The organism is Lacticaseibacillus saniviri JCM 17471 = DSM 24301 (assembly GCF_001311785.1).
GTDB lineage: Bacteria > Bacillota > Bacilli > Lactobacillales > Lactobacillaceae > Lacticaseibacillus > Lacticaseibacillus saniviri.
The window spans coordinates 1-55,961 of the sequence record NZ_BBBX01000005.1; the positions used below are offsets into that span (position 1 = coordinate 1).

The window sequence follows — 55,961 nt, forward strand, 5'->3', positions numbered from 1 at the left end:
AGGCCGGTAATTTCCGTTAATCCAGCGGCTCATGTCCGCATGTGAGTCTCCGGCATAATAAGCCTTGCCTGTGCGCTCACCCTTAACTACCCACATGCTCATCCTCCTCCTTGCTGTTTTGTGTCTCAGTGCAGCTAACTTCGCCTGATTGGCCGCGAGTTGAGCTTCCATCTCTGGTGTAACCTCTTCTTTGGGCGGCTGATAGTTGGGCGCTAACCAGTCTGGGCGTGCCTCTACTCGCTTTGGCTTGCCGTATGACTTCGGCTTTGCTTTAGACGCTGCATTTGCCTTAGCCCGCATGGCATCATATTTTTGACGCAGTTTACCAGCCGACAAGATATTAGCCTGCCAGAACTCATCTTTTTGGCTCCATACGATCATGCCGTTGATCTGCTCGTAGGTTCGCTTGTCCCGCTCATGCATCAGCCTAATATCGTTAGCCCAGCGTTGTAAGTTAGGGTGCTTAGCCTCCGGATTATTGCCTTTAATAAACCCCCAGAGATACTCTGCGGCTTGAAGATTAGGGTCTCCGGGTTCAAACGTCCGCTTGTCGGACTTTGGACGAGAAGTCTTTTTAGTCAAGTCATAGTCATGTCTTAGTAAGTACTTATGCGGGGTAGACTGGGGGGTAGGTTGAGGTGCGGGTTGGGGGGTAGCTGGCAAACTAGTTGAGGTGCTACTAGCACGCTGACTAGGGTGATCAACATATAGTTTTACCAACTGATACGCCGGATTCGATTTGTTTTTCTTACCAGGCACATAGGTAATCAAGTTTTCTTGGACCAACCGGTTCCGCGCTGATTTAACGCCTTCTTCGGTTAAGCCCGTGCGACTAGCCAATATCGAATTGCGGAGCTTGAATTGGACGTCCATTTTGCTCTCGTCGTTCGCGTAGTCTAATAACTCGCGATACAGACTCACTTGGCCCAATGAGAGATCCAATTCTTCTGTCAGTAATTTACGAAATGCTCGTCGTTGCTTGAAATAATCCACTACCTATACCTCCTTTCTGAATATTGGGCTTCTCACCCATTCGAACGGTTACGCCGCCTCGTCAAAGTGCGTGTTAGAATGGCAAATCATCATCTGACACATTGATTTGGTTCCCATTGTTATTGGCAAACGGATCAGGAGAACTCACTGGTGGATTACTGGCATTCGTTTGGGGCATCTGTTGATTTGTTGCTTGTTGATGATGCTTTACTTGCGGTTGAATAGTCATTGGAAAATCTGACTTATCAAATCGTTTAATTTTGGCATTTGATTTACCGTTGTAAGTCTCCATTTCAACTGTTACCTTAACTGGCTTACCGAGCATTTCTTCAGCCCAATTTTCCGGTGTTCCAAAGTCAAATCCGTTTGGGTAAGCATTCGTTGCCTTAATAAGTGAATTCCGGCGCCATGCTGAGCTATTCGTTAAAACAAAATTATCAAAACGGATTTCGTTACCTTGACCAGGCTGTTCAACATCATCACGTACAATGTAGTTCATTTGAATCATGTCATTGCTGGATGTTTTCGATTGTTCTCGTGCCCATGCACTTGGATAGACTTCATATTCTCCAGCCTCTAAGGGCTTAATACCAACGTTGTTTTCATCATATGAGAAACTCATTTTAATTACCTGCCTTTTCATTTTGTTTTTGACTAGCCGCTAATTGTTTGTATGCGGCTGTTAGTTGCGCTAAATTCCAAGTCTCAATATTTGAATTATTAAGTTGTGTTCCAAACTGCTTTAACATGGCTTCTAACGTTGCGTTCCCGCCAATCAAATGATTAATAGCTTCAATTGCTTTCTTCTTACGTTCATTGGCTTGTGCAACCAAGTCAACGCCTTCTTCTGCCCAGTCGTAAATCTGATGGCCAACATGACGTCCCAGAATCTGTTGTGTATCGAATATCGAAGAATTATCCTTCATTGCTTGTGCCAAGTGGTTTTGGTAAAGCTGAAAGGTGATGGCAAATTCATATTCCAAACCATCCTTCTGATCAGGCTTTAAACCAACTTTTTCAACTTGTACCTTGCCTGTATCGTTGCGGGTGACCTCGACACCTTGCTTACTACGAACCGTTGCAATGACGTGAACATGCATGTCAGTTAATAAATTCAATACCTTTTGTTGCTCGGGGCCAACTTTTTTCCAATCACCAATCTGACCACCAAGCTTATTAACTTGATCTAATATGCCGCCATCACCGCTCCATACGCTGCTAAGTGAATCAATGATGATCACTTCAGCGCCAGCCTGCTTCAAAGCGTTAAACGCCTCAAGATAGCGATCGGCCGTAAATGGTGGTATTACTTCAATCTGCATAAACGGTTGTATGGTTGTATCGTCATGTTGAGTGTTAACATATAGACTCGATCGCTGATGTTCAGTTTCGATCATGCCGATTTTTGCCCACTGTTCTGTTTCATTCATATCAGGGAACATTGATTCGACAATCCCTTTTGCGATTAGCAGTGAGCTTAACGTTTTTCCGGACCCGCTAGCTCCCATCAAAAGAATGGGTACCTTAATTTTTGTACGTTCTGCCATCTGAATTTGCATGTTTAGCCCTCCTCATTCAGTTGAATGCTTTCAAATACGATTTCGTTGGCTTTCATGAATTCCGCTAACGCCCACATTTTAGTTTAGTGGTTGTGACTTTCATGGCCCTAGTTACCATTGGCTCATCATCTGCCGGTGTCAGCGTTTGCTGCTCCGTTTGTAAAATTTCACCTGTGTTAGTATCAACAACCGAGTTGCCAAATTTCTCTTGATACATCTTAGCAATGGCATCTTCGGCTTCTTTTTGTTTCCGCGCTTTTTCTTCGGCCCGCTTGCGAGCCATCAAAGCATCGTCAATCTTAATGCGCAGCTCTACGAAACTGGCTCCTTGGTCAATCTGATCAACCCATCCAGCCGCTTCAATCCCATTTGCTTCTGCATAGGCTTTAACAGCTTCCTTCTCATTGGCAACACGATCTTGCTCTTTGACAATGTAATCTGCAGCATCCCCGATTTCTCGAGTTCGTTGAATGCCACTGATTGATTTCGTGAGCCAGCTTGACTTCATCTCAATTAGCGCTGGGTCAATTCCACGGTTTTCAGCAATTTCGGCAATTTCGGCAAGCACAGCCTTTTCGCGCTCAGCTTGCTGACGTTGCTCTAAGTCCTTAATCCCAGCGTCAATTGGATCGATTGAGACACTCACAAGGTCCGTCAACGTTTTGACATCTTTTTCAAAATCTTTTAGGGGCTGATTATACTCACGCTTAATTTCTTTCCGCCGGTCGTCAATCGCTTTGTTAAACCTGTTAAGTTCAGCCCGTGCTGACTTTGCCGATTGAAGTGTATCTTCGGTCACAATTAAACCTTTGAACTTCTCAGCTTGTTGGGTCACAGCCTGCTTAAGCCTGTCGTAATTATCAATAGTGATGGTTGACGGCTCAAAATTAACCTCAAAGTTATCAACAAGCGATACTTGATTCGCCATATTATTTCGCCTCCTGATGTGCTAGAATTGAGCCATAACTTGATTTATTATCTATTCCATCTTGCCCGTGTGGTTGCACCCACATGGGCTTTTTTGCGTTTAATTCAGCAATTTTTCGTTGTGATAGCTGTAAAATCCAAGTCCAGCTCTCACTCGATGGGTCATCCATTAAGTGCTCGATGGCCTCATCGCGTTTCTCCATCAGAACTGCTTTACTATCAATTCGTAAGTTATCCATGCTACTCCTCCCATTCGAAGAACTTTGATATACGCTGGTTCTTTGCCATGAATCGGTCTACCAAAGTGACTGGTTGGCTCGATAACCACCACAAACCAACGACGATGCCCCATGTGAGGCCTAAAATCACCAATGCGTTCATAACTATTTCACTTCCCATTCTGCTCGCGCCGCTTCCGCCACTTAACGGCCTTCTCAACTTCTATGAGCCGCTTGCCAACCACTTTCTTGCTTGGTAATGGATCTGATTTCAACTTTGTCCATCGTGATAGGGTGGAAATTGGGACATCCCAAATTTGTGACAGCGAAGTCAAGCTGATTTCTTGAACCAACGCGGTTTGTTGTTTTACTCGTTTTATTCGTGGCTGCTTGATAGTTGTCAATACTCTTAAGTCGCTCATCATGATTGCTCCTTTCTCATATAACATTTTTGCTCATATTCACCCATTCGCTCTTCAAATAAATCCATGATAGTAAGGCCAAACTGCTCGGCTCCCGCTGCTAACAAAGTGACATCCATCACTGTGCTATCTAGTTTTTCGAGCAGATAGCGTTTGAGCTGGGCTCTCTGTTCTTGTGTTGGATGAGGTGTGTTCATAATCAGCTCTATTTGACCAGCCTCATATACTCGCTTCTCCTCTGCTTCTTCTAGCTGATCAAAGGCATGTATGCCGCGCACATCATGATAGAATGCACCGCCGTCAAACGCCTTAATCAAGCCAAGCATCATGTTGCCCAATTCCATTGAGAACTGACTGTCTTCGAGCGATCTAGCAATATCAACAGCCTCATTCGGCTTAACGCTAGTTCCGTGAACATAATTATTAATGGTTGATTTACTCAATCTCGTTTCTGCAGCTAGTGCCTTCTGCGGCATCCCTACTTTTAGCAGTACCGCTTCCAACATTGGCCCTAGTGTCATCTTCAAAATCATCACATCCTCTAAAATCTGTTAATCTCACTCAACTTTTCCAGTCGGTGACAAGCTATTATTGAAGCAAGTCAGAAAACTCCTTGCCAGTTAAAACAAGTAAACCCGGTTTCATAAGTGACCCTGAATCCCAACCGCTCGATCTGTGTCACCAGGCTCGGAAAGGTTCGGAAGTCTCCGGCCAATCGCATGCTGTGGCGGCCAGATGCATCCACCTCCTTAAAGCGTGTGAAGAAGTACTCCCACATCTGTTGTTTCCGATTAGCTTCATGCACTGTCAAAATCGCGTCTGCAAAATCGTCCATTTCTCTCACTTCCGTTCTTTGAAAATTGAATATCAATGAAACAATTGCTTGTACTGTTCAAAAAGCTCACGAGCTTCTGGTGTTTGTTCGTCTTTCAATGACTGTATACTCTTAAGCCCTATCTGAGTCTTGATTACGGCATACACCGCTGAACGGTTTGCGTTGCGGTCACTGCTTGGTAGCTGACTCAGCCATTGTTCAAGTTCCCGCTTAAAGCCACGAACGGCCGGCGTGCTACGTTCAGCCTTATGATTCTCAATTCGTGCATCAATAAATTGTTCAAGTTCCTCAACTGTTGTTGGCATATCCATTAGTTCTTCACCTCCCTAGGTAAAAATTCATTCATATCAATGCCTAATGCGTTTGCTAACTTCCAAGCGTTCATATAACCCGGAATTTTTCCATCGTTTTCAATGCCAGAAATTGTTGTCTGTGGCACGCCGCTCTTATCTGCTAATTGAGCCTGCGTCATTCCTGACGACTTTCTCAACTGAAGAAATCGTTCAGCAAATGTCATCTATATCACCCCCTCAACTTATCATGGTTATATTTTAACTTTTTAGCGTTCAATTGTCAACTGTTTAAAGTTAACACGTTTGGGTAAATGTTGGTAAAATTAAATTCAAGATAACTCAATTGCGTTAAAGAGGTGTTCTCACAATGAATCATCATGAACTAATAATCAGCAAAATTAATGACCTACTAGAAGAAAAAAAATATGACTGTTAACAGACTGGCAACCCTATCCGGTCTTACTCAATCGACACTGAGCGGATTGTTTAATCGACCAAACGCAGTGCCAAAACTTGATACGCTATACGCCATCGCTGAAGGCTTCAATATATCCCTCACAGAGCTTCTGGACTTCCCCCCCATACAACGAACGGCCAAACGGCACGAGCGCTGCTAAGCAACGCGACAAGTGGGAAGAACTTGGAAACGCGCTTACTGATGAAGAAAAGGAACGTGTGAGACGGATCCTGATTGGTGACAACGAGGTGGAGAAGTAGCCTTCTTTCATGACGTTTACCATGAAAGGAGGTGATAAAATGTCTATGGTAACAATTGCGAAACTTCACTGTGTTTCTTGTGGTAATGATTTTCCAATCTCAGCAACTCGTAAACCTCAGCACATCGAATGTCCTTTTTGTCAATCACGAATGGCTGACGATATGATTGAAAACTTATACGGCGCGATTCTCTCAGTGGCTGATATCAATCATCATTTTAGAAAATACAACATTGAACGTGATGAATCAGCGTTTGTTCTATCAGTTACAGATCAGGAAGTACATCTAGCGATTGACGATATTGAATAACATCAATCAGTTGTGCTGGTAATATTTGTTGCTCGTCAATTAGCTTGCCTACGGCAGTTATCACTTCTTTGAGTTTGGCCTCACCCAACTCTTCAGTGATAAACTGTCGTCTTTTATTCAAAGCATCGTGTTTTTGGAAAACTTGCTTTCGTGTCATGGCTATCACCTCCGTTCTTTTAAGCTACATAACGTAGCTGAATGCTGTAAAAAAATCTCTTCTTTTGGAACGCCGAATAGATCCTGAATTTTTTGCATCATTGCAGGTCGCGGTGTTCGTTCCCCAGACTCCCATTTTTGGACACTTTGGTGCGATACACCAAGTATTCCCGCCAACTGTTTTTGCGTTTTAATTCCTTTTGACTCACGCAACTTCCGTAAATTATTCATCAAATCACCTCTATTTACAGCTACGTTTTGTAGCTTTGCTATATAAACAGCATAACACTACTAAATGTAGTTGTAAACAAAAAGCTACATTTTGTGTATTTATTTCAGCTGCTACTTTTTGTAGTATTTACTTCAAGGAGGTTACATTATGTTCGGCATACGACTTAAAGAGCTTCGAACTAAGTATGGATATACGCAAGAGACGCTTGGCGAAAAACTCGGCGTGTCTGATAAAACAATCGGGGCTTGGGAGCGAGGAACTCGCGAACCACCGATGAAATCAATTAAGTTTTTGGCTAACCTCTTTGATGTTTCTACTGATTACTTAATGGGCAATGCGGATAAACCTCACTATTATTCGTTAACTGATAAAGATCAACAAGACATCGACACCGAGCTTGAGAATATGCTAAACGGCGTGTCAGAAAACGGTGGCATCAACTATTTTCAAAATGGTGCAAAACTTAGCGATCAAGATCGTGAGCTGCTTAAAGCCTCTATGAGACAGACTATTGCTCTTTCAAAAGAACTAGCAAAAAGAAATTCACACCAAAGAAATATCGAGGTAGTGAACAATAATCTGGAGGCATTGCTTATGACTAAAGCTCACGATGCAATAGCATCCGCTGACCACCTGATTCGGCAATTCAACTCGAGAGATCCGTTTGATATTGCTAAGCAATCAGGCATTTATATTGATTTCCAAGAATTAGGTACTGATATTTTGGGGTACAGTATGCATTCGTATCGCATACCAACAATAGTGTTGAATCTTAAAAACGATGAGCTAACTAATTTGAGCATCTGTGGGCATGAACTCGGCCACTGTAAAATGCATAGCAGATTTGATACCAACTTTTTTAACCGGATGGGGTTGCGTCCTTCGGTTGGCAGCGTTGAGTATGAGGCAAATTGCTTTATGTTCGAACTTCTTTTTGGGAATCAAGAAATTTCACCGATGAACTACGGTGCAGTTCTTAGTGAGTATGGACTTCCTGGCTGGATGCATGAGTATTTCGACTTGATCAAATAAAAAGCCCCTAACCTTTGGGCAGGTTGAGGGCGGGTGAAAATTATATCAAAAAATAATATCATACTTTGGAGGTATGTAAAGTGAAAGTTACAAAGTTAGTTGTCGGTATTCTTATGATTGTTTTATCGGTTTTCATTTTTTCCAGTCAAGCATCGTTGGCTTGGGTAATAGCCTTAGTGAAAATGGCCAGGTCGGTGGTACCGCAGGCGTTTTGCTTTCGATCATGTTTTTGGTGTCTGGCATTGTTTATATTTCAACTCGTAAACAGGAAAAACTCGGTGGGGACATCGCATGCGCGATTATGCTAGCAATTGCTGCGCTTTTAGGCTTTGCAACGCCGGCATCTTCTCTGACTTAATCATTTGGTCATTCCTTGGGCTAATCGCAGGATTTGGTTTCTTGATTTGGCACGTAGTTGCTAACAAAAAAGAAAATAAAAATAAAGTAGAAAGCAAATAAGTCCTATCCCTCTCCAGCGGCGAACGTGTGCAAGCCACGTTGAGGGCGTTGCTCCCTCCCGGGGCTTTTATTTCATCATCTTGCATCAAATTATTCAAAGCAACCCCTGATACAATAGAGTCTATATAACTTCATTTTAAAAAAATAACGTTTCAAAAGTAAAAATCCCCTAACCGTTGGGCCGGCTAAGGGATCATAGATAAGTACAAAAAAATTATATCATATTTTGGAGGATATTTTATATGAAAAAGTTGACTAGTGGGATTCTTGTTAGTGCTGCATTATTAGCGGTATCAGCACCTATGGTTACAAACGCAACAACTGTCCTAGCCGATACAAGTACTTCAGAAGCAACCATGGTTACCGTCACCATTACGAATATAGATACAAAAGGTAACATTCTTTCCTCACAACAACATCAGGTTAAGCAGGGCAGTAACGTTGACGCTTATCCATTTGGGGAGATATCTATACCGGATCGATTAAGCCAGGTACTTATGGCCCTGTTGTTTCAGCTAATCAGACATACAAAAAGGTTCAAAGCGGACAAGTACTAAAATTTGTCTTCGGAAAGAAACTGAATGCTCAGTTCATTTATGTAGATACTCAGGGTAATGAAATTAAGAAAGATGTCACAGGCAAAGAAGTCAAACCAGTTAATGCCACTGAGTTTGAGACAAATATCATCTCTAATCTAACTCCACCAGAGGGCTATACTTTTGCTAGTCGCACTGCTCAACACGATCTATCACAACCCGCAAACTTACCGCGTGGATTCTTCACAGGAATTACAACTGAAGGTCCTTTCAAAGTTGCTCTTGTGAAACTTCTGACAGTCCCTATTACTTACAAAAATCTTAATGGCAAGGTTCTTGGCACCCAAAATCTTCAAATTCCAATTAATGAAAGCATTAATACTGCACAGAGCGGATATCTTCAAATGCCAAATAACACTATTGCTGTTGCAGCTAGTCAACAACCCAATGGTAAGTATCCTTATGATTATGTATTTAAAGATGAATCACCTGTGACATTTACGGTTGTTAATATTGGGTATGACGATTTTGACGGTGTTGCAACTGTGGCAAGTGAAACAGCTAGTCTGTTCAGCGATAAATACTTAACCAAGTCTCTCAATCGTAAGTTGAACAAAGGAACCTCATGGCATGTTTATGGTGTTCAGCGCACAGGTACTACTGACATGGCTTACGACTTGGGCGGTAGTCAATGGATTAGTGCTCGCGATGTCTTAATTGCCGGCACAAACCAACCCGCTCAACCCAGCAACACAGCAAAGGAAACCCCAATGAGTGGCGTGTTCACTGTCAAAGTACCAAAACATCCTACTTGGTCCACTGTTCTTTGGGATAAAGACGGAAAGTCAACTGGTCGTTTCTTAAAAACAAACAGCAGCTGGAAGATTCTAGCCAAGAAAACAATTAAACGGAAAAACTTTCTACCGTTAGGTAATCAAAATCAATGGGTTGATGCCTCTTACGGTACTGTCAAATAATTAATACACAAAGCCCCTACTTTGGGGCTTTTATTTCACACATAAAAAGAACATATGTTTGCATTTCAGCTATTTAAAATTCAGAAAGAGGAATAATCATGGCCTCAATCAAAAAATATAAGTTAAAATCTGGAATTGAAAAATGGTATTTCCAAGTTTTCGCTGGAAAGAATCCTAAGACCGGGAAAAAGAACATCATCATGCGCCGCGGATTCAATAGCGAAGAAGAAGCTAGGAAAGAAGCCATTATCCTTGAAAGCGAGGTTATCCGCGGTACTGCCTCTGTAGTTGGCCGACAAATTAAAATAGCACAGTACTTAAACGATTGGATCACCAAGTACAAGAAGAACGTCAAGGAAGGCACAATGATCATCTATCGCTACAATCTCAAAAAGTATATTATTCCTCAAATTGGCGAATTCATCTTGTCGAAATATACGCTGCGTGAGCATCAAGATTTTATTGATAGCCTACTTGATCAAGGGTTATCTATAAATACAGTAAAGCTCATCAACGGGACCGTGAGCAATGCGATGAAAAAGCAATCGCTATTGGTTACATTGAGCGAAATCCAACAACTGGCGTCGAATTCAACCAATCATCGAAGTATAACGATCAGAAGAAGCTACATTTCTGGAATAAGGACCAAATTGATACCTTCATTGCAACCGCCCAAAAGGAGCGTGAGCCTATGTGGCTCCCCTTCTTTTTGATCATGATCGATGAAGGACTCCGAATTGGCGAAGTTATGGCCTTGCAGTGGTCAGATATTAGCTTCGAGTCCAATACCATCAGTATTAACAAAACACGCATCTATCGCGCCGAAAAAGGCGAAAACGTGGACAAAGTACTAGTGGATCGTCCTAAGACCCCTTCATCAATTCGCGAAGTTATCATGACAGCTCGTGTATCCACCTTACTCAAGCAACTTTACCAGATTGAATTCAGCGAGAATGATGTGACAGTGTTACTCACATCCACACAAAATAATGATGGTATGGTCTTTGTCTATACTACAAGCGAGGCAAAGCGAGGACAGCCCGTGAAAGCTCGTGGCGCTTCTTCGGCGTTCGTCCGTATTGTGAAACGATCCGGGCTCCCTCATATCAGAATTCACGATTTAAGGCACACTCATGCAGTGCTGATGCGTGAATCAGGATTGAGCCTTGATGACATCAAAGACGATCTAGGACACAAAAATGTCGCCACCACCGAAATCTATGCGGAAATATCACCGACCAAGAAAAGCTCGAACCACCAAAAGTTTGAACGCTACTTAAATAATGAGCATTAAAAAAAGACCTCAAACCTGATTATTTTAAGCTCCAATGAATGTCTAGTCATTCATAAGTCATTCACGGGAGTTTATATATCAGATGAGAGGTCTTTTCTTATTTAACCTAAGAAACGCTCAAAGCCTTGATATTACAAGCGTGCGTTTAATTCCTTAGTCATTTCTTCATAGCCAGGGCGGCCAAGAAGTGCGAACATGTTCTTCTTGTAGGCTTCAACACCTGGTTGGTCAAATGGGTTAATCCCGTTCAAGTAACCAGAGATGGCAACAGCTGCTTCAAAGAAGTAGATCATGTAGCCTAATGTGTAAGCGTCTTGTTGAGGAATCGAAACAGTCATCACAGGAACACCGCCGTCGGTATGTGCGAGCACAACACCTTCGTAGGCCTTGCGGTTAACTTCAGCCATAGAACGGCCTTCAAGGTAGCCTAAGCCATCCAAGTTGCCTTCTTCAGCAGGAATCTTCAAGTCGTGAGTAGGATTTTCAACCCAGACAACAGTTTCCATTAAGTTACGCAAACCTTCTTGGATGTATTGACCTAAACTGTGTAAGTCAGTACTGAAGTTAGCACTTGATGGGTAGATACCCTTTTGGTCCTTACCTTCAGATTCACCCATGAGTTGCTTCCACCATTCGCCAAGGTATTGCAAAGTTGGTTCGTAGTTTTCAAGCAATTCAGTCGTGTAGCCCTTCCGGTAAAGGATGTTCCGGTAAGCAGCATATTGATAAGCTTCGTTCTTAGACAGGTCATCACTGCTGTATTCCTTAGCAGCGTCGCCCAGGCCCTTCATCATGTCGTCGATGTTACCACCGGCAACAGCAATTGGTAACAAACCAACAGCAGACATCACGGAGTAACGGCCACCCAAGTCATCAGGCACAACAAATTCTGCATAGCCTTCTGCATCGGCTTCGGTCTTCAAAGCACCCTTAGCGCGATCAGTTGTTGCGTAGATACGCTTCTTAGCTTCGTCTTTACCATATTTTTCGATTAACTTCGCCTTCAAAATCCGGAATGCGATAGAAGGTTCTGTTGTTGTCCCAGACTTAGAAATCACGTTGATGGAGAAGTCGCGATCGCCGATGATTTCAAGTAAGTCTGATAAATAAGAACTGGAGATGGAGTTCCCTGCAAAGTAAACTTCAGGCAGCTTCAAATTAGGATCTGCGTTACGGAAGGTGTGTGACAAAAAGTCGATTGCCATCCGGGCACCTAAGTATGAACCACCAATCCCAATTGCAACAAAGACTTCGGAATCGCTTTGGATTTGCTTTGCAGCTTCCTTGATGCGAGCGAATTCGTCCTTGTCATAATTAACGGGTAAGTCTAAGAACCCGCGGAAGTCACTCCCTGCGCCTGTACCATTACGTAATTCTTGGTCAGCAGCAGTTACGAGCGCTTGCATTTGACCTAATTCGTTGTCATGAACGAATTGGCCAAGCTTTGATGAATCAAATTTAATATGAGCCATGTTTTGCGTTCCTCCTAGTTTTCAAATCAATTTTCACTTTAAGCGCTATCCTGCAAAAAGCAAGTCTTTCTTATAGAGTTAGCTCAATTTTAAGCAAAGAAAAAGCAGGTCGAGAAGCGTGCATTGCGCCACGCCCGACCTGCTGATTTGAGGAACAATTATTTCATAATCCCGAGCACAATCCCACCTAAGATAACAAAGATACTCCCCCAGGTGACATAGCGCATTTCTTTCTTGGTCTTCTTTTCGCCCAATAAGAAAATGGAACCGAATGTGGAGATGACAATCCCCATTTGGGACATGGAAAAGGCAATGGCCAAACCAACTGAACTAGTGGCTAACAACATGAACACATTCCCTGTGCCCCACAGCAAACCAGTCAAGGTATTCTTCACGGTTTCCTTGCTTAACGCATTCTTACCGATAGAGAACAGGCTGGCCCCGATAACCATCCCAATACTTTGTGCAGAACGGTTGCTAAGGCATCCAAGTTCCCCGCCTTAAAGACAATCGTGTAGCCGGCATAACCAGCTGTTGAGATCAGTAAGGTTCGAATCCCCTTACCAACAGAATTCTCGCCACTCACTTGATCGGACTTTTCCTTGCGAGAAGTCAAAGTGGAACCAAGAATCAAGAAGAACAATGCTAGTAAACCTAAGCCAACCGTGCTCCCTGTTTTCCATTCTGAGAATAACAGCGCGCCCGCTAAGGTGTTCGCAACTAACTGCATCCCCGTTGACATAGGAACAGTCATGGAAACACCCATGTATTTCATCGCTTGGAACTGTTGGCTCTGGCCTAAGCTCCAGAACAGGCCGGACAAAATACCGAGTAACCAAACCTTGGTATCCATAACAGGTTGCGCAACTAACCATGTCCCGATACCGAAGACCAGGCGCCGAATGTCATCCCTAATGTCTGTTGATAAGCATTACCGCCTAACTTACCACTCACTAAACCAATTGATCCCCAAGCCAAGGCTGGAATCAGTGCTAAAATAATCCCCATGATGTTCCTCTTTCTCTATAAGATTGATTTAAATTGCAGATGTAATTAATACAGAAAACAAGTCTATCGTGATTTCGTTTTCAACGCAAGCCCTATTTAGCGGTATTGTCATAATGAAAACGCATCCAGGAAACCGGTTCCCTTTCTGACAAGTTTTCAAAAATTTTCAATTAGTCTAGACCACTTAGAATATTCTCATTTTAGAACATTGTGGGCTATTTTATGAGTAAATAATGAGAACTAAAATAACATTCTTGTCCATTTATATGCCCGTCTCATTGCGTTGAAATCGATTGCGTGGCCGATTATTTTCTCTTGGTCAAATGCCGATTGACCAAAGTTGCATTGGTCGCAACCATCTTGTACAATGCGGGTATCAAATGATCTGGAGGGATCCTTTATGACAAAAAAGCAAATGTCTCGTGGTAAGTTCGACCGGCTTCAAAAGCTCTCTAATGATAACGGTATTATCGCAGCCCTCGCTATTGACCAACGCGGTTCAATGAAACGGATTATGCGCGCTGCCGCAGAAAAAGCAGGCAAGACCTATAGTCTCGACATGGTCTATGAATTCAAGGAATTAGTCGCACAAGAGCTCACCAAGTACGCATCTGGTCTGTTGATCGATGAAGAACTCGGATTCAAAGGCATGAAGTCGATGGATAAAAGCGCTGGCTTGATTCTTTCCTATGAAAAGACCGGCTATGACGCTGATGAAGAAGGTCGCTTCCCTGAATTGCTGCCTAACGAAAGTATGCAACGCTTAGTGGACAAGGGCGCCGACGCTGCCAAGGTGCTGATCTATTACAACCCTGATGACAAGCCAGAAATCAATGACGTCAAGCACGCCTTTGTTGAACGGTTGGGTTACGAAGCACTCGCAGCGGATCTCCCATTATTTGTTGAATTAGTCAGTTATACCGATGCTATCCCAGATCAAAAGAGTCGCGAATACGCGATTGCAAAGCCTGAACTCGTCTTAAACGGGATGAAGGAATTCTCTAAGGCCAAGTACAACATCGATGTGATTAAGGCAGAAATCCCCGTCAACTGGGACTTTGTCGAAGGTTACGCTAAAGACGGTGTTGATCCTGCCTATTCTCAAGATGAAGTTGCCAAGATTTTTGATGGCATGAATTCTGAAATCGATCGCCCATTCATCTATCTCTCAGCTGGTGTGCCCGCTGAAACCTTCCGTGATGAATTGATTTTTGCTGGTAAGTCTGGCAATCAATACAACGGGATTCTCGGCGGCCGTGCCACCTGGTTGAACGGTGTTGAAGTTTACGCGCAAGGTGGCCGAGAAGCCCTCATCGAATGGCTGGACACTGTGGGTAAGCAAAAACGTTGAAGAACTCAATGCCATTTTGAACCGGTATGCAAAGCCTTGGTACAGCTGGTATGGTGGTCTCGACAACATCGACGTTACGACCAAAAACTTAAAATTTAAATCAATCACATAAATAGCGCTTGTGAGGCAGATCTTGTCTGCTCACAGGCGCTATTTTTTAACGATTAAATGGGTCACGCGATACAGCAACCACCCCACCAAGGCTCCCAGTGTGTTGAAGATGACGTCATCGATATCCGCAATCCCGCTGATTAACAGGAACTGCATGGTCTCAATGCCAAGTGACAAGACGATCCCCCAGAACACCACGGCAAGCCCAGATCGCCGGTGTTGACTGATCCACGGTAAGCCAAAGCCAAACGGCACAAACCAACCGATGTTGCCTAACGATTGATACCAGAAATCGAATTGGCTCCGCCCAGCCGATAGCTTGATTGTTTCGATGAACGGCTGCGTATTGATGGCAGATAGCGGTCGATCAAAGTAAAAATGAAGCTGCCAAGGATAATAGGCATGCCGAAAGACAGTCAGCGCGAGTAGCAAGATGATATAACCCGAAAAAATTGCGACCTTCACTTCTTGTTGCCACCGCGTTTTTTGTGTTAAGGCGTTATAGACTAGCCGAATACCCAAAAACAACAGTAAATATAGAATGGTTTTATCCAATGAATACATCACGAGTCGAATCAGTGGGAAGTGATTGATGCGTTCTGAAAAATGTGCGACAACCCACTGGTACAGCGGACCTAAAAATATCATTTGCTTGCCTCCGATGTTCCTATTGTAGCAAATTTTCTTTCGGTCACCCCGATTTTGGGTTTCCTTTGAAAATTCTTACCCTTTGAAAAGTTGCCCGATTGGACAGCTTACGAGTACAATAACAAAGATACAAGGAAAGGAGGCGACACTTTGCGTGCGCTTACCAACCGGCTTTTGACCACACGCTTTGGCTTTGTCTTAATCTTACTCAGCCTATTGTGGGCCAAAACCCTCTTTGCTTACTATGTCGACTTTTCATTAGGAGCGACCGGTATTTTGCAACAAATCATTCTGATCTGTAATCCAATCGGAATCAGCCTTTTGTTGCTCTCACTCAGCCTCTACATTCGGCATCCAAAACGCGCCTACATAACCGCTGCCCTTATTTATATCATTTCGACGATTTTACTCATTGCAAACGTCCTCTACTATCGTGAATTCAGTGATTTCATGACGGTGAACACCATGCTCGGGGTCTCAAAAGTCGCCCAAGGCTTAGGGGCTAGCTCACTCAACATGGTACGGATTCGCGATATCATCTATGTACTCGATTTTCTGGTTGTCGGGTTAGGCTATCTCGGATTCGGGATTGTGAACATCATCCGCTATCTCAATCAGCAATCATTGCGGTGGCCGCATTTCGGGCTGACATTTGATTCTCGTCCGCCCGCCTATCATTTCCCTCAAGCGGTCACCATTGCGGCACTGGCGCTATTCAGCATCAACATGGCAATCAGTGAGCTCAATCGCCCACAGTTACTGACACGGACATTTGATCGTAATTATATCGTCAAATATCTGGGACTCGCGCCTTTTACGGTCTATGACGGTGTTAAGACGGCGCAGACCAATCAGGTACGGGCACAAGCGGACAGCGCCGATATGGACACTGTCTTGCAATACACCAAGAGTCACTATGCCGCGCCTAATCCGGCCTACTTTGGTCAAGCCAAGGGCAAAAATGTGATTGTGATTCACCTAGAAAGCTTCCAGCAATTCTTAATCGGCATGAAAGTCGATGGTCAAGAAGTGACGCCATTTTTGAACTCACTCTACCACAACAAATCGACCATCAGTTTCAGCAATTTCTTCAATCAGGTCGGTTTGGGTAAAACATCTGATGCCGAAAATATGTTGGAAACCAGCACATTCGGACTGCCAACAGGGTCGCTTTTCTCGTCACTGGGAACCGATAATACCTTCCAGGGGGCACCAGCGATTTTGAACCAAATACAGGGCTACTCGAGTGCGGTCTTCCATGGCGGCTCCGGTGGCTTCTGGAATCGTAACAATGTTTACAAGGGCCTAGGCTACCAGTACTTCTTTGATGGCAACTTCTATGATCACGAAGCAACGCCACCACCGAGTATGGAATCAAGGATAAATTGCTGTTTGGGGAAAGCATCAAGTACCTCGAACACATGCAGCAACCCTTCTACACCAAAATCATCACGACGACCAATCATTTTCCATTCTTCATCACGGACACGGACACCAACTTCCCAAACGCGGGAACCAGCGATGATACGGTCAACGGTTACTTCCAAACCGCTCATTATCTCGACCAGGCGATTAAAGAGTTCTTCGATTACCTGAAGTCATCAGGTCTTTCTAAGAACACGCTGGTCATGCTGTACGGGGATCATTACGGTATCAGTAACGACCGCAACCAAGCACTCGCACCCCTACTGAACAAGGATCCCGCGCAATGGACCAGTTTTGATAACACAGCACTACAACGCGTCCCACTGATGTTTTATGGCGAAGGCCTCAAGGGTGGGATTCAATCCCAGTACGGTGGCGAAATCGATGTCTTACCGACACTGTTGCATCTGCTCGGCATCAACAGTCAAGATTATGTTCAGTTCGGAACTGATCTGTTGTCCAAGCAACACAGTCAAGTCGTGGCCTTTCGTAACCACAACTTCATCACACCACAGTACACAGTCATTGGTAGCAAGGTCTATGCCAACCAGACAGGCGAGCTGATTCAGCCAACGGCGCAACTCAAAAAAAACGCTCGATGCTGATCAGGCCAAGGTCGATGAGAAATTGGACTTGTCCGACAACGTGGCCAATAAGAATCTATTACGGTTCTATACACCACCTAACTTCAAACCGATCAACCCCAAAGCCGTTGATTATATGCGCAGTTTAACCAGTGTGCTGACAATTGAGAAACAACTGGGACCAAAGTCAACTTCCCTCTTTAGTCGCAATAATGACAAGAGCACCGTCTCATTGTTCAAAACGGATGCACCAGAGATTGCGGAAAATGCGTCCCCTCTGACCACATATCCAACCAAAATTCTCAAGGCACTGGAAGACAGTTCCGATTCCTCATCCAGCAGTACGAGCACCACGAGTGCACAGCAAGAACAGCCTTAACTATTAAAAAGGTCGTAAACACCTACTAAACGGGTGTTCACGACCTTTTTTGGCTTTAAAAACAAATATTTCTTCGAAAATCCTTAATGTCACCCCGAATGTTCATATTTTATTCAAATCTTATTTCTATACTAGTAATAGTTTAAAACGAGGTGAAAAGACAATGCGGTTCATCGAGCGGATATTTTTAGGCCTTGGTTACCATCGTAAATATCATATCATCGTGGCATTGCTCTCCGCGGTTTTTATCGGCGTCAGTCTGTTCTTCCTCACCATTCAGAACATCGATGCCGCCGCAATTTCACAATTCAATGGTCGCCTACATCAATTCAGTGCGGATAGCCTGAGTCAGGCCGATCAACTTATTCAAGCCATCAATAATGCCCATCAAAGTGTCATTCATCAAACCCAGGTTGGATTATGGCTAACCATTGCCATATACAGCCTCTTGTCACTCATTTCAGCTTGGGTGATGACCTATCGCCGCTTCAAAGAGACCGCATCGTACCTGTTGCTCGGAAAGTCGCAAGCAGACATCACGGCGCAGTACATGTTTGAAGCCAGCGTCACCTTTACTATCACCTTTTTCTTACTGAGTTTGGTGGTCCTTCTGTTCTCTAAACACCTTGTTGTTTGGTGGCAAGGTGTTTACACCCAACAGATCACGCAGCAGCTCAACGATAACCAAATCACCACCCAATACGCGGATATCTTCAAACAGCTCTTCAGCAATCAGTTGACCGGCTTCACCCCATCCGCGTTCTTATATCCTGACAAATCCATTCCACTGATCAAATCCCCAACAGGGTTTATCTGGACCTATTGCATCGGACTTGCCATCAACTTACTCACTAATATCTCAACAATCGGTTTGATTCAACACTTCACCACTCATCATCTCGCAGACAGCCAGGGGGAATAACATGCTATTTTTCAAACGTCGCTCCAAAAAACCATTCAAGAATCACTCGCAACCGTCTTTACGGCACCGGGGATCTATTACGTCTACATGCGTGACCATGAACAGACAAACAACGTCTTTCAGCGCTACGTGAAACAATTTGTAGATGCGGGGATTATGAAGGATATCGGTTTGATCTCACAGACCGACACAGCGATTATTCCCTATCTGACCGTTCGCAGTAATCTGATGGTCAATCAACACAAAGTGCCTTTTGACATCTTGCCTGAATTCATTCGCACGGATAAACTGTTCCTCGAAAACCCAGCGACTGACCTCTCTATCCGGCAGCAGTTGGATATCCAATTCTTCCGCAGTGTCCTCGCTAACAAGCGCTTCATGTTCATGGCAGATGGCTTAGATAACCTCAGTACGGATGAGGCTCGCGACTTCTTGACCACCGTGGTACAACCACTGGCTGCCATCGAATCGAGTCTGATTATCTTAACAACAGACAAGAGCCTTGTCGAAGCCAATCCCAAACTGGTATGATGACAGCACCAACATTGTAATCACTGACAAAAAGGAGAGCCTGTGACATCCCGAAGGATTGTGTCACAGGCTCTTTTTGACTGCTTGACTAATCGTGTGACAAAAGGTTGAGAATTCCGGTTAACCCTTATTCTCAAAGCACCTTTTGTTTTATTCCACAGCTAACAGGCGCACATCGCTCACGCCACGCGACTCGCGCAGCTGGGCGATGACGTCATCCAAGCTGACATTGAGTTCGCTAATTTCCACCGAAATCACGACGCTGGCCCAGTCATGAATGGGAATGTTTTGATTGATGGTTAGCACGCTCGCATTGGCCGCAGACAGGACTGCCAGGACCTCAGACAAAATACCCCGATCATGATGCAACATTAACGTCAACACCGCCTTACGGCTCGGGAGATGCGTCTCAGGTCGAAACACCACATCTTTATACTTATAATAGGTGCCACGACTGATACCCACTTGTTTGACGGCCTCACTGACCTGTTTGACCTTGCCATTTTCTAGCAACGTTCTGGCTTCAATCACCTTTTCCACCACATCCGGTAAAATACTGCGGTCTACAATATAATATTTGTCCATTGCCATGATGCCCCTTAATTTCTGTTTGTGTACCGACACTCAGCCATCGTTATCTGTGAGATTGTGCAAACTCACATTGAGCAAATGCTGGTAAGTTGCGACTTCATCCGCGCTCATACCTGCCACTAATCGCTTGGCCATCACGTCGAGTTGTTCATCAAAATCCGCTTCGTGCTGTTGCATTTCCCGCCGAAACTGTTGATTAAAAACGAGTTGTTTATAGCGCTTATCGTTTGGCATGGGAATCACGTCGATGAAACCGTGCTGTTGCAGTCGTTGAACGATACCACTCACGGTCGATTTACTGAGATTAAACGCCTCTTGCAGATCGCGCTGATTGATGATGTCTTGTTCATGCTGTGCCATGTACTGCAGTATCGACATTTGGGTACTCGTGATGTTGGGTAACACAGCGCTATCGAGAACCAACTTGGTAAACTGTTTGTCGTACATCACACTGATTGCCTTAAGCATTTCGGCAATGGTTTCTTTGGCCATCTCGCGATTCACCCCTTCATCTCATCTGCCATCAGCCAATTATAGCTTACTTCAGGAATTATTTGATACCCTTTAGTTGCTCATTTCTGGTCTTGGACGTATACTATGTTAGTAGTTCGCTAGCGAACTACTTTAGCACAGACTGCATCGCAAGTGAACTCGATTCATAGTTGAGGAGGAATTATCATGGCAAATACACTAAATACAATTTTTAAGGCCACACCACTGACGGTCGCCGACATTCAAAATCCTGCAGCAGACTACTATATCATCAAATTAAACTATGCCACTGATCGGCATTTCGACTGGAAACCAGGTACTGCCGGCCTCTTCACCTTACCCCATCAAAAATACAGGTAGCGGCTTCCGCTTCTTCTCGATTGCGGGCGTACCTGACGAACATGCCATTACCATCGGCACAAGAACCGGGAAAACAGCGAGTGCATATAAGGCTGTCCTGACTCACTTGCACAAAGGGGATCGTGTCAATCTTCGTGGCCCCATCGGTTCATTTGGCGTCAAGAATGACTCAGCCCCAGTTGTCATGATTGCCAGTGGTGTCGGCGTCACCCCTTTTCGCGCGATGGCATTGGATCTCACTGCGGATCAAACCCGCCCTATCAAATTGATTCAATCAGCGCATGGCTTTCATCTCTTTCAATCCGACTTTGAAGGGGTAGCCCAAAAATGCGCGCTTCGAGTACTTGCCCGTCGAATCGGGCAAAGATGCCCAGACACAAATGCTGGCGACGATCAAGGAGCTTGGTGATTCCGCGTACTATTACCTCTCGGGCTCGTCAAAAATCGTCAAGGCCAACAAACAATTCCTGAAACAACATGGCGTCCCCGCTCGTCAAATCATCACCGACGTACAGTTCGGTTATTAAACCAAAACACAGATGCGCATAAAAATAGCGGTAGCGACCCATCTTATCAGGTGTCGCTACCGCTATTTATGTTAACTCTGAGCCAATTCGACTGTTTTTGGTGCTGTTTCTTCATCGGGGAAACTGAAGGTAAATGTTGTCCCCTCACCCGCTTTTGACGTGACCTGAATGTCACCGCCATGAAGCATCACCAGTTGATGCACAATGGCCAAGCCCAAACCGGATTCACCATACTTGGTGTTCTTCCGAGATGGATCAGCCTTATAGTATCGTTCCCAAATGTTCTTCACTTGATCGGGGGTCATTCCGATCCCGGTATCGCTGACCGCAAATTCGGTCTGGTGATAGCCATTTTTGCCGTGATGGTGATCATCCCATCTTGGGTAAACTGAATCGCGTTTTGAACGATGTTAAACATGACCTGCACAAACCGATCGTGATCAGCAAAGACTTTCACCTTGTCTGCTGCCTCAATCACCAGGTGATCATTGGCATCCGTGGCCTTTTGCGTCAATTGAGAGACGATATTATCGATATCTTCTCTGGCATTGAAGGTCACTTTGCTCAACATAATCTGATTCGTCCGGATTTTTTCGTAATCCAAGTTTTCGTTGACCAACCGAATCAAACGATTGGTTTCGTTGCGCATCAGCTCGATACTTTTGGCCTTACTCTCTTCTGGAATCGCATCATAGGCGAGACCTTCGAGCAGGCCATTGATCGTTGTGAGCGGTGTGCGCATCTCATGCGCCGCGTCCGCCATAAACTGGCGCCGACGATCTTCTTGCCGCTTGATTTCAATCTCACTGGCCTTGAGCGAATCCACCATGTTCTGGAAATCTGTGGCCAAACCCGAAATTTCATCATCGGCTTTGCCATCCAGCTTGAGTTGCACTTCATAATCACCTGTCGCCACTTGGTGTGTGGCCCGGCGCAGTTTGTTGATGCGACTGACCTGGAAGCGAGCCACGAAATAACTGATAAAGACCGCAGCCAGCATTGAAAGAATGAAGGCGATCAGAATGTTGCGCTCTGTCTTACCGATCGAGGTTTGAATCTGTTCCACAGGGGCAAAAGCGCCGACAACAAACAACAACTTACCACTCAGAAAAACCGGCTTGTAGTAAATGGTCATGCTCTGCTGACTACCATCAGCGGGGTTGCGCGCCAATTCCCGAATCGAGACCGCATTTCCCTTTTTGAGTTCAGCCCAATCACTGGCATCAATTGGCCGAGAGGCTCGTGAGCGCTCATTAGGATACATCGCCTGGTTATCGGCATTGTAAATAATGAAATGCACATGTTGCTGATCGAGAATCTCTTCCGCGTCATTCAAAAATTGCGTGTTAATCATGTAGGTCGTCGCATTGACCTTGGTAAAAGAACGATCCTTCAAGACAGAGGTGTACTGTTCGAGTTGGTCAAAACTGTTCTCCCAAACGGTGTTGGTCGTAGATTGAATAAAAGAATACTGACCACGGAGAGCGTGACCATGATAACGCCTAAGAACGCCAGCATTTGCTGGTAGAGAAGCTTCATCCGTCTAACTCACTGTCATCGAACTTATAGCCCACGCCCCATACCGTTTGAATGACTTGGGGGCCGACTTTTTCGATCTTTTGCCGTAACTTCTTGATGTGCGCATCGACTGTGCGTTCATCACCGTAATATTCGTAGTCCCAGACCAGTTGCAACAGTTGTTCCCGTGAGAAGACCTGTTTGGGACTCTTTGCGAGTGTACGCAACAAGTCGAATTCCTTTGGTGTGAGACCTTCGATTGGCTTACCCGCCAAAATGGCCTCACGCGTTTTGGAGCTCAGTTGAAAGTGTGGGGTCACAACATCGAAGTCATCGTCTTCGGTCGTTGTTTCAGGCACTGCACCAGCTGGTACTGTTTCAGTGACCTCAGCGCGACGATGCAACGCTTTGATCCGAGCAACTAGCGTCATCGGTGAAAATGGCTTGGTGACATAATCATCCGCACCTAGTTCCAAGCCGAGTACTTGATCGCTTTCGCTGTCCCGTGCTGTCAACATAATCAGTGGTACTGTTTCACTGATAGCCCGAATTTCTTTGGCAACTTGCATCCCATCCATGGTCGGTAAATTGAGATCTAATGTGATGATGTCAAATCCATCTGGATCAGCCTTAAACGCATTTAACCCTTCTTCACCGTCGTAAGCATTGACGACATCCCAGGATTCTTTTTGGAAAAACATGCCCATCATTTCTGCAACACTTTGGTTATCTTCAATCATCAGAATTTTCATGATAAGTCCCCGTTTCGGCTTTATATTCACTCTTAATTATCCACAACTTATCGAATAAAGTGTGAAATTTCGTTTTAAGTTTAACACTTTTGGTCGTGGCCCGCTGTGCGCACATTAACTTATGCCCCATTTTAACACAAAGAAACGTTGAATTATCAACGTTTCTCGCATCTATCCGAGATGATCCAAATGACTAAATGGAGATGAGGGGAATCGAACCCCTGTCCATCAACCTCGCGTCATATGGCTCTACACTCATAGCTCGCTCTTTTAAATTTCGCACAGAGGGCGCGCCAGCAAGCGAGGCTAACCCCTAAGTGCTAATCTGTTAATCTCTTCCTAACCGTTCAGATGGCGCGATTAGTCGTAGCTCAATTCATTTGAGACCCGTATTTGTCCCTTGAGCGAAGACAAGCGGATCACGCTAAACTACTTTTTAGGCAGCTAAAGCGTAAGAATTTTCATTGTTTGCAGTTAATGAACTGTCCGTTGATGACGGAGCCGAGACCTCCGGAGTGCAACACATGGGCAACAATCAATGTCGAGACCATTACATCCCCCGATATAAATGCAACCATTATGATACCAGTTAACTCCCGCTGTGTCAAGATTGACGCTGCTTGAGCCCTTGCTGCACGCGGCGTAACCCATAAATGCCGATCACCCAAATCACGGCAAAAATCAACGCGATTAAGGTCGAAGCGCTAAAGAACATCACAACTACCGTCAGGGCTAAGAACGCGAGCACAAGATAGTCAGTCCACGGGAACAGTGGCATCTTGAACAAGTGCGCATCCGGATTGAGCCGCTTGTACTTCAGATGAGCCAAAATCATCATCACCCAGACAAATAAAAGCTGATGGTGGCCACACTTGAAACCAAGGCAAACACGGCACCCGGCAGAAACAGATTCAGTAAGACAGCCACCGCAATCGTTGCTGTCGAAGCAATGATGGCTCGTGCAGGTACCTGCCGCTTAGACAGCTTAGAGAGTTTCGTCAATTGTTGATTGTCGCTCTCAAGTGCCAAGGAGAACAATAACCGGCCCGTACTGAAGATGGCGGAATTACAAGCGGATGCTGCCGCTGTGAGAACCACGAAGTTGATGATATCGGCCGCGGCCGCAATACCAACGTTTTGAACACCTGCACGAATGGACTGCTGCTCGTGCTGACAGAAGACCACGGATACACACACATGATCACGGCTAGCGCGCCCACATAGAAAATAATAATCCGCATTGGAATTTCGTTGATTGCTTCTGGAATCACCTTCAGTGGATCCTTCGTTTCACTGGCGGTGAGTCCGACCATTTCGATGCCGACAAAACTAAAGACCACCATTTGAAGCGATAGGAAGAAGCCCTTAGCCCCCTTAGGGAAGAAGCCACCATAATTGAAGAGATTCCCAATCGAAGCCGTGCCTTCCGGTGTCTTGTAGCGCATCACAATCAGCACAATTCCCAGCACAATCAGGCCAACAATGGCTACGATTTTGATCAGTGCAAACCAGAACTCGGTTTCACCAAACAGACCCACACTGATGAGATTCATGAGCAGCAAAATGGCTAATGCGACCAGGCCTGGAATCCATTGCGGCACACCCGGCAACCAGAATTTGATGTATAACCCGATGGCGGTCACTTCCGCCATGGCGACGGCAATCCAACACATCCAGTAAGTCCACCCAGTCACAAAGGCCGCGTTAGCGCCGAGATATTTCTTGATAAAATCGATAAACGTGTGCTGATTGACGTCAGACATCAGTAATTCACCCAGTGCCCGCATCAACAGGAAACAGATGCCACCCGTTAACAGATAGGCCAAAATAATCGATGGCCCTGCCAAATGAATCGATTGACCAGCACCTAAGAATAGTCCTGTACCAATTGTGCCTCCGATGGCGATTAGCTGCACATGCCGACTTTTGAGATTCCGAGCCAATTCAGGCTGGTCTTGCTTTTCTTCCATGATAATTCCTCCAGACATTATGAAAAGTATACACATTTTCAATAAAAAGAGGAAGCGTACCACCTGTTTCTGGGCATGAAAAAGACTCAAGGCAGAATGAAAAATTCTATCTTGAGTCTTTTTAACACGCTTTATTTTTACTTTTGTTGTTCAACGGCTAGTTTTGGCGCCACTTCTTTGAGGAACTGCTGAATCGTGGCTGGTGATTCCTTAAATGACATCCGTGCGACCCGAATGGCGCCCACAAAACCATCCAGCTGTGTGCGTCCTGAAGGCAATGTGACAAGCATGACCTTCGACAAAGCGGCATAGACCCGAATTTTGCTCAGTTGCGTAATGACGGCGCGCTTTGACAGGCCATGCGGCCAAAACGCCACAATCAATAACATGCCTGTAATGAACAATCCGTTGATCAGGCCCGATAACTCATGCCGCAGTGGATAAGCTAGGCCCACGCTGAGCAAAGCCAAGATGAGATAGAACCAGCGCCACCCCCACCTTGCCTGCGCGCGTAACTGAATCTGCATGGTCATCCACACCACAGCTAAGACCATTGCCACAAAAATGGCCACTAACAACCAACTCAACGCAGTCATTGTGTCATCCCCAATCGTGCAAGTAATTCTTGGACGCGAGCATCTTCGGCCAATACCGGAGCACGCCGGAGAACCTCTTCAATGCTCATGTTGCGCACAATCTTATAGGCATGCTCATCCTTGAGTTGCGGTGCGGCTGCAAGAATTTGTGCCCGCAATTCGGGATCCTGCATCACCTCGCGCACCGTTAACTGTGGCTTGTCGGCAGGTTTTGCTGGTGCAAAGCGCTGCCGAAGCCAAGCCGTGGCCAAATCGAGCCACTTGGCAAAAGCGGGTTCGACAAAACTGGGTTGCTGGTTAGCAGTTTGTGCCGTCCCTAATGCCAAGCCGTGACGACCACTTTGAAACAGATGCAATTCAAACGGTACCTCAGCCTGTTCTAAGGCCTTTGCAAACAGCAAACTATTTTCGACCGGCACCAGATCATCACTATAGGTGCCAAAGATAAATGTCGGTGGCAAGTCGGGTTTGACGGCTGCCAACAGGTCAGGCGCCTCAATGTTCATGAACGCGCCAAACGACTGCAAGATAACGGGATAGCCCAAGAGTAGTGCAGCCGGTTTGAAGTCCCCGAGTAACGTGAGCGATGCAGCCAAATGACCGCCAGCAGAAAAGCCAATGAAGGCAATCCGACTGACATCAATCTGCCAAGTCACCGCATGATTCACAATGGTCTGGATGGCAAACTGACCATCGGCAAAGGCGGCATCGAAATCCTTATACGCACCCACTGAGTAACGCAAAACGGCCGCATCATAACCCTGTGCTAAAAACTGCATGGCAATCGGTTCCGCTTCGCGATCACTGGTGAAATCATAGCCACCACCGGGGAAACACCAAAACCATGGGCCGTGGGGTTTGATCTGCCATCTCAGGAGACGCTTCTTGCAAGAAAACATCTAGACGCGTCGCTTTGTCGGCATCGATCACAACCGTTTGGGTTCGCATAATCGTCCTCCTACTTACTCAAGCGCACAACATCACGCGCAATCATCAATTCTTCATTGGTTGGGACTAATAAGACATCCACCTTAGAATCATCACTTGAAATAACACGTTCTTGTGCCATCACGTCATTGCGTTGGTCATCAATCTTTGCGCCAAAGACACTCAAGCCATCAATAATTCGCTTACGCATCAACTTGTCGCCTTCACCCATCCCAGCAGTGAAGACCAGCACATCGATACCACCCATTTCGGCGATATAACCTGCTACATATTTCACGATGCGGTTAACAAAGATATCAATTGCCAACTGTGATTGTGGTCGTGTCTCACGGGATTGTTCCAAGTCACGCATATCTGGTGACAGTTCGGAGATTCCCAATAACCCAGACTCACTATTCAAAATTTTGATCATGTCATCTGGATTGGTGATATTTAACTTTTGCATCAAGAAAGAAACTAATGAGGCATCGATATCCCCACTCCGAGTACTCATCGTCACGCCGGCCAGAGGTGTGAAGCCCATGGAAGTATCAAAGGACTTGCCATCCTTAATCGCCGTCACTGAAACACCACTACCTAAGTGCATAGTCACCATCTTGAGGTCTTTTAAGTCTTTGCCAAGCATTTCAGCGGCACGATTTGAGACATAGCGATTGCTCGTCCCGTGTGCCCCATACTTACGTGCGCCATACTTATCGTAATATTCACGCTTGATGGAATACAGGTAGTTCACTGGTGGCATTGTGGCATGAAAGGCGGTATCGAAAACACCGACTTCAGGAACGCCAGGCAACAACTTAGAGAATGCCCGGATGCCATCCGCTTCAGCTGGATTATGCAGTGGTGCATATTCAGCTAAGTGATCGATTTGACGCAATTTGGCCGCGTCAATCAGGACGGAATCACTGAAGATTTCGCCACCAGCGACGATCCGATGTCCGACACCCTGAATTTCGTTGTAATCCTTGATAATGTCTAATTCCAATAACTTCTTCAATAACATATCGACCGCAATATCAGCGGTTGCGATGTCGCCTGTGGTGGATTCTTTCTTGCCATCCCCATACTTGACCGTGAAGACAGAATCAGACAAGCCCAAGCGATCAACCAGCCCTTCAGCGATGACCGTTTCTTCAGGCATTTGGAACAACTTCCACTTCAGTGTTGAACTACCAGCGTTAATTGCTAAAATTTTTGACATACAACTCATCAACCTTCACATTTATTTTTGATATTCTGTTCCGCCCACTGATTCACATCAGTCAGGAATTGGCCGAACGCGTCTCGATCGCTGACTTCAGGAAAGGCACCGAGCAGGACTTTGCCCGCCTGTTGCGCTGTTTCACCGGGTTGTTGTAAGACCAACAGTGACTTCTGAGCCGCCTTCGTGGCAAAAATGATTCTGGTAACGTCAATAATCCTTGGAAATAAACCGTCTTGGTTAACCAATCCGTTAATCCCTTCGCTTCATCGCTTTGGAAGACTTCACTTGGGACAAAGAAGAGCCCCAAGCCACCGGGTTTCAAAGTTTTCATGCTCTGCTCAATCAAGAGATGATGGGCATAGGAGTGACCGCTTCTGGCCGCCGTCGCAAAGTTCTTGGCGCGATCATCGAGTGGATAATAACCAACCGGCAAATCGGATACCACTAAATCTAGGTCCTTAACGACCAGTTGATCCAAGGCATCCTGATGAAACAGATCAATGGTCTGTTGCTGCCACTGACCGCTGACGCCTGCTAATGCGAGCAGTTGCTCGTCATTATCGACACCAAAGCCTTGCACATCAATCTCACTGGCCTGATGCAATTGGTTCATGACAGCGTACAGCAGATTCCCCGTGCCGACTGCTAGGTCCCCAACCTTGAATGGATTGGGCAACTTAGGATAAAAAACGGTCACCATATAGCTGGCAAGGCTTGCCATACTGTCCGGGGTCATCTGTTTATTGGGTTCAATTTGATCGTGTTGAATCACCTTAATTAAGGTTAACTGCAATGCTTGCCGAATGATTTCTGGGGTCAGTTGTTCCGGCTTCACCCGCGCATACAGCTCAGTGAGCTTATCCGTGGTTGCTTGATCGGGCAGACCGTCCTCATGTATCACTTGGTGCGCAAGGAGGTTCTCACTGGTTTCAATCAACGCATCTAAATAGGTGGTATTGAGATTGCGACTCAACAAAGTGGTGGTATCTTCCAAGACCTTGTACAAGTTTTCTAGGTGCTCGTTCGCCAATTTATCGCCTCCTGAATAATTTCACTACAGTAATCATTCTACTCAGAAAACTGTTGTTATTCAAGCGGTTACTTTCGCACCAAATCAATCTTTTGTATTCGTTTTCCATGACTCGTACACGTGCACCAAATCACGTTCAATCAACACCTGATGGTCAGCGTACTGTGCACTGACTTCGGCCCACATTTGAATGAGCGTCACGGTTAACGTGATGACCAAAACCAACATCACAAGGCTTGCCAATAATTTAGTGCCCATCGCGAGCACCTATGACGACACCATCAAAGTGTTGCTGATTGGTCATGACGAGTTGATAGCGCTGCTGATTGGCCCCTTGCGTTGCTATTAATGTGAAACTTGTCACATCATTGAGCAGCGGTAGATGGCCTCCTTTTGGCGTGGTGACGCGAATCATCGGGTGGTTACCCGTCTTCACATAAGTGGCGACCAAATATGTTTCTTTGGCCTGTTTTACCTGCAACTGCTGCTCATTTCTTGTGAGTGTGGCCGTGTTCGCCAATTGATTCAAGCGGCGATCGGCGGTGAGATAAGCCAAAATTGCCTGATCGGGGAACCGTGCCTGCACTTGGCGCAACAACGGCGGCCACAACACAAGCACAGCCAACCAGATCCCCAGGCTCACAATGACCTCAATTAAGGTGAAAGCGGCCCGTTTTTGGTTCAAAAATATAGTGTTCATGCTGATGCTGCACCTCCAACTTAGCCCCTAGATGCACCTCAAAGCGCTGATTGGCAAGCATCACCGTCATCTGCTCGCGATGGGTTTGGGACTGCCGCATCGCCACCAAAAGTGCCTGGGCAGCGAGAACCCGGTGCTGTGCCAACACGACATGTTGCTGATAATAGTGTCCCATCGAAACAACCCACGTCACCATCATCAGGGTCAACAGTAGACTCGCTAATTGCTCCACTAATACCATTGCGCTTATTCGTAGATGTTTAATTCTCCCCACCCCATTTGAAAGGTTACAATCAACCGACTGTGATCCCGTCGCACCAACTGAATCGTTGTTGGTTCCGCAAACAAACCGGTTGTCTTATTGACACGAATCGTGCTCGTAACCGGTTCAAAATGCGCCGGCAAGGTTAGTTTGCGTTTGACCTGCCCGATGGGTGACTCAAACGAAACGGTGCGGTCATTAATGCGCACACGGGCCGGTTCAGGGCGCAAATTAAACTGCCGCCACGTGAGCTGAAATTGACGCAAAAATTGTTGCTCACTCAAGTGCGTGGTGAGTCGCCCATAGCTGTAGCCACCAAGCAGACCCGTGACAATCATAATGCTCAGCGCAGCCAAGACCTCAACGAGTGTAAAGGCACGGTGTCGCATCAGCGCGTCACCTCAAAATGTGGCGGTTGCCCACCCACAAAGCGCACCTTGCCATCCGTCATCACTTTGAGCTGTTCTGCCGTAATCACTCGCCCACTGACCAAACTCGCCTGACTATTGAAGTCATTGGCACTCATATCGGGGCGATTATATTCCACCTCGATTTGGGTATTCACCGTTTGGACGGTCGCCTCAACATTTCGCTGCTTCGCCTTTTGAAGTTGACTATTGATAGTGATGACTAAGGTTAATGTCAGGACAATAATGATTCCAAGCGCCGCCAGCACCTCAATCAAGGTAAATCCTGCTCGTCGTTTCATGCGATCTCCTCCATGAGTTGATACACCGGTTGTAGGACCTGCCAATAAACCAAAATAATTTGCACACCAATCACCAGAAACAATAACGGCTGCACCAAGGCAATCAAGCGTTCCAGATACTGCGTCAGTTGTTTGAACAAGCGCTGACTCAATATCGCCAAGGCCAGTTGAAACTGTGCAGGCGGTTGGCCCAACTGAATCAGTAATCCGACATCAGCGGGTATGAGTGGCTGATCCAATGCTTGCACCAAAGAGGCACCACTTGCTAGCCGCTGACTCACTGTTTGCCCAACTTTGGCCAACATGTTTTGTCGCAATTGACCTAGGGCCTGGCAGTAACGCGCAAGATCTTGCCCCGCCAAACTGAACGCGTAAGCCCCCAGTGCGAACTGATAATGATAGTAATATCGAAGCAGTGGCCCAACAATCGGCCACTTGAGTAGCCCACCCTGCCAAGCCAGGCGATGTTGTCTGTAATGCCGAACCAGGAACCCTATCAGGCCAATCACCACAACGAGGCTTACCGGCAACATCACATTGAAGCTAAAGGCTTGGCCCGTCAGCAGTGGCTTCACCACGCCGATGACCCCGATTTGAATCACCGTGAGTAACCCCAGCAAAATAGCGGGATAGATCAGCAGCTGCATCATTTTTGCCGGCTAGCGACTTGTTGTGTGAGGTAGGTTGCGATGGTTTGAAGGCTGTAATGCAATTGCCCGTGAATCAGCGCCAATTGAAGCTGGCTCAACACTAATGGGGCAAATTCTGCCACAGCAAACGCTTGGGCCACATCCGCACCTTGAGCCAATTGCTGCTTCATCATCTGCCACCTTGCTTGTTGCTGAGGAAGGTGGACTTGGAGTTGCGTCAGTGCTGCATCCAGCGTGAAGCCAGATTCGAGTAACATCGCTAGCAATTCACAGGCCAGTGCCTGCTGCTTTAAACTTAATTTCGTCATCGCCTTATCCTCTAAAATTGAAGAATTGTGATCTGCGGCGTAATCTCAGGTTCGTATTTCAGTTCAATGGCGACCGTCGCGATTAGCGCCGCATGAACCAAATCGGCGTCGACGCCCAGACTAATGAGTCGCATCGGCACATCTTGCACACTTCGCGCATGCACTGTAGCTAACACGATGTGGCCACTGATGGCAGCCTCACAAGCCATCTGCGCGGTTTCACGGTCTCGAATTTCACCGATCACAACCACATCGGGGCGATGGCGAAGTGCCGCCTTCAATAACGCGGCATAAGTCATCTGGGCTTCTGGATTCACCTGCAGCTGTAAGAACCGCGACTCCGCAATTTCGACAGGGTCTTCAATCGTCATCACCATCCGTGATTGCTGTAATTGTTGGGCCAACTGATACAAAAAGTGGTTTTACCCGAGCCCGTCGGTCCACTGATTGTCAGCAGTCCGCGCTGTTCTAATATCTGTGTCACCTGGGTCAGCGCCACTCGCGTTTCCTGATTAGGTTGCGGAATACCATTAATCAGCCGAATCACCAGCGATTCGTGTTGCTGATAATCCGCGACACTGCTCAGGCGCATGAAGACGGCCGATACCGAATCAAAATAAGCACCCAATTGCACCCGGCGATGTTCAGCGACATTCATGCCGGCGCGATACTTGAGGTAATTGATCCATCGCTGACCAACCTCAAGCGGCAGTACCAAGTGTCGCTTGACCTGGTCTGGGTAGCGAAACTGAATTTCGAGTTGTTCTGCTTTGGGTAAGAGATAAATATCACTGACATGTTGATCCCGTGCCAACTGTAACATTGCATCGATTTCATCCATTCCCATCCCCCCTTACTCAATAGAATTCGCAAAGCAACAAAAAACGCGCCCACAAATGTGAGCGCGTTTTTTCGAGACAGACTAGTCGTCTGGCCAGTCTGCAGCTGTGTAAACATCTTGCACGTCGTCGTCATCTTCCAAAGCATCGATCATGTTTTGGAAAGTTTCAACCTTATCTTCAGGAACTGGTACTAAGTTTTGTGGCACCATCGTTAATTCAGATGTTGCAAACTTAAAGCCAGCTGCTTCGAGTGCATCACGTACAGCAGCAAAATCTTTTGGATCGGTATAAATTTCGAATGCCTCATCGCTGGTTTGAAGATCTTCTGCGCCGGCTTCAAGTGCTGCCTCAAGCATTTGATCTTCATCAACGTCCAGACCCTCACGATCAATCACAAAATACCCGCGACGATCAAACATGTAAGCAACCGCACCGGCACCGGCCATGGTACCGCCGTGACGAGTGATTGCGACACGAACGGAGGAACTGGTCCGGTTTCTGTTATCTGTCAGAGCGTGAACTAAGACAGCAACACCACCTGGGCCATAGCCTTCGTAAGTTACTTCATCGTAATTTGCGGCATCGCCGCTCTCAGCCTTATCCAATGCCCGTTTGATGTTATCTTTAGGCATGTTAGCTGCGCGTGCTTTATCCATTACTAACCGCAATGCTGGGTTACCGCTTGGGTCAGGACCACCCTGTTTCGCAGCCATGAATAGCTCACGTGATAACTTCTGGAAAATCTTTCCGCGCTTAGCATCCTGAGCGTTCTTACGCCCCTGAATGTTATGCCACTTGGAATGTCCTGACATGTTAAACCCTCTTTTCTTAATATAAAAACTTCATAAACGTTGATAGTATACCAAAAATGCGCTGTTGAGACAACGCATATTTCGCTAAAGGCGTGCGCCAGTCGCCTTCTTTAATGCGCTCTCATCCTCGAGACACACTTTTGCGGTGACGCGCCATCACGAGGAAGACGATGAGCACTCCGATCGTGCCCGCAATCGTATCCAACATGACATCTTGGAACAGTGGTGTGCGGTCCCCGGTCAACATCTGGTGGAATTCATCTAACGCCGCCACACCAGCGACACTGAGCGGCACTTGCACTAATCGCACCCAACGATTGGGCGTATATTTGGCCAGGCCAATCATCGCTGTCACGCCGATAGCAAAGTAACTGATGAAGTGTGCGGCCTTGCGAATAAAGAACTCGACGAATTTGAAGTATCCCAAGGCATCGATACTGACAACTTCGCCCGCATACTTGAAATGCACCCCTAGAAGCTGATGATTCAGCGGCTTGTTGGCCAGCATGCGTTCCAAGAATGGCACGCTGGTCTGCTGATGATACGTCATCGATGAGCTGATGAATAAAATAAGTAAGACCGCAATGGTACCCACTAACCATTTGTTTATTTTCATAATTATCACCTACTTTTCTCATTGTTCTGTTATACTGATACCATCATTAGCCAAAAAGGAGTGTTTGCATGTCTTATCCAATTAACTGGAACACCGATCGCATCTTCAAAGATGGGATTACGGGTACCGCGATTCATCAGCGGCTTGCCGAAATCACCAGCGCCATTCCAACCTTTAACGCTGCCGTCAACGCGTGGCAATTGGCCGCCGACGCACCGGCGTTTCCAACTTCAACGCACTGCTCGATCAATACGAGAATATTCAAAATGGTATCAGTACAATCATGACTTTTGCCGAAATGATTTCATCGGCCGAATCCAAGAATCAGGAAGCCGGACCTGTCTTGAGCCAAGCTCAAAATCTGGCAACACAATTTCAAAGCGGCACCAACCAACTGCAAAAGAAGCTCGTTGCTGCCACAGATAGTGACTTCAAGCAGCTGCAACAAGCCTTTCCCGTCATTGCTTTTAACCTACAGGAATTACGCGAACAAGGCAAGCGACTGCTCGACGATGCGACTGAAGACCTCATCAACCGGCTCGCCATTGATGGTTTCAATGGCTGGAGCCAACACTACACCACACTGAGCGCGGATTTGAAGTTCCCAGTGACACTGAACGACGGCCAATCTCTCACCTTGTCAGCTGGGCAAGCGCAGAACCGATTTGAATCCGACCTCGATCCTAAGAATCGGGAAATTGTCTTCAATCAGTGGGAACAGACATGGTCCAATCATGCCGCTAACTTCGCGGATACCTTGAATCATCTTGCGGGCTTCCGCCTCACCGATTATCAAGCGCACCATGAGGATAATTATCTCGCCGTGCCACTCAGGCTCAACCGCATGCACCGCGAAACCCTGGATGCCATGTGGGCCAGCGTCAGCGCCAACAAGAAGCCTTTCACCACCTACATGGCCCAAAAGGCGCGCCTGCAGGGCAAAACGGAAATGGCCTGGCACGATCAATGGGCGCCCGTTGTCGTTGGCGATTTCACTCCCACCACCTACACCTTCGACCAAGCGGCGGAATTCATCATCAGTAACTTCCGGCGCTTCTCGCCTAAGATGGCTGATTTTGCGCAACACGCCTTTGATAACGGTTGGATTGAAGCGGAAGACCGCCCAGGCAAGCGTCCAGGCGGCTATATGACCAGCGTGCCTGATATCAAAGAAGCCCGTATCTTCATGACCTTTGACGGCTCCGCTTCCGGCGTCTCCACCTTGGCCCATGAACTCGGCCATGCCTTCCACTCGTCACTCCTGAATGACTTGCCAAGTTTCCGTCGCGATTATGCCATGAACGTAGCCGAAACAGCGTCAACCTTCGCCGAACTGATTGTGGCGGATGCGACCGTCAAGGCGGCCAAAACGCCTGAAGAAAAGCTCAATCTGTTAGATGCAAAAATGAGTAATCCCATGGCAATGCTGCTCAACATCCACGCCCGCTACCTCTTTGAACGTTCCTTCTACGATGCTCGCCAGAAGGGACCACAGACGGTCGATCAGTTGAAACAGTTAATGACCCAGGCGCAAGAAACCGCGTATGCCGGCAGCTTGAGCACTTTTGATCCGATGTTTTGGGCGGACAAGCTGCACTTCTTTATTGACGATGTGCCATTCTACAACTTCCCCTACACGTTCGGCTACCTGCTCTCAAGTGGCATTTACGCGAAGGCGCAAACCCAAGCTAACTTTGAAGATCAGTACATCGCGCTGTTGACCGATACAGCGAACATGTCTGCGGAAGACCTGGTCCAAAAGCATCTCGTTGCAAACCTCAGCAAACCTGATTTCTGGCAACAAGGAATCGATTTGGCCGCCGAAGACGCCAAGCAATTCTTAACTTTGAGTGAGGCTTATATCTGAGCCACATCAAAATAGGAGCTTATGACAGCCCAAGCGGGTCATGTCATAAACTCCTATTTGTGTGATTCTTTTCTATTCAACCGTCACGGACTTTGCCAAGTTACGTGGCCGGTCAACATCATAACCGCGATCAAAGCTGGTGTAGTAAGCCAACAATTGTGCTGGAATGATGGATAAGAGTGGCGCCAACAGTGGATCGATGTCAGGAATGACGATTTGATCTTCATCTTGAGCCTGGGCTTGCGTCACAATCCGTAATACCTTCGCACCGCGAGCCGCAATTTCATCCGCATTACTACGTGTGTGCGCTGCGGTTTCGGGATCAGAGATAAAGGCCACTAATGGGGTATCCTTTTCGATCAAGGCGATGGTTCCGTGCTTCAGCTCACCAGCGGCGAAACCTTCTGCCTGAACGTAGGAGATTTCCTTTAACTTCAGTGATGCTTCCAAGCTGACATAGTAATCCGTACCACGGCCGATGTAGAAGGCGTTGCGCGTTGTGGCAAACAGATCAGTTGCCCATTGATGAATGAGATCCTTTTGTTCGATCAATGCTTGTTGCGCCGTTGAAGCTAAGCCTAATTGATGCACAACATCGAATTGAGCGGCTTCAGGAATTGCCTTTACTTCGCCTAATGCCTTGGCCAATAAGGCTTCAGCCGCGATCTGTGCGGTATAAGCCTTGGTGGAAGCAACGGCAATTTCAGGGCCTGCGTGCAGCAACAATTGATAATCTGCTTCACGCGCAAGGGTTGAACTGCGACGTTCGTCACTGTTAATGATGGGAAGCCTTGTGCCTTGATCTTAACCAACACCTGGCGAATATCTGCTGTTTCACCACTTTGGGTCAGGAAGATAAAGAATGGGCGTTCTGATAACAATGGTTGGTGGTAGCCGAATTCAGAAGCCAGATAAGCCTCTGCTGGGACCTTAGCCAGCTTTTCAAAGAGTGCTTGACCAACTAACCCGGCATGGTAACTTGTGCCAGCTGCGACGATGTAGAGGCGATCTGCACGCTTCATGGCAGCTAACAGATCAGAATCAATGCTGACCTGACCTTCGTCATCGGTGTAGGCATCAACCAAACGGTGCATCACGATTGGTTGTTCATCGATTTCCTTCAACATGAAGAATGGATACGTGCCCTTAGAGATTTCGCCATCGTCCAATTTGACGGTGAAGGCATCACGACTAACAGGTTCGCCAGCCAATGTCTCAATAGCAATGTTGTCTTTGGTCAGGATAACCAATTCTTCATCTTGCAAGGCAACGAATTGATCGGTTTCGCTGATCAATGCCATCGCATCGGACGCAACAGCGTTGAAGCCGTCACCCTTACCGATTAACAATGGACTCTTGTTCTTAGCCACATACAAGGTGTCAGGTGTTAAGCGATCAACCAATGAGAACGCATAAGAGCCATCGAGCATCTTGAGTGTCTTGGCAAAAGCAGCTTTGGCATCCAACCCTTCGCGGGCAAACAAGGCAACTAACTGAACCACGATTTCGGTATCGGTTTCACTTGCCAACTCGATGCCTTGGAGATATTGATCACGCAAGGCATTAGCATTGGTGATGACACCATTGTGAACCAAGTAGAAGCGTTCGTCATTTGACAAATGTGGGTGAGAGTTGGCTTCACTTGGCATGCCGTTCGTGGCCCAACGGGTGTGGCCAATCCCCATGCTACCAACAACATCATCTGTAACGGCGTTTTCGAGATTCTTGATCCGGCCGACGCGCTTAACCAGATAATCATGACCTTGTTGATCGTTGACATAAATACCCGCTGAATCATAACCGCGGTATTCCAATTTCTCTAAACCTTGCAATAAAACTTGTGTTGCATTCTTTTTACCGATGACACCAACAATTCCACACATAGTTAACATCCTCTTCCCCGGTTCAAACCGGTCTGTTTTAAATTTGATATTGGTACTACTGGAAACAAGGACTAATTTATTACACATAAACGCTTTTGTCAACATTTTATTTTATTGGTATATGCCTTTTTACGAAACTGGTATAGACAATTCCATGATTTTTTAGCAAAAATAAAAGCGTTACCTCAGAACCATGCGGTTTTGAGGTAACGCTTTTTGATGGCTAATAATCTGTCATCAGCTTATTTTTGACCCATTTCAGCTTCAACAACTTCGACAATTTGGTCAACATACTGATTCACGAGTTCTTCGGTCTTGGCTTCTGCCATGACCCGCAAAAGTGCTTCGGTCCCACTAGGGCGAACCAAGACGCGACCATCGCCATTCATTTCTTTTTCAACGGTATCAATAGCAGCCTGAATAGCAGGATAATCTTGCCAGTGATCCTTATCGGCAACCTTGACGTTAACCAACTTTTGCGGATAGGTCTTGACTGGCGCTGCCAATTCGGACAATGGCAAACCGGTCTTCTTCATCACGTTCAATAATTGAATCCCAGTTAACAAGCCGTCCCCGGTATTGTGATAATCAAACAGAACCACGTGACCGGACTGTTCACCACCGATGTTATAACCGTGTTCACGCATTTCTTCAACGACGTGACGGTCACCAACAGCAGTCTGAACAGACTTCATGCCATTTGCTTCCAAGGCCTTATACAGGCCGATGTTACTCATCACTGTTGTCACAACAGTATCTTGCTTGAGTGAACCCTGACTCTTCATGTAGTTACCGAGGATGAACATAATCTTGTCGCCATCGACAATTTCGCCGTTCTCATCAACAGCGATACAACGGTCGCCATCACCATCAAAGGCGAGACCAGCTTGGGCACCCTTTTCCACAACAAACTTAGCCAAGGCTTCAGGATGTGTCGAACCAACGCCGCGGTTGATGTTAATGCCATCGGGACTTGTCGCCATGGTATCGAAATCTGTTTCAAGATCAGCGAACAGACGACTCACTAAGCCACTTGTGGCACCGTTAGCGCCATCTAAAGCCACGTGAATTCCAGCTAAGTCATCGGATAAAGTCTGTTCCAAGAATTGGGTATACTTCAATGCCCCTTCTGGATAAACTGAAACCGTCCCGATACCTTCAGCAGCAGGCCGTGGTAATTCATCGACTGGCGCATCCAGATAACGTTCGATTTCGTCTTCAGTTTCATCGGATAACTTGTAACCATCTGGGCCAAAGAATTTGATCCCATTGTCCTCTGCTGGATTGTGGGAAGCTGAAATTTGAATCCCGGCATCCGCTTCTTGAACCTTAATCAAAAAGCTACGGCAGGTGTCGTAATCACGCCAAGCGACAACACTTCGATCCCAACGGACAAGAGTCCTGAGATCAAGGCATTTGCAAGCATTTCGCCAGATTTCCGAGTATCACGCGCAACGAGAACTAGTGGCCGTCGATCGGCATTCTTAGCGTGTTGGGTTAACACGTAACCACCAGCACGACCTAAGCGAAAAGCGAGCTCTGGACTCAATTCTTTATTGGCAATCCCTCGGACACCATCTGTACCAAAATACTTTGTCATTGTGTTTTCCTCATTTCTTATTCACTGAATTTTAGTTACTGCTTGAACTACTGCTCGATTCATTATCTGAACTTGCCGATTCACTAGAACTCGAAGATGAATTAGCGCTCGAACTGCTACTTGAATTGTCACTCGAGTGTGCCGCGCCATCCGTTGACGATGGTGTGGCATTTGTCGTGCCCGTCACATCAATTTTGACCGCGACCGTCTTAGGATCGACACCCACCAGGCCACTTGGGGCTGGCACATCGATATTTTTGTTACGGTAGCGGACACACCTGTCACATCGACAGGGAGGGTGACCTTTTTAATTTTTGCAAGCTCAGCGTTTGACCCATAGACGGTGATGCGTTTGGTCTCACTGCTCAAACTATAGCGGTGACCGGAAACGCCACTGCCCTTTTGCTCAAGTTCGAGGTCAACCTTCTTACTTGGCAAGACAACAGGCAAGGTAACGTGGACGGTTTGTGGTGAAATCACCGCATTGACCGTGTTGCCATCGCTATCAAGGGCTTGTAATAAGACCTCTTGATCGACATCCGTCTTGGTATTGCGATTCAATGCAACCTTGGCGACCACTTGCGAAATCCGTTCGATCTCGCTGCGGGCCCCGGTCACATCAACGGTACTGGTACTCAGCTTTGGCGCTTCGGTTGTATACCCTGGCGCTAAGCTATCCTTGTTGAAATCGACCTGAATCGGCATTTTTATTATCGCGCGTTTGAATCTCAACATCAATGGTGCGCGGATCAATCGTGTAAGTGAGCTCCTTGTTCAAGCCCTCTTCGCGCAACTGAACTGTGTGGCGCCCGATGCCGAGCTTTGTCAGGTCAGCGATAATCCGAAATGACTGCGTATTAGCAGAAACAGTAACCAAAGAGGCGTTCCCTTCTAAAGTCACCTTAACTTTTTGCGGATAACCGGTAATAAAATACTTATCCGTGTTAGCATTGATTTGTAGGGGCACACTCACCGTCTGTTTTTCGTTGCCAGAATCGTGGTGTCCTGCGTGCCAGATGGCCGCGTATTGTTGATGTTTTGCACATTAACATAGGCAAATAAAGCAATCGTTAGAAGCAGGGCCAACAGCCGATACATCCACGGGCTATTCCAAAAGCGGTTCATTTCTTCGCCCCCTTCTTCCCAAAGCCGGTAATGAATTCACGAAAGACATTGGTTGACTCTTCTTCAGCAGGCACTAATTGCGCCGTCAAGAATTTCAAGTAGTCATCGCGGGTCAAATCACGCATCAGATTGTTATTGCTGGTGATGGTCACACCACCGGTTTCTTCTGAAACAACAATCGTCAATGCATCAGTGACTTCACTGATCCCAACGGCAGCCCGGTGTCTGGTTCCCAGTTCCTTGGGAATGCGATTGCTCTCAGACAGAGGCAAATAAGCTGCGGCCACCGCAATTCGATTGTCGCGCAAAATAACCGCGCCATCGTGCAGCGGGGTGTTTGGAATAAAAATATTAATCAGCAATTCGCCGGTAATATCGGCATCCAAATCAATCCCGGTTTCAATATAATCTTCAAGGCCGGTGTTGCGTTGAATGGTAATCAACGCCCCAATCCGCCGCTTACTCATGTATTGAATGGCCTTATCGAGTTCGTTGACCATCTTGGATTCGATCTCGTGAGCATTATTTTTCGATCGTGCAAACAGCGAGCCACGACCGATATGTTCGAGTCCGCGTCTGATTTCTGGCTGGAAAATAATCACCATCACTGGTACGATCCAAGTAATGACTTGATCGACAAGATAGGACACAGTGCGCAGTTGCATGTACCAAGCCACAATCTTGATGGCAGCAATGACGAAGACACCCTTCAGTAATTGAACGGCCTTAGTACCGCGAACCAGCATGATCAGGCGGTAAACCACGTACCAAACGAGCAAAATATCGATGGCATTGATCACCGTTGACCATGTAAATAATTCGTCAAAAAGGTGTTCATGTATCGCCCTCCCTTTATAATTTCTAAATTAGTATACCACGAATCACCGTTGCGTTCGGTGGTTCAATCAAATGATTGTGAGGTTAACACATGTTTCTTTCAACAAATGGTGGTTGCGCATCGCTTTTTGGGTTGCACTCATCTATTTAACACTCTTCGAACACGGTTATTATGACTTTCTCAGCCTGAACCTACTACTCGCCTATATTCCCGTCGAAATAGGCTTCTGGCTGACACCTAAGCGGCACGCGCTTTTATTTTATCCCCTGCTAGTCGTGTGGTTGTTATTCCTACCCAATGCGCCTTACCTGCTGACGGATCTGGTTCACCTCACCTTACTCGATGCTTATTCACCGGTCACCAATCTGCTGATCAATTCGCCCAAGGTCTGGTACAAGTTCACGGAACTAATTATCACCGTTGGCTTAGGCACAGTCGGCGGCTTGCTCAGCATTCAAGCCGTCGTCAAAAGTCTGTCACAACGCTGGCATCGCGATTGGCTGCGCTACTGGTTGGTGCCCGGTGTATCACTGCTCAGTGCGGTCGGCATCTATATCGGCCGTTTCCTGCGTATCCACACCGTGTATCTCTTGATGCCCAACTGGATTGTGCCACGCATTCTGACAATGTGGTCATCGCGGATGTTATTCTTCACCGGGCTTCTCTTCTTGGTTCAGATGGCCGCTTACGGGTTGATGGTGTTGATGCAACGGCCGCGCTCACTCGATGCCTAAAGGAGGCCTGTCATGATCACTCACCGTCGCTTCAAAAACACGGATGCACCAGAAGTGGCCGCACTGGTCAGGACGACCATGCTCACGACCAATCGGCACGATTACAGTCGAGCTTACCTGGAAAACGACCTCAAAACGCTCACAGCAAACGACTTTATTCAGCGCGCGCTACAGTTTCACTGCTACGTCTTTCTGGATTCAGTGACCAACCACATTATCGCGGTCGGTGCGATTGGGCCTTACTGGGGCAAAACGGATGAGAGCAGTCTGTTCAACATCTTTGTCCATCCGAGCTATCAGGGCCAAGGCATCGGCCGCCAGCTCATCAGTGTGTTGGAACAGGACGACTATTTCACGCGGGCACACCGCATCGAAATCCCCGCCTCCATCACGGCGCTGCCCTTCTATCAGAAAATGGGCTACACCTTTAAGGATGGCATTGAGACACCGGATGAGGAACGGCTCTATCGCCTCGAAAAATTCAATCACGCATCAAACTAAAAAGAGACTGAGCAGACATCAACTGATGTTGCTTAGTCTCTCTTTTAGTTGTGTTTTTGCTGCTTATACCAGTAAAGCCACGCCACAACACCGAGTCCGATCAAACTAATCACGATCACAAGCCAAACGCCAAGCTCATTGTGCCAAGCGAGCATTGCCAACACAAAGACCGCAAAAAGTACGCGCGTGTAGGCATTGAAATCATGTTCAACTGAAATGGCATCGGTGTACAGTATACCAGCAGAAAGGGCGATAATGATCAATGATCGCCACACCATATTCACGGCGCTACCGACCATCATGAGGATCAAAATGCTGGGAAAAAAACACCAATAACCAGTACCAGGTCTTCGGTTGCATGCGACTCATCTCCCAATAGTTTTGCCTGTAGTGTACAGCCAAATACTGAGTCGCACCACAAAATCGCTCAAACACAAAAAGCGTTGCGACATCATCTGTTGATTTTGCCGCAACGCTAATTAATCATTTGCGATACATCTTGAATTCCAAGAATAAATCATTGTACAGCCCCACTGTTTTGGGACTCAAATCTTCATAGGTCTGCAGATGAGACATGGTTTGGGCATCGGGATAGAATTGCCGATCATTGCGCACCGCCTTTGGCAACAATGCCTTGGCCTTGTTATTCGGTGTCGCATAGCCGACATACTCCGCGTTTGGGCCGCATTCTTTGGCTGACTCATGAAGTTCAAGAACGCGTAAATCGCCTTGTAATGCTTGGCTGTCTTTGGAATCACCAGGCTATCAAACCACAGATTACTGCCTTCACTCGGCACCACATAGTGCAGATGCGAGTTGCCAGCCAACATTTCAGACGCTTCCCCCGACCAATCGACGGCCAGCGGTGCCTCATTTTCAATCATATACATCTTGATTTCATCCGCGACAATCGCTTTGACATTGGGTGCCAATTGATCCAGCTTACCCTTGGCCGCCTGAAGCGTGGGCGCATCCGTTGTATTCATCGACTTACCCAGTGAAACCAGTGAGAATCCTAAGATATCGCGGGCGGAATCAATCAACATGATTTGATCGCGATACTTGGTGTGCCACAGGTCATCCCAGTGTTTGACTTCACCCGGCTTGATGAACTTGTCGTTGTACACAATCCCGAGCGTGCCCCAGAAATAAGGAATACTGTACTTATTACCAGGATCGAAAGGTTGGTTCATGTACCGCGCACCATAATTGTTCAAACCGGTCAGCTTACTGTGATCGAGCGGCACCAGCAAGTTTGCTTTGCGCATCTTTTCAATCATGTATTCAGATGGCACGGTCAAATCATAACTGGTGCCACCCTGTTGAATCTTGGTAAACATGGCTTCATTGGAATCAAACGTCTCCAAATTGACGTGATACCCACTCTGCTTTTCAAATTTTTTCACCAAGGAAGGATCGATATAGTCCCCCCAGTTGGCGAGATTCAGCACCTTATCACCGGTTGCGCCCTGTGACTGCTGCAATTGCTGGCTCCAAATGGCAAGACCCAAGACAACAACCAAGATACCAACAGTTAAACTAATCAGTCGTTTCATTGATCTGTGCCTCCTTTGCAGCCTTATGCTTTTGCTTTCTCGTCTGTGAATTGGTCTGAATGAAATAGTAACCGACCACGAGTAACAGCGCGAAGATGAACATCACACCGGACAAGGCGTTGATTTCAAGATCAATCCCCTGCCGCGCGCGGGCGTAAATTTCAACGGCCAACGTCTGAAACCCATTCCCGGTCACAAAGAAGGTCACCGCAAAATCATCCAGTGAATATGTGAAGGCCATGAAGAATCCGGCCAAGATGCCTGGCGTGATGAATGGCATAATGATGCGACTGATAATCTGAGCATTCGTTGATCCCAGATCCCGCGCCGCATCCAACATTGATTGCCCCATTTCCTTGAGTTTTGGCAAGACCATCAAGACGACAATTGGAATTGAGAACGCCACGTGACTCATCAAGACAGACCCAAATCCCAGCGGAATTTTGAGTGCGGTGTAAAAAATCAGGAAACTGGCCCCGATAATGACATCGGGACTTACCATCAAGATATTGTTCAAGGACAGGACCGTGTTGCGCACGACAGACCGGGACGTGGTATTGATAGCCAGTGCACCGAGTGTCCCTACAATCGTCGCAATCAGCGAGGACAGTAATGCCAGCAACAAGGTATCCAGCACGATTTGAATCATCCGTGCGTCCGAGAAGAGCGCCGCATAGTGCTTCCAGGTGAACCCTGAGTAATTACTCATCCGGTCTCCCGTTGAGAAGGAATAGACAATGAGATACAGAATCGGAACATAGAGCAAAATAAAGACAAAATCAGGTAGAGATTGCTCCACTTAAACTTAGTTTTCATGGCGTTTCCTCCGTTGTTGCTGTTGGCGTTCGCCGGTAATGAACATGATGATGAACATCGCCACAATCAAGACCACGCCGATAGTGGAACCCATGCCCCAGTTCATCGTGGTTAAGAAATGTTCCTCAATCGCGGTCCCCAGTGTAATCACACGATTCCCACCAATCAGGCGGGTCAACATGAACAGACTGAGTGATGGAATGAAGACGGCCTGAACACCGGATTTCACCCCACTCAGCGTGAGCGGCCAGATGATTTTGGTGAAGGTCTGCCAACTCTTAGCACCCAAATCACGACTGGCATTGACCAAGCCTTCGTTCAACTCTTCGATACCGTTAAAAATAGGCAGAATCATGAACGGAATTTCGATATATGCCGCCACAAAGATGAAGCTAAAGTCTGTAAACAGAATCTGTTGTGGCGCGATGCCGAACATGCCTAAGAAGCTGTTGACACCCCCGTCACGGCTGAAGATTCCGATGAACGCATAAGCCTTTAACAACAAGTTAATCCACGTGGGCAAGATAATGAGGAGCAACCACAATTGCTTATGTTTGGTGTAATGCAACAGATAAGCGGTGGGATACGCGATTAAGAGCGTGACTAATGTGATCAAAACGCGTACCACACTGAATTCACTGTCATCAGTATGTATGTTCCCGACTGGAAGTAAGTTTGGTAGTTACTCAGTGTGAAGTTCCCATTGATATCAAAGAAGGATTGATACACGATCAAAATCACTGGTGCAATCACGAAGAGTGCTAACCACAGGCCATAGGGAATGTAGTAGAAGATATTACTGGTTTTCTTCACTTCTGCACCCCCTATTCGCCTTCATAGCTTTCAAGCCGAGCATCAAAGTCCTCTTCGGATTCGTTCAGACGCATGACGTGAATATCTTCCGCATCGAAGGTTAGGCCCACGGTTTCGCCTTCCTTAGCAGGATTAGTCGCATGAATCAGCCATTCATTACCCAAGCGATCATAAGCCACGATTTCGTAGTAGTCCCCACGGAACAACTGGGTGTCGACCTCAACTTCCACCTTACCGGCATCCACAGTGGTGATATCCAAGTCTTCCGGCCGCAAAACCACTTCAACGGGTTCATTGGGTTTCATCCCTGCATCGACACTCTCGAACTCCTTGCCGTTGAATTCCACCAGATAATCGGCGACCATGTGGCCGGACACGATATTGCTTTCACCGATGAAATCCGCGACAAAGTGATTAATCGGTTCATCGTAGATATCCACAGGTGTGCCGGATTGCTGCACCTCACCATCATTCATGACAAAGATTTCATCGGAGAGCGCTAAGGCTTCTTCCTGGTCATGGGTCACAAATAAGAAGGTGATGCCTAACCGTTGTTGCAATTCGCGCAATTCGTATTGCATATCACGCCGCAATTTGGCATCGAGCGCTGATAACGGTTCATCCAATAAGAGCACTTGTGGTTCTAACACAATCGCCCGCGCGATGGCGACACGTTGCTGTTGGCCCCCTGATAACTCAGAGATTTCACGATCACCGTAGCCGGACAACCGCACCATTTTTAGGGCGGCATCCACACGATCGGTAATCTGTGACTTATCGGTTTTGCGAATCCGTAAGCCGTAAGCCACGTTGTCAAACACATTCATGTGTGGGAACAAGGCATAGTCTTGGAACACGGTGTTCACGTTGCGTTGATTGGCAGGCACATCATTAATCCGCTTGCCCTGGAACAAAATATCGCCTTCAGTGACATCGAGAAAGCCCGCAATAGCCCGCAAATGGTGGTCTTACCGCTCCCTGAAGGGCCCAATAAGGTATAAAACTTGCCCTGCTCGATTTCAATATTGATGTCTTTTAGTACCGTCGTTGAACCATAGGCTTTGCTGACGTGCTGCAGGTCTACAATCACTTCACTCACAGTATCACTCTCCCCCGTTATAGATACGATGCGGTCGCCACTAGAATACAGCGACTCACACCTTTTGCTAGATTTTGAATTTGATGGTTCTCGCTGGCATGAAAATAAATGGTTTCGCCAGCCTTGGCCCGATACACCTTTTCACCCAGCGTCAAGCCGATGATTCCGGCTGTGACGTAGATAAAGGTCTCGGCCGGTGATGGCTCAAACGTCTTGAAGGTACCGTGTGGATCCAGGCTGATGGCCACTGGCTCCATCTCATTCTCATTACTCTCTGGCACCAACCAGCGAATCGTGTAGCCCTTTGTTTCGTCGTGATACTCGGTCTGTTCATCGACAGGATAGACCAGCTGAATCGGTTTTTCTTCTTGGAAGAAGTCACTCGGTGTTTGGCCGAGAACCGCCAAGATATCAAAGAACGTTTCCATCGATGGCGAGCTCTGGTTGTGCTCGAGCTGGGAGATATAGCCCTTACTCAGATCGGTGCGCTCCCCCAGCTCTTCTTGTGTCAAATTCTTTTGGATCCGCAGATTGCGGATCTTTTTGCCCAATGTCCATTCGCCACCTCCAAAAGTTTCGTTAAACTAAACAAAAAGTTTAAAGCACGAACTCAATTATAACGGGTATGACGTATTTTTCAAGCATCTGAAACAAAAATAGAGATGGCGTCAAACCCCGCGGGGCCTGGCGCCATCTCTATTCTCTTAACTCGATATATAGCTGGTAATGGTCGCGTGATCCGAACCATCATTAGCCTTCCGTTAACTCAGCCGCGTTTTCTGTAAAATTGACGCCCTGATTCAACTTCTGCGCCATCCGTGGCGTCAGATAACCCTGTTCGGCGAGATCATGAATCGCGGTTCGTTCAGCCGCAAACGCGATGGCACGAAGGCGTTGCACCTCACGTTCGTACTGCTGTGACTTGTGCTGGCTGAGATCCTTCACGCTGGCAATACGATTGCGATACTGCACAATCAGTGAGTAAATCACCTGGCGATTGTATTGATGCGCCCGGTTTTCCGGTTTCTTCAAGAAGGCGGAAATCGCCTTCAGCCCACTTTTTGCCAATTCTTTCTCGACAAACAAGCGATCTTGGTAGCGCGATTGGGTGCGGCCCTTGAACAGCTCAGTCGCTAAATGCCGCGTCTGCAGCTGCAAGCGATTGGCCATCAAGTGTAGTGTTGGCTGACCGTAATGATCCTCCAAGATATTGAGTTCCTTGAGTCGGCGTTCGAGCGCTCGCAACGTTCTTGTAACGGACCGCATCGATTTGGCCGTCCTTCTTTAAACCGTCCAATGCAATCAACTCACCCCGAATCCCGACACGCCGCAGCACCAGTTCATCTTGAATCAATGGGGGAATCGTATCGGAGGTATCCCGATCCAGTTCAATACGGCGAATCAACGCCTGATATTCTCCCATCAAATCGAGGACGGGTTTTTGATTCGTCTCGCGGCGCTCAGATTCTAGCCGTCTCACCGCCGTTTGATAGACAAAATTTTGGCTTGATCTTCCGTCAATAAGCGCACATCGGCTTGGTCATCGTCCGTGTCCTCATCATTCAATGCGGACTGTTCGATGGCTGAACCCCGTAACTGCAGTGGTGACCAAATCTTAGTGATGAGTGGTAATGACACTACCGCAACCACCAGACTCAATACCACCACAATCGCCGCGATAAATAGCATCAAATCACGTTCAGGAAACGCGTCACCGCTATCCAGTAACGCTGGGACCGCGAGTACCCCGACCAAAGTGATGGCCCCACGAACACCGGAAATACCGGTTAACAGCGCCGTTCGGATTGCCGGTCGCTTCTGCGTATTCTTGCGCATCCACTGCCACCACATGTAAGCATATCCCCATGCCACGCGTAATGTCAGCACGACGATATAGACCGCCAAGGCGTACCCAAAGGCCTGCCAAGTATTGACGGCCTGGGTGCGAATAATGGCCCCCGTCGCCAGTGGTAGCTCGATTCCAAGAATCAGGAAGATAATCCCGTTCAGCACATAGACCACGATATCCCACGTCCGCTCGGTCACAATCCGCAATTCGGGCAGCGCCGCAATGTAGCGATTGCGCTGTGAATTGTTCAGCAACCCAGCGACAACAACGGCGATAACGCCAGATGCGTTCAAGCTTCATCGACAAGCAAATAAATCAGAAACGGCGTCATAATCTGCAAAATTGTGTGCAGAATAACATCGTTAATCCCTTGCTGCAGCAGCCATTGACGGGCAAAGTTGATGGCAATCATCAACACAGCCCCTGCTATGGCCCCGACAATCGCAATATAAAAGAAATCACCGATCGCATCGCCCAGTGCAAACGCACCGGTCACTGTGGCCGCAATCCCGTATTTAAACCCAATCAGACCACTGGCATCATTAATCAGGCTTTCGCCACTGACCAGATGAAGGACTTCATCTGGCAAGTGCACACGCTTGGCCAGTGACTGCACCGCGATGGGATCAGTGGGCGCGATAATCGCCGCCAGCGCAAAACCCGCGGACAGTGGCATTGCTGGGACAAGCCAATGCATGAATAACCCACCGATGAGAATTGTCGCAAACACTAAGAAAATCGCATTCCCGATGATCGGCCCGCGCAGTTTCCACAACTCTCGCTTTGGAAAGTGGCGGCCGTCATTGAACAGCAATGGCGCGATGAACAGCAACATAAACCAATCTGTTGCTAAATTGATTTGGAGGTGGAAAATCAAAGCCACCCCGACCCCTAAAGCGGTCTGAATCAGCGATACTGGGATGGAAACAATGTAGTGGCTCAAAACGTTGGAGACGATTACCAGACTCACTAAAAACAGAATCGCTTCAACTAAATGCATCCTATCCCTCCCTACTTAGGTTCTTCACCAATGATGCGCACTTCGGGTTCGAGTTGCACATCAAATTTTTCTAAAACTGTCTTTTGGACCAAATGAATCATATCCATATAATCGGTCGCCGTGGCGTGATTGATATTCACGATAAAGCCCGCGTGTTTCTCAGAAATCTGAGCACCACCGATAATGTGGCCTTGTAAGCCGGCTTTTTGAATCAATGGCCCAACAAAATGGCCAACGGGACGCTTAAAGACAGACCCACAGGATGGATATTCCAGTGGTTGCTTGGCCGCGCGCAAAGCATTGAGTTCGTCCATCTCACTCCGAATCTCAGGTTTGTCGCCCGGCTTGAGCTTAAAGGTGGCCGCGACCACAACATCGCCGGTATCTTGCACCAGGCTGTGGCGATAACTGAATTGCATCTCTGCTTGTTGATAAGTCTTCAGCGTGCCATCAGGTGTGATGACATCGACACGCTCGATCACGGGTGCGACTTCGCCACCGTAAGCGCCCGCATTCATGAAGACGGCCCCACCAATGCTGCCGGGAATACCAGCCGCAAATTCGAGGCCGGTCAATCCTGCCTGATAAGCCACTTCGGTCGTGTCAATCAAGCGCGCCCCTGCTTGTGCTGTGACTCGCTCACCATCAGTCGTGATGGTTTTCATGGCTGTTAAAATAATGGTTAACCCGCGGATGCCACCATCCTTCACAATCAGGTTGCTGGCATTGCCGATAATGGTCACAGGCAATTGGTTTGTTTTCGCGTATTGTAGTAATTGGGTTACCTGCGCTAGGGTTTCTGGAAAAGCCAATAAATCTGCTGGGCCACCGGTTTTGGTAAAGGTATAATAACTGAGTGGTTCATCCTTCTTTAGAACAATATCTTTTAATTCAGGCACGACAGCAGCCACGTTTTCAAGTCCTCTCTCAATTGCATAATCTCTTACAAGTTTAGCATAAATCAATTCATGGTACACTGCAGGAAGTGGTTTGAAGCCAATTCCGACCAAGTTTGTTCAAGTCACCGGCTTTAGGTAAAATAGATAACGAGGAGCGTGAATGCATAATGAAATTTATTTCGTGGAATGTTAATGGCCTGCGAGCCGTTCTCAAAAAAGACTTTCTCGATACGTTTAACACACTGGATGCAGACTGGTTCTGCCTGCAAGAAACCAAGATGCAAGCGGGTCAGGTCGAACTCGACCTACCCGGCTACTATCAATATTTTAATTACGCCGAACGCAAGGGTTATTCAGGTACTGCCATTTTCACCAAGCATGAACCCATGGCGGTCACTTACGGTATCGGTCAAGAAGAGCACGACAAAGAAGGCCGTGTCATCACGCTAGAATATCCCAACTTTTACATGATGACGGTCTACACCCCCAATTCCGGCAGTGAGCTCAAGCGACTCGACTATCGCCAATCCTGGGATGCCGCTTTTCTTGACTACACCAAGCAATTAGCTGCCAAAAAGCCTTTGATCTATTGTGGTGATTTGAACGTCGCGCACGAAGAAATCGATCTCAAGAATTTCAAAACAAACCATCACAACGCTGGCTTTACGGACGAAGAACGGCAAGACTTCACCAAGCAATTGAACGCCGGCTTTGTCGATACCTTCCGTCACTTCTACCCTGATCAGGCCGGTATTTACTCATGGTGGAGTTATCGCTTCTCCGCTCGCAAGAACAATGCCGGTTGGCGCATTGACTATTTTGTCACCAGTGATGCGATGAATCCGCAGTTGGTGGATGCCAAGATTCATAACGAAATTATGGGGAGCGATCATTGTCCCGTTGAACTCACGACCACCGACCTTTTGGAGGCGAACTAATGGATTTCATCGCGATGGATTACGAAACAGCCAATCGCACGCGTGCCTCTGCCTGCTCGATTGCGTTGGTTGTCGTGCGTGATAATCGCGTGGTGGATAGTTTCTATAGTCTGATTAATCCACAGGTCCGATTTGAATCCCAAAACACACGGATTCACGGGATTTCCGCCGCGATGGTGGCGGATGCCCCTACCTGGCCGCAAATGTGGCCCCACGTGCAAAACTTTTTCACCCGCAGCCAACTGGTCACGGCTCACAATGCCAGTTTTGATGCGTCTGTTGTGCGTAAAAGCCTGGAGCGCTATCAACTCGATCCGGTGAGTTATCAACTGATTGACACGGTCAAAACGAGTCGTGAGCTCTTTCCGGCATTACCCAATCACAAGTTGAACACCATGAGTGACTTCTTAGACATTCGGTTGGATAATCATCACAATGCACTCGCGGATGCATTTGCCTGTGCCCGGATTCTGTTACAAGAAGCCACGATGTTTGGCCAACCGGCACTGCAGCCCTTCGTCAAACTGCAAAAGTAAGTTAACGCTGCGCATCAAAAAGAGTCTGCGACAAGCCCACTTCGGGTTGTCACAGACTCTTTTTTGCCTTCTATTAAGAGATTATTCTTCAGTAATATCGAGCTGTTTGAGCAAGGCCTGCGCGCGCTCACCAACAGCATCAAAGCTCAAATGCCGCGCGTCATCGTCGTTCTCATCCTTAACCAGATGCAACATCAGATAGGCTTCAGGCAGGCTTTGGCCCAGAAATTCAGGCCATTCCACCACGCTCACACCATCGCCCTCGAAATATTCTTCAAGGCCCAAGTCATCCGCCCCGCCATTTTCAAGCCGGTAGATATCCATGTGATACAGTGGCAACCGCCCCTGTTGATACTCACGAATAATGGTGAATGTTGGGCTCTTGATAGGCGCATCGATGCCGAGACCTTCCGCGATACCTTTGGTCAGACTCGTCTTCCCCGCACCCAAATCACCATCTAGCAACAACACATCGCCGGGTTGCAACAGGTCAGCAAGGCGTTTGCCAAACTGCTGCAGAGCCGCTTCATTTTGAATCCGCATGATTACATTTGGGTTTGGGCAGCCGTGATGATGGCTAACTTGTAGACATCTTCTTCATTGGCGCCACGTGACAAGTCAGAGACCGGCTTGTTTAAGCCTTGCAGGATAGGTCCGATCGCTTCAAAACCACCAAAGCGTTGGGCAATCTTGTAGCCAATATTCCCAGATTGTAATTCAGGGAAAATAAAGACATTAGCTTCACCGGCAACGTCTGAACCAGGCGCCTTTTGCTTGGCAACGGATGGCACAAACGCAGCATCGAATTGTAATTCGCCATCTAAGGCCAAATCAGGTGCCAATTCGTGGGCGATTTGGGTGGCTTCAACCACCTTATCAACTTGTGGTGCCTTAGCTGAGCCCTTGGTTGAGAAGGACAACAGTGCCACCTTAGGATCGATGTCAAAGAGTTGGGCTGTCTTTGCAGATTCAACCGCAATTTCAGCTAATTCTTGGGCGTTAGGGTCAATGTTGATGGCGTTATCTGCGAACAAGTAACGCTCGTCACGACCGCGTTGCATGATGTAGGCACCACTCGTGCGGGCCACACCGGGCCGAGTCTTGATGATTTGGAGTGCAGGCCGCACCGTATCACCGGTTGAATGAACCGCGCCGCTGACCATGCCATCCGCTTGATCCATGTACACGAGCATCGTCCCAAAGTAGTTCACATCTTTGAGGATGGTACGTGCTTGCTCTTCTGTTGCCTTACCCTTGCGGCGTTCGACAAAAGCGGTGACCATCTCTTCAAAAATCGCATCGGTTTCAGGATCACGAATCACCAATTGCTTGGTCTGCCAGTTGTTTTCTTGCGCAACTTGTTCAATCGTATCTGGATTGCCCAACACGATGGGTTGTACCAGGCTGTCTGTCGCCAAGCGTACAGCGGCACCCAGAATACGAGGTTCTGTCCCTTCGGGGAAAACAATCTTGATTTGCTTACCAGAAATCTTTGCTTTCAAACTATCGAATAAATCCATGTCTTTTTAGCCTCCATTGTAACGGTTTACTTGCCTATCATAGCTGATTTTGTAGTGACTTACTAGCCCTCTTCTGGCAATTGCCAATTTATTGGCGTTTCGCCCATTTCTTCAAGAAGTTGATTGGTCTTTGAAAACGGCCGACTACCAAAGAAACCGCGATATGCCGATAATGGGCTCGGATGAACGGATGTCAAAATCCGATTCTTCTTTGTGTCGATCAGTGTCTGCTTCTGCTTGGCCGAATTGCCCCACAGAATAAAGACCACGCCACCGCGTTTTGACAAGGCGCTGATGGCCGCGTCACTCAACTGCTCCCACCCTTTATTTTGATGGGAGTTGGCCTGGCCTCGACGCACCGTCAAGACGGCATTGAGCAGCAAAACACCCTGATCGGCCCAAGACTTGAGGTAACCATGGTGCACAGGCGTGTAGCCCAAGTCAGATTGCAGTTCTTGATAGATGTTTTTGAGTGATGGCGGCAAAGGTGCATCCGGCATCACCGCAAAACTTGCCCCCACGGCCTGATTGGGTTCGTGATACGGGTCCTGTCCCAGAATGACAACCTTGACCTGGTCAAACGGGGTCCACTCAAAAGCCTGAAAGATGTGATGCATCTCAGGATAGATGGTTTGGGTCGTATACTCCTGCTTCAGGAATTCATGCAATTGCGCATATGCTGGGCTCTCAAATACAGGCTCAAGCACCTGCTGCCAGTCATTATGAATCAAAGTCTTCATCGCTAAACCTCCTGCATTCAGTGTACCCAAAATTGTCGGCTGTGCCAAAAAAGCTGGCTGTTTTGTTGAGATGCGCTCATTCTGGTTCGTGGGACTTTTCACGATAACGCTACCATGAACTGGCGAAACATGATAAACTCGATTTTGAATGGGAGGAATGGATTATGATCAAAATCATCGCATCTGATATGGACGGCACCCTGTTAAACGACAAAATGCAGGTGTCAGACTTCAACGCTCACGCTATCCGCGAGGCACAAGCGGCAGGAATTGAATTCGTGGTGGCAACCGGCCGCGGGCTCACGGAAGCAAAGCCACTGCTGCAAGCGCAACAACTCGAACCCGCCTTTATCACACTGAATGGCGCGCAAGTGTATGATGAAGATGACCAGTTGGTTGTCGACATTCCCCTCACTATCGATTCCCGCGACTTTGTCATCAAAACACTCAATGAACGGGGCATCTATTTTGAACTCGTGACAAATCAAGGCATCTATTCCGACAGCAAGGTCAAGCGGATTCAAAACGTGGCCGATCTGCTGGTCAATCTGAATCCCGATACCACATACAAAATCGCGGTGGCCTTAGCGGCTGCCCGGTTGGAACTGATGAATATTAACTATGTCGATAATTACGCCGAACTGCTGCAGACGCCAGGGCTTGAGGTGCTCAAGATTATCGCCTTTTCAAGCGACCACGCCGCATTAGTTGAACCCAAAACTTTGTTCAACCAACAAGCTAATTTGATAGTGACCAGCAGTTCTGCCAACAATATCGAGGTTAATCACATCAATGCGCAAAAGGGCCAGGCACTCGAAGCCTTTGCACAACAGCGTCACGTCAGCATGAATGAAGTGATGGCAATCGGTGACAACCTCAACGATGAATCAATGATTCGTGACGCCAAATACGGCGTTGCCATGGCGAATGCCGTGCCTCAGATCAAGGCATTGGCCTGGGAAGAGACTAAAACAAATATTGAAGATGGGGTCGGCCTTGCGATTAAGCGTGCCATCGAACTCAACCAAGCCGAATAGGTCATAGCAATGGAATTCTTTATCGATACCATGGAACTCAGACAAACCGGTGCCACCCCCGTGCGCAATCGTCGTCGGCATCCAATGCTCATGTTGAACGGTCGACTGGGTATTTTGAACGAGGGCTTTGTGCTCACTGACCTGCTCAACCACGAGCTCGGTCGGGTACGACAGCGCTCTATCGGGGTGTTTCCACGGTTTGAATTAATCGTCGACGACACATCTGTTGGCACCATCAAGCAGATGTTTGGGGTTTGGCATGAATTCATTTATGTTTCTGATCTCAACTGGATCGTGATGGGAAACCTGCTCACGAATCAATACCGCACCTAC

57 protein-coding genes, 1 other RNA gene and 15 pseudogenes (1 of these 73 running past the window's edge) are annotated in these 55,961 nt (G+C 47.1%); 21 read left to right on the forward strand and 52 right to left on the reverse strand.

Annotated elements, in window-relative coordinates:
- From JCM17471_RS03755 to JCM17471_RS03800, 9 genes are all read right to left on the reverse strand, one after another.
- Window positions 1–993 (reverse strand): phage replication protein O (locus JCM17471_RS03755; RefSeq protein WP_054776871.1); only part of this gene is annotated, 993 nt, incomplete at its 3' end.
- Between the two features lie 73 nt (window positions 994–1,066).
- Window positions 1,067–1,615, reverse strand: coding sequence for a DUF669 domain-containing protein (locus JCM17471_RS03760; RefSeq protein ID WP_054776872.1), 549 nt, complete (start codon window positions 1,613–1,615; stop codon window positions 1,067–1,069).
- 1 nt (window position 1,616) lies between these two features.
- Window positions 1,617–2,552, reverse strand: coding sequence for an AAA family ATPase (locus JCM17471_RS03765; RefSeq protein ID WP_054776873.1), 936 nt, complete (start codon window positions 2,550–2,552; stop codon window positions 1,617–1,619).
- Window positions 2,553–2,616: 64 nt separating this feature from the next.
- Window positions 2,617–3,480, reverse strand: a complete 864-nt coding sequence (locus tag JCM17471_RS03770) for a DUF1351 domain-containing protein (RefSeq protein ID WP_054776874.1) — start codon at window positions 3,478–3,480, stop codon at window positions 2,617–2,619.
- Window position 3,481: 1 nt separating this feature from the next.
- Window positions 3,482–3,718 (reverse strand): hypothetical protein, encoded by a 237-nt coding sequence (locus JCM17471_RS03775; RefSeq protein WP_054776875.1) that lies wholly within the window; start codon window positions 3,716–3,718, stop codon window positions 3,482–3,484.
- 400 nt (window positions 3,719–4,118) lie between these two features.
- Window positions 4,119–4,640, reverse strand: a complete 522-nt coding sequence (locus JCM17471_RS03785; RefSeq protein WP_225354117.1) for a helix-turn-helix domain-containing protein — start codon at window positions 4,638–4,640, stop codon at window positions 4,119–4,121.
- Between the two features lie 80 nt (window positions 4,641–4,720).
- Window positions 4,721–4,954, reverse strand: coding sequence for a hypothetical protein (locus JCM17471_RS03790; protein WP_054776878.1), 234 nt, complete (start codon window positions 4,952–4,954; stop codon window positions 4,721–4,723).
- A 32-nt stretch (window positions 4,955–4,986) separates the two neighbouring features.
- Window positions 4,987–5,265, reverse strand: a complete 279-nt coding sequence (locus JCM17471_RS03795) for a hypothetical protein (RefSeq protein WP_054776879.1) — start codon at window positions 5,263–5,265, stop codon at window positions 4,987–4,989.
- Window positions 5,265–5,471 carry a helix-turn-helix domain-containing protein gene (locus tag JCM17471_RS03800; protein WP_054776880.1) on the reverse strand — a complete coding sequence of 69 codons (207 nt, stop codon included), beginning with the start codon at window positions 5,469–5,471 and terminating at the stop codon, window positions 5,265–5,267. Before JCM17471_RS03800 ends, JCM17471_RS03795 begins: the two co-directional genes overlap by 1 nt.
- 201 nt (window positions 5,472–5,672) lie before the next feature.
- On the opposite strand from JCM17471_RS03800, the gene JCM17471_RS16375 reads away from it, so the two are divergent.
- Together JCM17471_RS16375 and JCM17471_RS13915 are read left to right on the forward strand one after the other, a co-directional pair.
- Window positions 5,673–5,864, forward strand: a complete 192-nt coding sequence (locus JCM17471_RS16375) for a helix-turn-helix domain-containing protein (protein WP_225354109.1) — start codon at window positions 5,673–5,675, stop codon at window positions 5,862–5,864.
- Window positions 5,865–6,003: 139 nt separating this feature from the next.
- Window positions 6,004–6,273, forward strand: coding sequence for a hypothetical protein (locus JCM17471_RS13915; RefSeq protein WP_147661044.1), 270 nt, complete (start codon window positions 6,004–6,006; stop codon window positions 6,271–6,273).
- On the opposite strand, the gene JCM17471_RS03805 is transcribed toward JCM17471_RS13915, so the two are convergent.
- The gene (locus JCM17471_RS03805) at window positions 6,230–6,430 is read right to left on the reverse strand and encodes a hypothetical protein (protein ID WP_054776881.1); all 201 of its coding nucleotides are present in this window, start codon (window positions 6,428–6,430) and stop codon (window positions 6,230–6,232) included. The two genes, JCM17471_RS13915 and JCM17471_RS03805, sit on opposite strands and share 44 nt — an antisense overlap.
- Window positions 6,431–6,435: 5 nt before the next feature.
- Window positions 6,436–6,660, reverse strand: coding sequence for a helix-turn-helix transcriptional regulator (locus JCM17471_RS03810; RefSeq protein ID WP_156321583.1), 225 nt, complete (start codon window positions 6,658–6,660; stop codon window positions 6,436–6,438).
- Between the two features lie 148 nt (window positions 6,661–6,808).
- Here JCM17471_RS03810 and JCM17471_RS14920 point away from each other — a divergent pair, with 148 nt between their 5' ends.
- From JCM17471_RS14920 to JCM17471_RS14935, 6 genes are all read left to right on the forward strand, one after another.
- A complete protein-coding gene (locus JCM17471_RS14920) occupies window positions 6,809–7,693 on the forward strand; it encodes a helix-turn-helix domain-containing protein (RefSeq protein ID WP_225354110.1) in 885 nt (294 codons plus the stop codon).
- Between the two features lie 160 nt (window positions 7,694–7,853).
- A complete protein-coding gene (locus JCM17471_RS14925) occupies window positions 7,854–8,051 on the forward strand; it encodes a hypothetical protein (protein ID WP_225354111.1) in 198 nt (65 codons plus the stop codon).
- Window positions 8,052–8,394: 343 nt separating this feature from the next.
- Complete coding sequence (locus JCM17471_RS03830; RefSeq protein WP_054776884.1) at window positions 8,395–8,709, forward strand: hypothetical protein; 315 nt, start codon at window positions 8,395–8,397, stop codon at window positions 8,707–8,709.
- A 263-nt stretch (window positions 8,710–8,972) separates the two neighbouring features.
- Window positions 8,973–9,665, forward strand: coding sequence for an SLAP domain-containing protein (locus JCM17471_RS03835; RefSeq protein ID WP_054776885.1), 693 nt, complete (start codon window positions 8,973–8,975; stop codon window positions 9,663–9,665).
- A gap of 98 nt (window positions 9,666–9,763) precedes the next feature.
- A complete protein-coding gene (locus JCM17471_RS14930; protein ID WP_225354112.1) occupies window positions 9,764–10,378 on the forward strand; it encodes a tyrosine-type recombinase/integrase in 615 nt (204 codons plus the stop codon).
- Entirely contained in the window at window positions 10,357–10,959 is a 603-nt protein-coding gene (locus JCM17471_RS14935; protein WP_263849404.1) for a site-specific integrase, read from the forward strand. Before JCM17471_RS14930 ends, JCM17471_RS14935 begins: the two co-directional genes overlap by 22 nt.
- Window positions 10,960–11,090: 131 nt before the next feature.
- Here JCM17471_RS14935 and JCM17471_RS03845 read toward each other — a convergent pair whose 3' ends face one another.
- Both JCM17471_RS03845 and JCM17471_RS03850 read right to left on the reverse strand, forming a co-directional pair.
- Window positions 11,091–12,431 (reverse strand): glucose-6-phosphate isomerase, encoded by a 1,341-nt coding sequence (locus tag JCM17471_RS03845; RefSeq protein WP_054776886.1) that lies wholly within the window; start codon window positions 12,429–12,431, stop codon window positions 11,091–11,093.
- Window positions 12,432–12,655: 224 nt separating this feature from the next.
- Window positions 12,656–13,439 (reverse strand): annotated as a pseudogene (locus tag JCM17471_RS03850) (GRP family sugar transporter); the annotation flags it as partial.
- Between the two features lie 400 nt (window positions 13,440–13,839).
- Here JCM17471_RS03850 and JCM17471_RS03855 point away from each other — a divergent pair.
- A pseudogene (locus JCM17471_RS03855) lies at window positions 13,840–14,902 on the forward strand (tagatose 1,6-diphosphate aldolase).
- A gap of 38 nt (window positions 14,903–14,940) precedes the next feature.
- Here the strand turns inward: JCM17471_RS03855 and JCM17471_RS03860 are convergent.
- Window positions 14,941–15,549, reverse strand: coding sequence for a VanZ family protein (locus tag JCM17471_RS03860; RefSeq protein WP_054776887.1), 609 nt, complete (start codon window positions 15,547–15,549; stop codon window positions 14,941–14,943).
- 150 nt (window positions 15,550–15,699) lie between these two features.
- Here JCM17471_RS03860 and JCM17471_RS03865 point away from each other — a divergent pair.
- From JCM17471_RS03865 to JCM17471_RS03875, 3 genes and pseudogenes are all read left to right on the forward strand, one after another.
- Window positions 15,700–17,937 (forward strand): annotated as a pseudogene (locus JCM17471_RS03865) (LTA synthase family protein).
- 163 nt (window positions 17,938–18,100) lie between these two features.
- On the forward strand, window positions 18,101–18,859 hold the full coding sequence (locus tag JCM17471_RS03870) for a hypothetical protein (RefSeq protein WP_054776888.1): 759 nt from the start codon (window positions 18,101–18,103) through the stop codon (window positions 18,857–18,859).
- An 87-nt stretch (window positions 18,860–18,946) separates the two neighbouring features.
- Complete coding sequence (locus JCM17471_RS03875; RefSeq protein ID WP_054776889.1) at window positions 18,947–19,390, forward strand: hypothetical protein; 444 nt, start codon at window positions 18,947–18,949, stop codon at window positions 19,388–19,390.
- 150 nt (window positions 19,391–19,540) lie between these two features.
- On the opposite strand, the gene JCM17471_RS03880 is transcribed toward JCM17471_RS03875, so the two are convergent.
- Both JCM17471_RS03880 and JCM17471_RS03885 read right to left on the reverse strand, forming a co-directional pair.
- On the reverse strand, window positions 19,541–19,975 hold the full coding sequence (locus tag JCM17471_RS03880) for an ACT domain-containing protein (RefSeq protein ID WP_054776890.1): 435 nt from the start codon (window positions 19,973–19,975) through the stop codon (window positions 19,541–19,543).
- A 39-nt stretch (window positions 19,976–20,014) separates the two neighbouring features.
- On the reverse strand, window positions 20,015–20,473 hold the full coding sequence (locus JCM17471_RS03885; protein ID WP_162208343.1) for a MarR family winged helix-turn-helix transcriptional regulator: 459 nt from the start codon (window positions 20,471–20,473) through the stop codon (window positions 20,015–20,017).
- 186 nt (window positions 20,474–20,659) lie between these two features.
- Between JCM17471_RS03885 and JCM17471_RS13925 the strand changes: the two genes are divergently transcribed.
- Together JCM17471_RS13925 and JCM17471_RS13930 are read left to right on the forward strand one after the other, a co-directional pair.
- Window positions 20,660–20,833 carry a hypothetical protein gene (locus tag JCM17471_RS13925; RefSeq protein ID WP_156321585.1) on the forward strand — a complete coding sequence of 58 codons (174 nt, stop codon included), beginning with the start codon at window positions 20,660–20,662 and terminating at the stop codon, window positions 20,831–20,833.
- Entirely contained in the window at window positions 20,757–21,242 is a 486-nt protein-coding gene (locus JCM17471_RS13930) for a ferredoxin reductase domain-containing protein (RefSeq protein ID WP_156321586.1), read from the forward strand. Before JCM17471_RS13925 ends, JCM17471_RS13930 begins: the two co-directional genes overlap by 77 nt.
- Before the next feature lie 189 nt (window positions 21,243–21,431).
- On the opposite strand, the pseudogene JCM17471_RS03895 reads toward JCM17471_RS13930, so the two are convergent.
- The 20 genes and pseudogenes from JCM17471_RS03895 to JCM17471_RS03970 all read right to left on the reverse strand — a co-directional run bounded on the left by JCM17471_RS03895 (window position 21,432) and on the right by JCM17471_RS03970 (window position 34,277).
- Window positions 21,432–22,899 (reverse strand): annotated as a pseudogene (locus JCM17471_RS03895) (sensor histidine kinase).
- A complete protein-coding gene (locus JCM17471_RS03900; RefSeq protein WP_054776893.1) occupies window positions 22,896–23,630 on the reverse strand; it encodes a response regulator transcription factor in 735 nt (244 codons plus the stop codon). Before JCM17471_RS03900 ends, JCM17471_RS03895 begins: the two are co-directional and overlap by 4 nt.
- A gap of 195 nt (window positions 23,631–23,825) precedes the next feature.
- Window positions 23,826–24,190: a transfer-messenger RNA gene (ssrA, locus tag JCM17471_RS13320) on the reverse strand.
- A 44-nt stretch (window positions 24,191–24,234) separates the two neighbouring features.
- Window positions 24,235–25,603 (reverse strand): annotated as a pseudogene (locus JCM17471_RS03905) (amino acid permease).
- A gap of 134 nt (window positions 25,604–25,737) precedes the next feature.
- Window positions 25,738–26,196, reverse strand: a complete 459-nt coding sequence (locus JCM17471_RS03910) for a hypothetical protein (protein ID WP_054776894.1) — start codon at window positions 26,194–26,196, stop codon at window positions 25,738–25,740.
- Complete coding sequence (locus JCM17471_RS03915; protein ID WP_054776895.1) at window positions 26,193–26,975, reverse strand: alpha/beta hydrolase; 783 nt, start codon at window positions 26,973–26,975, stop codon at window positions 26,193–26,195. The genes JCM17471_RS03910 and JCM17471_RS03915 overlap by 4 nt, the downstream gene beginning before the upstream one ends.
- A gap of 34 nt (window positions 26,976–27,009) precedes the next feature.
- Window positions 27,010–27,144: a hypothetical protein gene (locus tag JCM17471_RS15815; RefSeq protein WP_263849405.1), complete on the reverse strand. Its 135-nt coding sequence runs from the start codon at window positions 27,142–27,144 to the stop codon at window positions 27,010–27,012.
- A gap of 10 nt (window positions 27,145–27,154) precedes the next feature.
- A complete protein-coding gene (locus tag JCM17471_RS03920; protein WP_054776896.1) occupies window positions 27,155–28,345 on the reverse strand; it encodes an acetate/propionate family kinase in 1,191 nt (396 codons plus the stop codon).
- 8 nt (window positions 28,346–28,353) lie between these two features.
- Window positions 28,354–29,378, reverse strand: a pseudogene (locus tag JCM17471_RS03925) (class I SAM-dependent methyltransferase).
- 84 nt (window positions 29,379–29,462) lie between these two features.
- Complete coding sequence (locus JCM17471_RS13935) at window positions 29,463–29,636, reverse strand: hypothetical protein (protein ID WP_156321587.1); 174 nt, start codon at window positions 29,634–29,636, stop codon at window positions 29,463–29,465.
- Window positions 29,626–30,078: a hypothetical protein gene (locus JCM17471_RS03930; protein ID WP_147661023.1), complete on the reverse strand. Its 453-nt coding sequence runs from the start codon at window positions 30,076–30,078 to the stop codon at window positions 29,626–29,628. Before JCM17471_RS03930 ends, JCM17471_RS13935 begins: the two co-directional genes overlap by 11 nt.
- Window positions 30,029–30,319 carry a hypothetical protein gene (locus JCM17471_RS03935; RefSeq protein ID WP_054776898.1) on the reverse strand — a complete coding sequence of 97 codons (291 nt, stop codon included), beginning with the start codon at window positions 30,317–30,319 and terminating at the stop codon, window positions 30,029–30,031. The genes JCM17471_RS03930 and JCM17471_RS03935 overlap by 50 nt, the downstream gene beginning before the upstream one ends.
- 5 nt (window positions 30,320–30,324) lie before the next feature.
- The gene (locus tag JCM17471_RS03940) at window positions 30,325–30,729 is read right to left on the reverse strand and encodes a prepilin-type N-terminal cleavage/methylation domain-containing protein (RefSeq protein WP_054776899.1); all 405 of its coding nucleotides are present in this window, start codon (window positions 30,727–30,729) and stop codon (window positions 30,325–30,327) included.
- Window positions 30,729–31,049, reverse strand: a complete 321-nt coding sequence (locus JCM17471_RS03945; RefSeq protein ID WP_054776900.1) for a prepilin-type N-terminal cleavage/methylation domain-containing protein — start codon at window positions 31,047–31,049, stop codon at window positions 30,729–30,731. The genes JCM17471_RS03940 and JCM17471_RS03945 overlap by 1 nt, the downstream gene beginning before the upstream one ends.
- Window positions 31,046–31,696, reverse strand: a complete 651-nt coding sequence (locus JCM17471_RS03950) for a type II secretion system F family protein (protein WP_054776901.1) — start codon at window positions 31,694–31,696, stop codon at window positions 31,046–31,048. The genes JCM17471_RS03945 and JCM17471_RS03950 overlap by 4 nt, the downstream gene beginning before the upstream one ends.
- Window positions 31,696–32,007 (reverse strand): type II secretion system F family protein, encoded by a 312-nt coding sequence (locus tag JCM17471_RS03955; protein WP_054776902.1) that lies wholly within the window; start codon window positions 32,005–32,007, stop codon window positions 31,696–31,698. Before JCM17471_RS03955 ends, JCM17471_RS03950 begins: the two co-directional genes overlap by 1 nt.
- An 11-nt stretch (window positions 32,008–32,018) precedes the next feature.
- Window positions 32,019–32,378 (reverse strand): ATPase, T2SS/T4P/T4SS family, encoded by a 360-nt coding sequence (locus JCM17471_RS16750; RefSeq protein ID WP_263849406.1) that lies wholly within the window; start codon window positions 32,376–32,378, stop codon window positions 32,019–32,021.
- On the reverse strand, window positions 32,378–32,848 hold the full coding sequence (locus tag JCM17471_RS16755; protein ID WP_263849407.1) for an ATPase, T2SS/T4P/T4SS family: 471 nt from the start codon (window positions 32,846–32,848) through the stop codon (window positions 32,378–32,380). The genes JCM17471_RS16750 and JCM17471_RS16755 overlap by 1 nt, the downstream gene beginning before the upstream one ends.
- A gap of 81 nt (window positions 32,849–32,929) precedes the next feature.
- On the reverse strand, window positions 32,930–33,661 hold the full coding sequence (locus JCM17471_RS03965) for a YebC/PmpR family DNA-binding transcriptional regulator (protein ID WP_054776903.1): 732 nt from the start codon (window positions 33,659–33,661) through the stop codon (window positions 32,930–32,932).
- A 121-nt stretch (window positions 33,662–33,782) separates the two neighbouring features.
- Window positions 33,783–34,277, reverse strand: a complete 495-nt coding sequence (locus tag JCM17471_RS03970) for a VanZ family protein (protein WP_054776904.1) — start codon at window positions 34,275–34,277, stop codon at window positions 33,783–33,785.
- A gap of 68 nt (window positions 34,278–34,345) precedes the next feature.
- Here JCM17471_RS03970 and JCM17471_RS03975 point away from each other — a divergent pair.
- Window positions 34,346–36,144 (forward strand): annotated as a pseudogene (locus JCM17471_RS03975) (M3 family oligoendopeptidase).
- 72 nt (window positions 36,145–36,216) lie between these two features.
- Here JCM17471_RS03975 and glmS read toward each other — a convergent pair.
- The 4 genes and pseudogenes from glmS to cdaA form a co-directional block, all read right to left on the reverse strand.
- Window positions 36,217–38,027, reverse strand: a pseudogene (gene glmS / locus JCM17471_RS03980) (glutamine--fructose-6-phosphate transaminase (isomerizing)).
- Window positions 38,028–38,269: 242 nt separating this feature from the next.
- Window positions 38,270–39,627 (reverse strand): annotated as a pseudogene (glmM, locus tag JCM17471_RS03985) (phosphoglucosamine mutase).
- 31 nt (window positions 39,628–39,658) lie between these two features.
- Window positions 39,659–40,752, reverse strand: a pseudogene (locus JCM17471_RS03990) (CdaR family protein).
- The gene (cdaA, locus tag JCM17471_RS03995; protein ID WP_439646744.1) at window positions 40,749–41,552 is read right to left on the reverse strand and encodes a diadenylate cyclase CdaA; all 804 of its coding nucleotides are present in this window, start codon (window positions 41,550–41,552) and stop codon (window positions 40,749–40,751) included. The pseudogene JCM17471_RS03990 and the gene cdaA overlap by 4 nt, the downstream one beginning before the upstream one ends.
- Before the next feature lie 109 nt (window positions 41,553–41,661).
- Between cdaA and JCM17471_RS04000 the strand changes: the two genes are divergently transcribed.
- Both JCM17471_RS04000 and JCM17471_RS04005 read left to right on the forward strand, forming a co-directional pair.
- Window positions 41,662–42,324, forward strand: coding sequence for a DUF1361 domain-containing protein (locus tag JCM17471_RS04000; protein ID WP_054776906.1), 663 nt, complete (start codon window positions 41,662–41,664; stop codon window positions 42,322–42,324).
- A 12-nt stretch (window positions 42,325–42,336) separates the two neighbouring features.
- Window positions 42,337–42,825, forward strand: a complete 489-nt coding sequence (locus JCM17471_RS04005) for a GNAT family N-acetyltransferase (protein ID WP_054776907.1) — start codon at window positions 42,337–42,339, stop codon at window positions 42,823–42,825.
- A 44-nt stretch (window positions 42,826–42,869) separates the two neighbouring features.
- Here the strand turns inward: JCM17471_RS04005 and JCM17471_RS04010 are convergent, their stop codons facing one another.
- From JCM17471_RS04010 to murB, 9 genes and pseudogenes are all read right to left on the reverse strand, one after another.
- The gene (locus JCM17471_RS04010; RefSeq protein WP_162208344.1) at window positions 42,870–43,088 is read right to left on the reverse strand and encodes a hypothetical protein; all 219 of its coding nucleotides are present in this window, start codon (window positions 43,086–43,088) and stop codon (window positions 42,870–42,872) included.
- Window positions 43,089–43,308: 220 nt separating this feature from the next.
- Window positions 43,309–44,381 (reverse strand): annotated as a pseudogene (locus tag JCM17471_RS04015) (ABC transporter substrate-binding protein).
- Window positions 44,365–45,197 (reverse strand): annotated as a pseudogene (locus tag JCM17471_RS04020) (ABC transporter permease). The pseudogenes JCM17471_RS04015 and JCM17471_RS04020 overlap by 17 nt, the downstream one beginning before the upstream one ends.
- Window positions 45,187–46,010 (reverse strand): annotated as a pseudogene (locus JCM17471_RS04025) (ABC transporter permease). Before JCM17471_RS04025 ends, JCM17471_RS04020 begins: the two co-directional pseudogenes overlap by 11 nt.
- 11 nt (window positions 46,011–46,021) lie before the next feature.
- Entirely contained in the window at window positions 46,022–46,591 is a 570-nt protein-coding gene (locus tag JCM17471_RS16385; protein ID WP_369395792.1) for an ABC transporter ATP-binding protein, read from the reverse strand.
- A gap of 90 nt (window positions 46,592–46,681) precedes the next feature.
- Window positions 46,682–47,109: pseudogene (locus tag JCM17471_RS16390) on the reverse strand (ABC transporter ATP-binding protein); the annotation flags it as partial.
- A gap of 17 nt (window positions 47,110–47,126) precedes the next feature.
- Complete coding sequence (locus JCM17471_RS04035) at window positions 47,127–47,660, reverse strand: helix-turn-helix domain-containing protein (protein ID WP_054776909.1); 534 nt, start codon at window positions 47,658–47,660, stop codon at window positions 47,127–47,129.
- 199 nt (window positions 47,661–47,859) lie between these two features.
- Window positions 47,860–49,958: pseudogene (locus tag JCM17471_RS04040) on the reverse strand (cation:proton antiporter).
- A gap of 11 nt (window positions 49,959–49,969) precedes the next feature.
- Complete coding sequence (murB, locus tag JCM17471_RS04045; protein ID WP_054776910.1) at window positions 49,970–50,869, reverse strand: UDP-N-acetylmuramate dehydrogenase; 900 nt, start codon at window positions 50,867–50,869, stop codon at window positions 49,970–49,972.
- Window positions 50,870–51,024: 155 nt separating this feature from the next.
- On the opposite strand from murB, the gene JCM17471_RS04050 reads away from it, so the two are divergent.
- Complete coding sequence (locus tag JCM17471_RS04050; protein WP_054776911.1) at window positions 51,025–51,795, forward strand: exodeoxyribonuclease III; 771 nt, start codon at window positions 51,025–51,027, stop codon at window positions 51,793–51,795.
- Window positions 51,795–52,331 carry a 3'-5' exonuclease gene (locus JCM17471_RS04055; protein WP_054776912.1) on the forward strand — a complete coding sequence of 179 codons (537 nt, stop codon included), beginning with the start codon at window positions 51,795–51,797 and terminating at the stop codon, window positions 52,329–52,331. The genes JCM17471_RS04050 and JCM17471_RS04055 overlap by 1 nt, the downstream gene beginning before the upstream one ends.
- 81 nt (window positions 52,332–52,412) lie before the next feature.
- Here the strand turns inward: JCM17471_RS04055 and tsaE are convergent, their stop codons facing one another.
- The 3 genes from tsaE to JCM17471_RS04070 all read right to left on the reverse strand — a co-directional run bounded on the left by tsaE (window position 52,413) and on the right by JCM17471_RS04070 (window position 54,591).
- Entirely contained in the window at window positions 52,413–52,874 is a 462-nt protein-coding gene (gene tsaE, locus JCM17471_RS04060; protein ID WP_054776913.1) for a tRNA (adenosine(37)-N6)-threonylcarbamoyltransferase complex ATPase subunit type 1 TsaE, read from the reverse strand.
- Between the two features lie 2 nt (window positions 52,875–52,876).
- Window positions 52,877–53,851: a phosphate acetyltransferase gene (pta, locus tag JCM17471_RS04065; protein WP_054776914.1), complete on the reverse strand. Its 975-nt coding sequence runs from the start codon at window positions 53,849–53,851 to the stop codon at window positions 52,877–52,879.
- Between the two features lie 62 nt (window positions 53,852–53,913).
- The gene (locus JCM17471_RS04070; protein ID WP_054776915.1) at window positions 53,914–54,591 is read right to left on the reverse strand and encodes a uracil-DNA glycosylase; all 678 of its coding nucleotides are present in this window, start codon (window positions 54,589–54,591) and stop codon (window positions 53,914–53,916) included.
- 164 nt (window positions 54,592–54,755) lie between these two features.
- On the opposite strand from JCM17471_RS04070, the gene JCM17471_RS04075 reads away from it, so the two are divergent.
- Window positions 54,756–55,628, forward strand: a complete 873-nt coding sequence (locus JCM17471_RS04075) for a Cof-type HAD-IIB family hydrolase (protein WP_054776916.1) — start codon at window positions 54,756–54,758, stop codon at window positions 55,626–55,628.
- Window positions 55,629–55,637: 9 nt separating this feature from the next.
- On the forward strand, window positions 55,638–55,961 hold the 5' portion of the coding sequence (locus tag JCM17471_RS04080) for an LURP-one-related/scramblase family protein (protein WP_054776917.1). The gene runs 312 nt beyond the window's last position; the window shows 324 of its 636 coding nt (coding positions 1–324); it begins with the start codon at window positions 55,638–55,640; the stop codon falls past the right edge of the window.

What these genes read in the sequence shown, in the direction of transcription:
- JCM17471_RS03760 (WP_054776872.1), bottom strand. Translation starts at nt 1,615, where the DNA reads ATGAGTTTCTCATATGATGAAAACAACGTTGGTATTAAGCCCTTAGAG.
- JCM17471_RS03765 (WP_054776873.1), bottom strand. Translation starts at nt 2,552, where the DNA reads ATGCAAATTCAGATGGCAGAACGTACAAAAATTAAGGTACCCATTCTT.
- JCM17471_RS03770 (WP_054776874.1), bottom strand. Translation starts at nt 3,480, where the DNA reads ATGGCGAATCAAGTATCGCTTGTTGATAACTTTGAGGTTAATTTTGAG.
- JCM17471_RS03775 (WP_054776875.1), bottom strand. Translation starts at nt 3,718, where the DNA reads ATGGATAACTTACGAATTGATAGTAAAGCAGTTCTGATGGAGAAACGC.
- JCM17471_RS03785 (WP_225354117.1), bottom strand. Translation starts at nt 4,640, where the DNA reads ATGACACTAGGGCCAATGTTGGAAGCGGTACTGCTAAAAGTAGGGATG.
- JCM17471_RS03790 (WP_054776878.1), bottom strand. Translation starts at nt 4,954, where the DNA reads ATGGACGATTTTGCAGACGCGATTTTGACAGTGCATGAAGCTAATCGG.
- JCM17471_RS03795 (WP_054776879.1), bottom strand. Translation starts at nt 5,265, where the DNA reads ATGGATATGCCAACAACAGTTGAGGAACTTGAACAATTTATTGATGCA.
- JCM17471_RS03800 (WP_054776880.1), bottom strand. Translation starts at nt 5,471, where the DNA reads ATGACATTTGCTGAACGATTTCTTCAGTTGAGAAAGTCGTCAGGAATG.
- JCM17471_RS16375 (WP_225354109.1), top strand. Translation starts at nt 5,673, where the DNA reads ATGACTGTTAACAGACTGGCAACCCTATCCGGTCTTACTCAATCGACA.
- JCM17471_RS13915 (WP_147661044.1), top strand. Translation starts at nt 6,004, where the DNA reads ATGTCTATGGTAACAATTGCGAAACTTCACTGTGTTTCTTGTGGTAAT.
- JCM17471_RS03805 (WP_054776881.1), bottom strand. Translation starts at nt 6,430, where the DNA reads ATGACACGAAAGCAAGTTTTCCAAAAACACGATGCTTTGAATAAAAGA.
- JCM17471_RS03810 (WP_156321583.1), bottom strand. Translation starts at nt 6,660, where the DNA reads ATGAATAATTTACGGAAGTTGCGTGAGTCAAAAGGAATTAAAACGCAA.
- JCM17471_RS14920 (WP_225354110.1), top strand. Translation starts at nt 6,809, where the DNA reads ATGTTCGGCATACGACTTAAAGAGCTTCGAACTAAGTATGGATATACG.
- JCM17471_RS03830 (WP_054776884.1), top strand. Translation starts at nt 8,395, where the DNA reads ATGAAAAAGTTGACTAGTGGGATTCTTGTTAGTGCTGCATTATTAGCG.
- JCM17471_RS14930 (WP_225354112.1), top strand. Translation starts at nt 9,764, where the DNA reads ATGGCCTCAATCAAAAAATATAAGTTAAAATCTGGAATTGAAAAATGG.
- JCM17471_RS14935 (WP_263849404.1), top strand. Translation starts at nt 10,357, where the DNA reads ATGTGGCTCCCCTTCTTTTTGATCATGATCGATGAAGGACTCCGAATT.
- JCM17471_RS03845 (WP_054776886.1), bottom strand. Translation starts at nt 12,431, where the DNA reads ATGGCTCATATTAAATTTGATTCATCAAAGCTTGGCCAATTCGTTCAT.
- JCM17471_RS03860 (WP_054776887.1), bottom strand. Translation starts at nt 15,549, where the DNA reads ATGATATTTTTAGGTCCGCTGTACCAGTGGGTTGTCGCACATTTTTCA.
- JCM17471_RS03870 (WP_054776888.1), top strand. Translation starts at nt 18,101, where the DNA reads ATGCGGTTCATCGAGCGGATATTTTTAGGCCTTGGTTACCATCGTAAA.
- JCM17471_RS03875 (WP_054776889.1), top strand. Translation starts at nt 18,947, where the DNA reads ATGCGTGACCATGAACAGACAAACAACGTCTTTCAGCGCTACGTGAAA.
- JCM17471_RS03880 (WP_054776890.1), bottom strand. Translation starts at nt 19,975, where the DNA reads ATGGACAAATATTATATTGTAGACCGCAGTATTTTACCGGATGTGGTG.
- JCM17471_RS03885 (WP_162208343.1), bottom strand. Translation starts at nt 20,473, where the DNA reads ATGGCCAAAGAAACCATTGCCGAAATGCTTAAGGCAATCAGTGTGATG.
- JCM17471_RS13925 (WP_156321585.1), top strand. Translation starts at nt 20,660, where the DNA reads ATGGCAAATACACTAAATACAATTTTTAAGGCCACACCACTGACGGTC.
- JCM17471_RS13930 (WP_156321586.1), top strand. Translation starts at nt 20,757, where the DNA reads ATGCCACTGATCGGCATTTCGACTGGAAACCAGGTACTGCCGGCCTCT.
- JCM17471_RS03900 (WP_054776893.1), bottom strand. Translation starts at nt 23,630, where the DNA reads ATGAAAATTCTGATGATTGAAGATAACCAAAGTGTTGCAGAAATGATG.
- JCM17471_RS03910 (WP_054776894.1), bottom strand. Translation starts at nt 26,196, where the DNA reads ATGACTGCGTTGAGTTGGTTGTTAGTGGCCATTTTTGTGGCAATGGTC.
- JCM17471_RS03915 (WP_054776895.1), bottom strand. Translation starts at nt 26,975, where the DNA reads ATGCAGTTTTTAGCACAGGGTTATGATGCGGCCGTTTTGCGTTACTCA.
- JCM17471_RS15815 (WP_263849405.1), bottom strand. Translation starts at nt 27,144, where the DNA reads ATGCGAACCCAAACGGTTGTGATCGATGCCGACAAAGCGACGCGTCTA.
- JCM17471_RS03920 (WP_054776896.1), bottom strand. Translation starts at nt 28,345, where the DNA reads ATGTCAAAAATTTTAGCAATTAACGCTGGTAGTTCAACACTGAAGTGG.
- JCM17471_RS13935 (WP_156321587.1), bottom strand. Translation starts at nt 29,636, where the DNA reads ATGGGCACTAAATTATTGGCAAGCCTTGTGATGTTGGTTTTGGTCATC.
- JCM17471_RS03930 (WP_147661023.1), bottom strand. Translation starts at nt 30,078, where the DNA reads ATGAACACTATATTTTTGAACCAAAAACGGGCCGCTTTCACCTTAATT.
- JCM17471_RS03935 (WP_054776898.1), bottom strand. Translation starts at nt 30,319, where the DNA reads ATGGTATTAGTGGAGCAATTAGCGAGTCTACTGTTGACCCTGATGATG.
- JCM17471_RS03940 (WP_054776899.1), bottom strand. Translation starts at nt 30,729, where the DNA reads ATGCGACACCGTGCCTTTACACTCGTTGAGGTCTTGGCTGCGCTGAGC.
- JCM17471_RS03945 (WP_054776900.1), bottom strand. Translation starts at nt 31,049, where the DNA reads ATGAAACGACGAGCAGGATTTACCTTGATTGAGGTGCTGGCGGCGCTT.
- JCM17471_RS03950 (WP_054776901.1), bottom strand. Translation starts at nt 31,696, where the DNA reads ATGCAGCTGCTGATCTATCCCGCTATTTTGCTGGGGTTACTCACGGTG.
- JCM17471_RS03955 (WP_054776902.1), bottom strand. Translation starts at nt 32,007, where the DNA reads ATGACGAAATTAAGTTTAAAGCAGCAGGCACTGGCCTGTGAATTGCTA.
- JCM17471_RS16750 (WP_263849406.1), bottom strand. Translation starts at nt 32,378, where the DNA reads ATGACGATTGAAGACCCTGTCGAAATTGCGGAGTCGCGGTTCTTACAG.
- JCM17471_RS16755 (WP_263849407.1), bottom strand. Translation starts at nt 32,848, where the DNA reads ATGGATGAAATCGATGCAATGTTACAGTTGGCACGGGATCAACATGTC.
- JCM17471_RS03965 (WP_054776903.1), bottom strand. Translation starts at nt 33,661, where the DNA reads ATGTCAGGACATTCCAAGTGGCATAACATTCAGGGGCGTAAGAACGCT.
- JCM17471_RS03970 (WP_054776904.1), bottom strand. Translation starts at nt 34,277, where the DNA reads ATGAAAATAAACAAATGGTTAGTGGGTACCATTGCGGTCTTACTTATT.
- JCM17471_RS04000 (WP_054776906.1), top strand. Translation starts at nt 41,662, where the DNA reads ATGATTGTGAGGTTAACACATGTTTCTTTCAACAAATGGTGGTTGCGC.
- JCM17471_RS04005 (WP_054776907.1), top strand. Translation starts at nt 42,337, where the DNA reads ATGATCACTCACCGTCGCTTCAAAAACACGGATGCACCAGAAGTGGCC.
- JCM17471_RS16385 (WP_369395792.1), bottom strand. Translation starts at nt 46,591, where the DNA reads ATGCAATACGAATTGCGCGAATTGCAACAACGGTTAGGCATCACCTTC.
- JCM17471_RS04050 (WP_054776911.1), top strand. Translation starts at nt 51,025, where the DNA reads ATGAAATTTATTTCGTGGAATGTTAATGGCCTGCGAGCCGTTCTCAAA.
- JCM17471_RS04055 (WP_054776912.1), top strand. Translation starts at nt 51,795, where the DNA reads ATGGATTTCATCGCGATGGATTACGAAACAGCCAATCGCACGCGTGCC.
- tsaE (WP_054776913.1), bottom strand. Translation starts at nt 52,874, where the DNA reads ATGCGGATTCAAAATGAAGCGGCTCTGCAGCAGTTTGGCAAACGCCTT.
- pta (WP_054776914.1), bottom strand. Translation starts at nt 53,851, where the DNA reads ATGGATTTATTCGATAGTTTGAAAGCAAAGATTTCTGGTAAGCAAATC.
- JCM17471_RS04070 (WP_054776915.1), bottom strand. Translation starts at nt 54,591, where the DNA reads ATGAAGACTTTGATTCATAATGACTGGCAGCAGGTGCTTGAGCCTGTA.
- JCM17471_RS04075 (WP_054776916.1), top strand. Translation starts at nt 54,756, where the DNA reads ATGATCAAAATCATCGCATCTGATATGGACGGCACCCTGTTAAACGAC.